This window comes from Rhodanobacter umsongensis (assembly GCF_042654965.1).
GTDB classification, from domain to species: domain Bacteria; phylum Pseudomonadota; class Gammaproteobacteria; order Xanthomonadales; family Rhodanobacteraceae; genus Rhodanobacter; species Rhodanobacter umsongensis.
The window spans coordinates 1-56,521 of the sequence record NZ_JBHSMK010000008.1 but is presented as its reverse complement, the minus strand read 5'-3'; the positions used below and the strand labels follow the sequence as shown (position 1 = coordinate 56,521).

At 65.8% G+C, this 56,521-nt stretch carries 50 protein-coding genes and 1 other RNA gene (1 of these 51 cut by a window edge); 27 read left to right on the top strand and 24 right to left on the bottom strand.

Going from position 1 to position 56,521, the window contains the following annotated elements:
* The 5 genes from ACFPME_RS12160 to ACFPME_RS12140 all read right to left on the bottom strand — a co-directional run.
* A protein-coding gene (locus tag ACFPME_RS12160; RefSeq protein ID WP_377305645.1) for a nucleoside permease crosses the window boundary here: on the bottom strand, positions 1 to 895 show its 5' portion. It extends 377 nt beyond the left edge of the window; only the first 895 of its 1,272 coding nucleotides appear in the window; the start codon lies at positions 893 to 895; the stop codon falls past the left edge of the window.
* Between the two features lie 121 nt (positions 896 to 1,016).
* On the bottom strand, positions 1,017 to 1,619 hold the full coding sequence (locus tag ACFPME_RS12155) for a uracil-DNA glycosylase family protein (RefSeq protein ID WP_377305643.1): 603 nt from the start codon (positions 1,617 to 1,619) through the stop codon (positions 1,017 to 1,019).
* Between the two features lie 90 nt (positions 1,620 to 1,709).
* Complete coding sequence (locus tag ACFPME_RS12150) at positions 1,710 to 2,465, bottom strand: hypothetical protein (RefSeq protein WP_377305641.1); 756 nt, start codon at positions 2,463 to 2,465, stop codon at positions 1,710 to 1,712.
* A 49-nt stretch (positions 2,466 to 2,514) separates the two neighbouring features.
* The gene (locus ACFPME_RS12145) at positions 2,515 to 3,885 is read right to left on the bottom strand and encodes an FAD-binding oxidoreductase (RefSeq protein ID WP_377305638.1); all 1,371 of its coding nucleotides are present in this window, start codon (positions 3,883 to 3,885) and stop codon (positions 2,515 to 2,517) included.
* 448 nt (positions 3,886 to 4,333) lie between these two features.
* Complete coding sequence (locus ACFPME_RS12140) at positions 4,334 to 4,819, bottom strand: hypothetical protein (protein WP_377305636.1); 486 nt, start codon at positions 4,817 to 4,819, stop codon at positions 4,334 to 4,336.
* Between the two features lie 312 nt (positions 4,820 to 5,131).
* Between ACFPME_RS12140 and ACFPME_RS12135 the strand changes: the two genes are divergently transcribed.
* Positions 5,132 to 5,389, top strand: coding sequence for a hypothetical protein (locus ACFPME_RS12135; protein ID WP_377305634.1), 258 nt, complete (start codon positions 5,132 to 5,134; stop codon positions 5,387 to 5,389).
* Positions 5,390 to 5,546: 157 nt separating this feature from the next.
* Here ACFPME_RS12135 and ACFPME_RS12130 read toward each other — a convergent pair whose 3' ends face one another.
* Positions 5,547 to 6,251 carry an FMN-dependent NADH-azoreductase gene (locus ACFPME_RS12130; protein ID WP_377305632.1) on the bottom strand — a complete coding sequence of 235 codons (705 nt, stop codon included), beginning with the start codon at positions 6,249 to 6,251 and terminating at the stop codon, positions 5,547 to 5,549.
* A 56-nt stretch (positions 6,252 to 6,307) separates the two neighbouring features.
* Here ACFPME_RS12130 and ACFPME_RS12125 point away from each other — a divergent pair, with 56 nt between their 5' ends.
* The gene (locus ACFPME_RS12125; RefSeq protein ID WP_377305630.1) at positions 6,308 to 7,252 is read left to right on the top strand and encodes a LysR substrate-binding domain-containing protein; all 945 of its coding nucleotides are present in this window, start codon (positions 6,308 to 6,310) and stop codon (positions 7,250 to 7,252) included.
* Positions 7,253 to 7,553: 301 nt separating this feature from the next.
* Here the strand turns inward: ACFPME_RS12125 and ACFPME_RS12120 are convergent, their stop codons facing one another.
* From ACFPME_RS12120 to ACFPME_RS12100, 5 genes are all read right to left on the bottom strand, one after another.
* The gene (locus ACFPME_RS12120) at positions 7,554 to 9,425 is read right to left on the bottom strand and encodes a hypothetical protein (protein WP_377305628.1); all 1,872 of its coding nucleotides are present in this window, start codon (positions 9,423 to 9,425) and stop codon (positions 7,554 to 7,556) included.
* On the bottom strand, positions 9,422 to 9,880 hold the full coding sequence (locus ACFPME_RS12115) for a toxin-activating lysine-acyltransferase (protein WP_377305626.1): 459 nt from the start codon (positions 9,878 to 9,880) through the stop codon (positions 9,422 to 9,424). Before ACFPME_RS12115 ends, ACFPME_RS12120 begins: the two co-directional genes overlap by 4 nt.
* A gap of 13 nt (positions 9,881 to 9,893) precedes the next feature.
* Complete coding sequence (locus ACFPME_RS12110; protein ID WP_377305624.1) at positions 9,894 to 10,826, bottom strand: hypothetical protein; 933 nt, start codon at positions 10,824 to 10,826, stop codon at positions 9,894 to 9,896.
* Between the two features lie 54 nt (positions 10,827 to 10,880).
* Complete coding sequence (locus ACFPME_RS12105; protein ID WP_377305622.1) at positions 10,881 to 11,507, bottom strand: hypothetical protein; 627 nt, start codon at positions 11,505 to 11,507, stop codon at positions 10,881 to 10,883.
* A gap of 216 nt (positions 11,508 to 11,723) precedes the next feature.
* Positions 11,724 to 12,011 (bottom strand): hypothetical protein, encoded by a 288-nt coding sequence (locus ACFPME_RS12100; protein ID WP_377305620.1) that lies wholly within the window; start codon positions 12,009 to 12,011, stop codon positions 11,724 to 11,726.
* A gap of 464 nt (positions 12,012 to 12,475) precedes the next feature.
* On the opposite strand from ACFPME_RS12100, the gene ACFPME_RS12095 reads away from it, so the two are divergent.
* Complete coding sequence (locus ACFPME_RS12095) at positions 12,476 to 12,823, top strand: hypothetical protein (protein WP_377305618.1); 348 nt, start codon at positions 12,476 to 12,478, stop codon at positions 12,821 to 12,823.
* 178 nt (positions 12,824 to 13,001) lie between these two features.
* A complete protein-coding gene (locus tag ACFPME_RS12090) occupies positions 13,002 to 13,313 on the top strand; it encodes a hypothetical protein (protein WP_377305616.1) in 312 nt (103 codons plus the stop codon).
* A gap of 156 nt (positions 13,314 to 13,469) precedes the next feature.
* Here ACFPME_RS12090 and ACFPME_RS12085 read toward each other — a convergent pair whose 3' ends face one another.
* Positions 13,470 to 13,826 carry a YraN family protein gene (locus ACFPME_RS12085; RefSeq protein WP_377305614.1) on the bottom strand — a complete coding sequence of 119 codons (357 nt, stop codon included), beginning with the start codon at positions 13,824 to 13,826 and terminating at the stop codon, positions 13,470 to 13,472.
* Positions 13,826 to 15,745, bottom strand: coding sequence for a penicillin-binding protein activator (locus ACFPME_RS12080; RefSeq protein WP_377305612.1), 1,920 nt, complete (start codon positions 15,743 to 15,745; stop codon positions 13,826 to 13,828). The genes ACFPME_RS12085 and ACFPME_RS12080 overlap by 1 nt, the downstream gene beginning before the upstream one ends.
* An 80-nt stretch (positions 15,746 to 15,825) precedes the next feature.
* Between ACFPME_RS12080 and rsmI the strand changes: the two genes are divergently transcribed.
* The 17 genes from rsmI (at position 15,826) to lpxC (ending at position 34,218) form a co-directional block, all read left to right on the top strand.
* Positions 15,826 to 16,653 carry a 16S rRNA (cytidine(1402)-2'-O)-methyltransferase gene (gene rsmI, locus ACFPME_RS12075; protein WP_377305610.1) on the top strand — a complete coding sequence of 276 codons (828 nt, stop codon included), beginning with the start codon at positions 15,826 to 15,828 and terminating at the stop codon, positions 16,651 to 16,653.
* Between the two features lie 27 nt (positions 16,654 to 16,680).
* Positions 16,681 to 17,047: RNase P RNA component class A (gene rnpB, locus ACFPME_RS12070), an RNA gene on the top strand.
* A gap of 322 nt (positions 17,048 to 17,369) precedes the next feature.
* Positions 17,370 to 17,816, top strand: a complete 447-nt coding sequence (gene mraZ / locus ACFPME_RS12065) for a division/cell wall cluster transcriptional repressor MraZ (protein ID WP_377305608.1) — start codon at positions 17,370 to 17,372, stop codon at positions 17,814 to 17,816.
* Between the two features lie 43 nt (positions 17,817 to 17,859).
* Entirely contained in the window at positions 17,860 to 18,807 is a 948-nt protein-coding gene (gene rsmH, locus ACFPME_RS12060) for a 16S rRNA (cytosine(1402)-N(4))-methyltransferase RsmH (RefSeq protein ID WP_377305606.1), read from the top strand.
* Between the two features lie 5 nt (positions 18,808 to 18,812).
* Entirely contained in the window at positions 18,813 to 19,073 is a 261-nt protein-coding gene (ftsL, locus tag ACFPME_RS12055) for a cell division protein FtsL (RefSeq protein ID WP_377305847.1), read from the top strand.
* Positions 19,073 to 20,887, top strand: coding sequence for a peptidoglycan D,D-transpeptidase FtsI family protein (locus tag ACFPME_RS12050; RefSeq protein WP_377305604.1), 1,815 nt, complete (start codon positions 19,073 to 19,075; stop codon positions 20,885 to 20,887). The genes ftsL and ACFPME_RS12050 overlap by 1 nt, the downstream gene beginning before the upstream one ends.
* Complete coding sequence (locus ACFPME_RS12045; protein WP_377305602.1) at positions 20,884 to 22,392, top strand: UDP-N-acetylmuramoyl-L-alanyl-D-glutamate--2,6-diaminopimelate ligase; 1,509 nt, start codon at positions 20,884 to 20,886, stop codon at positions 22,390 to 22,392. Before ACFPME_RS12050 ends, ACFPME_RS12045 begins: the two co-directional genes overlap by 4 nt.
* Entirely contained in the window at positions 22,389 to 23,777 is a 1,389-nt protein-coding gene (locus tag ACFPME_RS12040; RefSeq protein ID WP_377305600.1) for a UDP-N-acetylmuramoyl-tripeptide--D-alanyl-D-alanine ligase, read from the top strand. Before ACFPME_RS12045 ends, ACFPME_RS12040 begins: the two co-directional genes overlap by 4 nt.
* Positions 23,767 to 24,870 carry a phospho-N-acetylmuramoyl-pentapeptide-transferase gene (mraY, locus tag ACFPME_RS12035; RefSeq protein WP_377305598.1) on the top strand — a complete coding sequence of 368 codons (1,104 nt, stop codon included), beginning with the start codon at positions 23,767 to 23,769 and terminating at the stop codon, positions 24,868 to 24,870. Before ACFPME_RS12040 ends, mraY begins: the two co-directional genes overlap by 11 nt.
* A complete protein-coding gene (ftsW, locus tag ACFPME_RS12030; RefSeq protein WP_377305596.1) occupies positions 24,870 to 26,102 on the top strand; it encodes a putative lipid II flippase FtsW in 1,233 nt (410 codons plus the stop codon). Before mraY ends, ftsW begins: the two co-directional genes overlap by 1 nt.
* Positions 26,099 to 27,172, top strand: coding sequence for an undecaprenyldiphospho-muramoylpentapeptide beta-N-acetylglucosaminyltransferase (murG, locus tag ACFPME_RS12025; RefSeq protein WP_377305594.1), 1,074 nt, complete (start codon positions 26,099 to 26,101; stop codon positions 27,170 to 27,172). Before ftsW ends, murG begins: the two co-directional genes overlap by 4 nt.
* On the top strand, positions 27,169 to 28,608 hold the full coding sequence (gene murC, locus ACFPME_RS12020) for a UDP-N-acetylmuramate--L-alanine ligase (protein ID WP_377305592.1): 1,440 nt from the start codon (positions 27,169 to 27,171) through the stop codon (positions 28,606 to 28,608). The genes murG and murC overlap by 4 nt, the downstream gene beginning before the upstream one ends.
* 2 nt (positions 28,609 to 28,610) lie before the next feature.
* Positions 28,611 to 29,546 (top strand): D-alanine--D-alanine ligase, encoded by a 936-nt coding sequence (locus ACFPME_RS12015; protein WP_377305590.1) that lies wholly within the window; start codon positions 28,611 to 28,613, stop codon positions 29,544 to 29,546.
* Positions 29,543 to 30,277, top strand: a complete 735-nt coding sequence (locus tag ACFPME_RS12010) for a cell division protein FtsQ/DivIB (RefSeq protein WP_377305588.1) — start codon at positions 29,543 to 29,545, stop codon at positions 30,275 to 30,277. The genes ACFPME_RS12015 and ACFPME_RS12010 overlap by 4 nt, the downstream gene beginning before the upstream one ends.
* A gap of 28 nt (positions 30,278 to 30,305) precedes the next feature.
* Positions 30,306 to 31,538, top strand: a complete 1,233-nt coding sequence (gene ftsA, locus ACFPME_RS12005; protein ID WP_377305586.1) for a cell division protein FtsA — start codon at positions 30,306 to 30,308, stop codon at positions 31,536 to 31,538.
* Positions 31,539 to 31,662: 124 nt separating this feature from the next.
* Entirely contained in the window at positions 31,663 to 32,847 is a 1,185-nt protein-coding gene (gene ftsZ / locus ACFPME_RS12000) for a cell division protein FtsZ (protein ID WP_140649498.1), read from the top strand.
* A 456-nt stretch (positions 32,848 to 33,303) separates the two neighbouring features.
* Complete coding sequence (gene lpxC / locus ACFPME_RS11995) at positions 33,304 to 34,218, top strand: UDP-3-O-acyl-N-acetylglucosamine deacetylase (RefSeq protein ID WP_377305583.1); 915 nt, start codon at positions 33,304 to 33,306, stop codon at positions 34,216 to 34,218.
* A gap of 219 nt (positions 34,219 to 34,437) precedes the next feature.
* Here the strand turns inward: lpxC and ACFPME_RS11990 are convergent, their stop codons facing one another.
* On the bottom strand, positions 34,438 to 34,920 hold the full coding sequence (locus tag ACFPME_RS11990; RefSeq protein WP_377305581.1) for a DciA family protein: 483 nt from the start codon (positions 34,918 to 34,920) through the stop codon (positions 34,438 to 34,440).
* A gap of 27 nt (positions 34,921 to 34,947) precedes the next feature.
* Between ACFPME_RS11990 and ACFPME_RS11985 the strand changes: the two genes are divergently transcribed.
* A complete protein-coding gene (locus ACFPME_RS11985) occupies positions 34,948 to 35,877 on the top strand; it encodes a M23 family metallopeptidase (protein ID WP_377305579.1) in 930 nt (309 codons plus the stop codon).
* A gap of 187 nt (positions 35,878 to 36,064) precedes the next feature.
* A complete protein-coding gene (gene secA / locus ACFPME_RS11980) occupies positions 36,065 to 38,800 on the top strand; it encodes a preprotein translocase subunit SecA (protein WP_377305577.1) in 2,736 nt (911 codons plus the stop codon).
* Positions 38,801 to 38,854: 54 nt separating this feature from the next.
* On the opposite strand, the gene ACFPME_RS11975 is transcribed toward secA, so the two are convergent.
* The 9 genes from ACFPME_RS11975 to ACFPME_RS11935 form a co-directional block, all read right to left on the bottom strand.
* On the bottom strand, positions 38,855 to 39,706 hold the full coding sequence (locus ACFPME_RS11975; RefSeq protein ID WP_377305575.1) for a symmetrical bis(5'-nucleosyl)-tetraphosphatase: 852 nt from the start codon (positions 39,704 to 39,706) through the stop codon (positions 38,855 to 38,857).
* A 15-nt stretch (positions 39,707 to 39,721) separates the two neighbouring features.
* Positions 39,722 to 40,105: a Co2+/Mg2+ efflux protein ApaG gene (apaG, locus tag ACFPME_RS11970; protein ID WP_377305573.1), complete on the bottom strand. Its 384-nt coding sequence runs from the start codon at positions 40,103 to 40,105 to the stop codon at positions 39,722 to 39,724.
* 67 nt (positions 40,106 to 40,172) lie between these two features.
* Complete coding sequence (gene rsmA, locus ACFPME_RS11965) at positions 40,173 to 40,961, bottom strand: 16S rRNA (adenine(1518)-N(6)/adenine(1519)-N(6))-dimethyltransferase RsmA (protein ID WP_377305571.1); 789 nt, start codon at positions 40,959 to 40,961, stop codon at positions 40,173 to 40,175.
* Positions 40,958 to 42,007 (bottom strand): 4-hydroxythreonine-4-phosphate dehydrogenase PdxA, encoded by a 1,050-nt coding sequence (gene pdxA / locus ACFPME_RS11960; RefSeq protein WP_377305569.1) that lies wholly within the window; start codon positions 42,005 to 42,007, stop codon positions 40,958 to 40,960. Before pdxA ends, rsmA begins: the two co-directional genes overlap by 4 nt.
* Before the next feature lie 15 nt (positions 42,008 to 42,022).
* Positions 42,023 to 43,369 carry a peptidylprolyl isomerase gene (locus tag ACFPME_RS11955; RefSeq protein ID WP_377305567.1) on the bottom strand — a complete coding sequence of 449 codons (1,347 nt, stop codon included), beginning with the start codon at positions 43,367 to 43,369 and terminating at the stop codon, positions 42,023 to 42,025.
* Between the two features lie 34 nt (positions 43,370 to 43,403).
* The gene (locus ACFPME_RS11950) at positions 43,404 to 45,782 is read right to left on the bottom strand and encodes an LPS-assembly protein LptD (protein WP_377305565.1); all 2,379 of its coding nucleotides are present in this window, start codon (positions 45,780 to 45,782) and stop codon (positions 43,404 to 43,406) included.
* A 242-nt stretch (positions 45,783 to 46,024) separates the two neighbouring features.
* Positions 46,025 to 46,942, bottom strand: coding sequence for a histone deacetylase family protein (locus ACFPME_RS11945; RefSeq protein WP_377305845.1), 918 nt, complete (start codon positions 46,940 to 46,942; stop codon positions 46,025 to 46,027).
* 11 nt (positions 46,943 to 46,953) lie between these two features.
* Complete coding sequence (locus ACFPME_RS11940; protein WP_377305563.1) at positions 46,954 to 47,526, bottom strand: cob(I)yrinic acid a,c-diamide adenosyltransferase; 573 nt, start codon at positions 47,524 to 47,526, stop codon at positions 46,954 to 46,956.
* Between the two features lie 5 nt (positions 47,527 to 47,531).
* Positions 47,532 to 48,134 carry a hypothetical protein gene (locus ACFPME_RS11935; protein WP_377305561.1) on the bottom strand — a complete coding sequence of 201 codons (603 nt, stop codon included), beginning with the start codon at positions 48,132 to 48,134 and terminating at the stop codon, positions 47,532 to 47,534.
* Positions 48,135 to 48,219: 85 nt separating this feature from the next.
* Between ACFPME_RS11935 and ubiH the strand changes: the two genes are divergently transcribed.
* From ubiH to ACFPME_RS11920, 3 genes are all read left to right on the top strand, one after another.
* Positions 48,220 to 49,449: a 2-octaprenyl-6-methoxyphenyl hydroxylase gene (ubiH, locus tag ACFPME_RS11930; RefSeq protein WP_377305559.1), complete on the top strand. Its 1,230-nt coding sequence runs from the start codon at positions 48,220 to 48,222 to the stop codon at positions 49,447 to 49,449.
* Positions 49,446 to 50,657, top strand: coding sequence for a UbiH/UbiF/VisC/COQ6 family ubiquinone biosynthesis hydroxylase (locus ACFPME_RS11925; RefSeq protein WP_377305557.1), 1,212 nt, complete (start codon positions 49,446 to 49,448; stop codon positions 50,655 to 50,657). Before ubiH ends, ACFPME_RS11925 begins: the two co-directional genes overlap by 4 nt.
* A gap of 74 nt (positions 50,658 to 50,731) precedes the next feature.
* Positions 50,732 to 51,526 (top strand): dienelactone hydrolase family protein, encoded by a 795-nt coding sequence (locus ACFPME_RS11920; RefSeq protein WP_377305555.1) that lies wholly within the window; start codon positions 50,732 to 50,734, stop codon positions 51,524 to 51,526.
* A 716-nt stretch (positions 51,527 to 52,242) separates the two neighbouring features.
* Here the strand turns inward: ACFPME_RS11920 and ACFPME_RS11915 are convergent.
* Complete coding sequence (locus ACFPME_RS11915) at positions 52,243 to 53,703, bottom strand: GTPase (protein ID WP_377305553.1); 1,461 nt, start codon at positions 53,701 to 53,703, stop codon at positions 52,243 to 52,245.
* A gap of 210 nt (positions 53,704 to 53,913) precedes the next feature.
* Between ACFPME_RS11915 and ACFPME_RS11910 the strand changes: the two genes are divergently transcribed.
* Positions 53,914 to 56,521, top strand: a 2,608-nt coding sequence (locus ACFPME_RS11910; RefSeq protein ID WP_377305551.1) for a sensor histidine kinase, incomplete at its 3' end; no start/stop codon positions are given.

Here is a 56,521-nt window from a genome sequence, read left to right as displayed (position 1 = left end):
ACAGGCCGAAGCGCAGCACCCATGCCAGCATGCTGATCAGCATCACCGTCTTGATGCCGAAGCGCTTGAAGAAGAATGGAATGGCCAGGATGAACAGCGTTTCCGAAACCTGCGAGATCGACATGATGATCGCCGGATAGCGCACGGCGATCATGCCCTTGTACGCATCGACGTTGGCGAAATCATGCAGGAACGTATCGCCGTAGGCGTTGGTCAGCTGCAGCGCCGCACCCAGCAGCATGGCGAACACGAAGAAGATCGCCATCTTGCTGTTCCGGAACAGCGCGAACGAGGTCAGCCCCAGCGTATCCAGCCACGAGGTATGCGCCTGCCCGCGCAGGCGCGGCGGGCATTTCGGCAGGGTGAACGCATACAGGCCCAGCAGCAGCGACGCGCCGGAGGCGACATAGAACTGGCCGCCGGAGGTTTCCAGGTGCAGCAGGCTCACCATCCACATCGCGGCGATGAAACCGATCGTGCCCCACACGCGGATCGGCGGAAACACCAGCACCACGTCGGCGCCGTTGGTCTTCAGCGCGTTGTACGCCACCGCGATCGCCAGCGAGATCGTCGGCATGTAGCACATCATGTTCAGCAGCATCACCCAGAACAGCGTGCCCGGGCTGTCGATCGAGGGCACCATGAACAACACCATCGCGCCGCCGATGTGCAGCAGGCCGTAAAGCCGTTCCGCATTGAGCCACTTGTCCGCGACCACGCCCATCAGCGAGGGCATGAACAGCGAGGCGATGCCCATGGTCGAGAAGATCGCGCCGAACTGCGCGCCCGACCAGTGCCGGTACTGGAACCAGTACGCGCCGATGGTGATCAGCCAGGCCCCCCACACAAAAAACTGCAGAAAATTCATCGCCACAAGACGGAGCTTGATGCTCATCGACCGACAACCCGCATATTGGCTTTCCCCAGGCAAGGCCGAGGGAACACCCCGTGGCCGCAAAGCCTTGGCAGGTTAGATGAATCGGCGCCCGACCGGCAAGGCTGGCTGCAGCGCCGCTTCAATGGCCGTCGACGCCGCGCAGCAACGCCTGCACGCGATCGCGCAACACCGGCAGCAGCTCCTGCTCGAACCACGGGTTGTGCATCACCCACGGCCGGTTGCGCGGGCTGGGATGCGGCAGCGGCAGCCGCCCGTGGGCCAGGTGCGTGCGCCACGCGCGCACGGTGTCGGTCAGCGAGGCGGCCCGCGCCGCACCGAGCATGCCTGCCTGCGCGTATTGGCCGATCACCAGGGTCAGCCGCACCTGCGTCAACAACGGCAGCAGGGGCGGGTGCCAGGTCGGCGCGCACTCCGGTCGCGGCGGCAGGTCGCCACCGCGGCCGCTGCCGGGGAAACAGAAACCCATCGGCACGATCGCCACGCGCGCGGCGTCGTAGAACGTGTCGCGATCGATGCCCAGCCACTCGCGCAGCCGATCGCCGCTCACATCGTCAAACGGCACCCCGCTCAGATGCACCTTGCGCCCCGGCGCCTGGCTGACGATCAGCAGCCGCGACGTGGCCGACGCCTGCAGCACCGGCCGCGGGCCCAGCGGCAGATGCGCCTCGCACAGGCGGCAGGCGCGGATATCCCGCAGCAGCGGATCAAGCGGAGCGGGCATGCTTGCGGGTCTTCGGTCGGGGTGCACACCGGGCTGCGCGTGGCGTCGACGGCTTGCCGCGCATGGGATGGGTGACATGACGCACACGCATCACGGGAGTGGCGGCGGGATCGCGGCGACGTAGCTGCGCCGCTTGAGCAAAAACCACACGGCGCCCAGCGGAAACGCCACCGAAATCGTCCACGGGCCAAAGGGCTGGGCAACGCAGGCGGCGCCAAACAGCAGCACGCTGATCGGCTGCATGCTGAACGCTCCCGTGGTCCAGTTGAGCCCGACCGCGACGAAGCCGAACAGGATAAACAGGATCCACGGCCACTTCCGGCCCCGCATCGGGGTGCGCGCGCACAGCACCAGGGCATACAGGCAAAGCAGCGGTATGACGCAGGCCAGCCCCAGAAAAAGGTACTGCAGGGGATGCTTGCCTCGAAGGGTGAACGCGTTGGTCTGCTCCAGCGACTGCTTCATCCGGTAAACGTGCAAGCCCTCGATGGTGTCCTGACCGCCTGTGGTGGACACAACCATGTCAGCCAGGGCCCAGTCCGAATCGAATTCGTACTCGAAGGCGAGCGACACATGTGACTCGCCGTTTACCCACGCCTTGTGAGCGCCCACGGTCTTGACCGAACGCGGCGCGCCCTCGGGAAAGTAGCCCGCCATCTTGGCCAGCTCCGCATCGCTGTCGGGAGTTCTGAGCTTGGCCGCCAGGTGGTCTCTGGTCGACTCCAGATGCCCCAGCCGCAGATCCTCCAGCGTGGCGCGGGCAAACTTGACCTCGGATGCTGGCGCGAAGCGATCGACGATGTCTTGCTGGCTGCAGGCGCCCGCGAACAGGCACAGCAGCGCCATCACAACAAGCTTCATGGCTCTCATGTATTCCCCCTGGAGAATATAAGGATCAGGGCAACAGCTTGCCCGGGTTGAGTATCCCGTCTGGGTCGAACGCCGTCTTGACGCTGCGCATCAAGCCCAGCGTGGAGGCTTCCAGCGCCAGCGGCATGAACTCGCGCTTGATCATGCCGATGCCGTGCTCGCCCGACAGCGTGCCTTCCAGCGAGATCACCAGCGCAAACACGTCGGCGAGGCAGGCATGCGCGCGCTCGCGTTCGACCTCGTCGCGCGGCAGCAGGTTCACATGCAGGTTGCCGTTGCCGGCGTGGCCGAACGTGACGATCAATACATCGTGCCTGGCCGACAGCTGCTTGATGCCGTCGACCAGCGCGGGCAGGTGGCTGACCGGCACCACCACATCCTCGTTGATCTTGTTCGGCGAGATCGTGCGCTGCGCCGGCGACAGCGCCCGGCGTGCGGCCCACAGCGCACCGGTTTCCTCGGCGCTCTGCGCCACCCGCAGTTCGTCCAGCCCGTCGCCGCGTGCGGCAGCCGCCACCGCAGCGACCGCGCTGTCCAGCGTGGCCGGTTCGCCATCCACCTCGATCATCAGCATCGCGCCGGCAAGCGGCACGCTGTCGCCCCCATGCGCATGCGCCAGCTTCAGCGCCACGTCGTCGATGAACTCCAGCGCGCACGGCGTTACCGGCTGCGCCATGATCCGCGCCACCGCACGCGCCGCCGCGCCCACATCTCTATAGGTCGCGCGCAAGGTGCGCACCGACGAAGGTTTCGGCGTCAGCTTCAGCGTGGCTTCGGTGATCAGCGCCAGCGTGCCTTCCGAGCCGATCAGCAGCCGGGTCAGGTCGTAGCCGGTCGCCCCCTTGCTGGTGTAGGTGCCGCAGCGAAAACCCTCGCCGCTGCCGGCCACCGCGCGCAGGCCCAGCGTGTTCTCGCGCGGGCTGCCGTACTTCACCGCGCGCGGCCCGGCCGCATTGCACGCCAGGTTGCCGCCGACGCTGCACCACGGCGCCGAAGTGGGATCGGGCGGCCAGAAAAAACCGTGCGGCGCCAGCGCCTGCTGCAGGTCGCCGTTCAACACCCCCGGCTCGACCACCGCCAGCCGGTTGTCCGGATCGATCCGCAGAATCCGGTTCATCCGCTCGAAACTCACCACCACGCCACCCTCGACCGGCACGCTGGCGCCCGTCGTATTGCTGCCGCGCCCGCGCGCGATCACCGGCACCTTGTGCGCGCGACAGGCCCGCACCAGCGCCTCGACCTGGGCGTGTTCGGCAGGGAACACCACCGCATCCGGCAGCGCGTGCAGGCGGGAGTTGTCGTAGGAGTAGGCGATGCGTTCGGCTTCGCCGGTCGAGAGCGCATCGGGAGCGAACGTGGCGCGAAGGCTCTCGAGCAGGGTGGGTGAAAGCGTCATTCGACGAGTTTAGCGCCGAACCCGACCCGACTAGAGCTTCGGGGGAGTCCCAGCGCGGGCTGGCGAGTCAGTGGCCCGGTGGCGCAATAGAACGCCCATGCAAAATTATTAGACGACCATGTAGCGTGATAGAACGTCGATGAAAAAAGAGTGGCTGTCCATGTAGATAGATAGAAGACTTGAGAAAGGTAACTGGCCGTCCATGGAGGGAGATGGAACGTCCTTGGAAAATCAGTGGGCGTCTAGGGACAGCAATAGAGCGTCGATGGAGAATTGGTAGACATCCGCGTACCGCGATAGGTCGTTCATGAAAAATCACCGGGCGCCGATGTATCGAGATAGACCAGCCATGAAAAATCACTCGATGTCCATGTAGCACGCATGCAGGCGAAATCCAGGGCGGTGGTGCCGGCGGGTATGCGAAACCATGTACCCGCCGGCACGGCCGTCAGGCCACTGCTGTAGCTGGCGCGGCGCGATTAGCCCTTGGCCCGGGAAAGCGTACGCGCAGATCGTCATACGCATCCTGTGCACCAGCTTGGCCGGTCTTGGCCGCCTCGCGGATACCCTTGTAGTAGTCAAGATCAGCCAGCCAAATCTCGCTGGATACAAGCTGCACGGTATCGTCGACGCAACTGGCGAGCGTCTGGAGTTCCATTGTGAAGCGAAGCAACTGAGAACGAAGCGCCCGAACCTTTTGTACCTCGGCGACATCGACGAAGCCAGGCGCAAACTCGGGGCGATTGTTCATGTACGTCGCGCACTTCTCGTCAAAGCCCACCGACTTTGGCCCCATCTTCGCCAGTTCACGCCTCTCCTGTCCCGACAACGTCACCAAAAAGGGAAGCGCGCCGCGAACAGTTGTCAACGCAGACTGGATGGACGTCACGTCTTCGTCTGAAAGAACTGCCACAACGCGATTGTCATATGCCATGAAACTCTCCTTGTCATCGCAAAAAAGAGCCGCCCCATTGGCGGCACGCAGAGCGTATCAATGACGCGGTGCAGGCTTGGCGCGTGACGTTGTGTAGGAAAAAGATGAGCGGCGTGCTACCGCATCAAGGATCAGACAACCCCTACAGGTCCGTGGGGGGAGACCTGCTTTGACGACCGCCTGCCTTACGCGATCCTGCGCTTGCTCTGTGAGTCAGGAACAAACCGACTAGACGTCAGGCGTATGCCGACATCGGAAAGTCAGGCGGCACCGACGAAGCAGGGCGACCACATCAACTATATGGCGACGAACATGATCGTCTACACCATCAAGCAGGACGAAGGCGGGCAATGGGGGGTTTGTCGTGATGGCACCTTTCTCTTGCGCGAACTGACGCTCGGCCCTGCGATCAGGCTGGCACGTAATATCGCGCGCGATGAGCATCATCGTTCGAGTCGACCGACCTGCGTCGAGATGCGTGAGGGCGTATCTCAAACCAACCTCACCGCGTATCCGAAACAAGCGGACACGGCCGGCCGGTGGGAAGCATCCCCGCTTTCGGTGTATTGAGCTTTCGCGCGGAGCAGTCCTACGTGCCGAGCTGGGACGAAGCTAACATCCGCGCCTACGTGGTAGACCAACTTGAGACTTTCTTCTAATTGACGATTTCAAGAGGAACATCTGTTCCCGACCCAAAGCGGACGTAAGGGACGTCTCGCGCTCGACCCTAGATTTGAGGCAATCCCGCGCCGCACGCCGCCATCTCGTCAGTGATCTGCCCCACCAGGGCATCCACCTCCGCCTCGGCAGCGGCGATGGACGCATGCAAGCGCTCGTCGTTGAACTCGTCGTACTCGATCGCGACATAGTCGACTCTGTCGATGCCGATGTAGAGCAGTGGCGCCGTCACGCCAGTCTCCACGTGGTTGCGCGTGCCGAGGCGCTCTCCGGGTTCGTACCCATGATCGCCACGCGAACTCAGCAGGACCATGCGTTTTCCCTGCCCAGCAAGAAGCGGCCAGTAGGGTTCACCGGGGCGGCTGCGGTCGAAGCCGAACGTGCGGCCCACGCGGACGACATTGTCGATCCAGGCCTTGAGCGTGGACGGCATGCCAAAGTTGTACATGGGCACTCCGATCACGACGAGGTCGGCGCCAATCAGCTCGTCGACCAGGCGATCACTTTGCGAGAGGACTTGGTGCATCCACGGCTCCCGCTGCGCTGGCGGGGTGAAGGCGGCATGCACCCATTCGCCGGTGACAGGCGCCGGAGGTTGTTCGGCCAAGTCGCGGTACACGACGGCATCCTGCGGCCTCAGCGCTTGCCAGCGACGCACGAAACGGGCCGACAGGCGACGCGTGTGTGAGCCATGCGCCAGCTCATCAGAACGACCGGGGCGGGCGCTGGAGTCGATATGAAACAACCTAATCACGATTCACCTGTAAATTGGGGGTGTTCAAGCATCAACCGCGAGGTCGCCGCCGTAAAATGATGATTTCCCATTCATCAGGTGAACAGAATTCATCCCGCGCCCGCCAGCTCCCGCCATTGACCGCCTTGCGCGCATTCGAGGCCGCGGCGCGGCACCTCAGCTTCAAGCACGCCGCTGCGGAGCTGTCACTGACCGCAACCGCCATCAGCCATCAGATCCGTCAGCTGGAGGACCGTCTCGGCGTACAGTTGTTCGTGCGCGGGACCCGGCGGGTGGATCTCACACCGGCTGGCCAGAGTTTGTTCCCTGCGCTTCGCGAGGGCTTCGATGCCATGACGCGCGCCGTGCAGGCGGTTCGGCCTGATGCGAGGCCACGCACCGTGGTGCTGAGCACGACCATGGCGTTCGCCTCGCGCTGGTTGATGCCGCGCCTTGCGCGCCTCGCGACCTCGCGACCGGACATCGTCCTGCACCTCCACACCAGCGACGAGCCGGTCGATCTGCACAGCGGCTCAGCGCATTTGGCCATCCGCTACGGCCCGGGGCACTACCATGGATTGAACGATGCGCCCCTGCTGCCCTCTCGCTTCGCACCGGTGTGTGCTCCCGGTCTTGGCGTCCGCAGCCTGGAGGATTTGGAGCGCGTGCCGCTGATCGGCTTCGAATGGTTCCGCCGTGATTCAATGACGCCGGACTGGGCTCTATGGTTTGAGCGCGCACGGCGCGCGTCGGTGCCACGGCAGCTCCAGTTTTCCGACGAAGTCCACGCCATCCAGGCTGCAATCGCCGGCCAAGGCATCGCCTTGGTCAACCTGGCGCTCACGGCGGAGGAGTTGGGTGCCGGACTGCTATGCCAACCCTTCGGCCCCGAGCTGTCGGGCCACCCTTTCCATCTCGTTTGGCCGGAGGCGGGCGACATGGATCCCGCGCTCGTCGAGGTGAGGAACTGGTTGCTGGATGAAGCGGCGAGCGTGCCCACCGCGGCGGCAAGCCAGTCTTGAAGACCTTTCAGGTTGAGAACGGCCTTTGTACGCCTTCGCCATTGCGATCGGACCGCTTTCGACCCAAATCGGACGTTCGAGGAACACCCGGTTCGGTTGTCGTCGCTACAGTAAATCGAGAGGGCTGATCGTGTGACTCCCGCGCAGCCCTTGCGGGTAATGTTGGCGTCGGCCCATTTCTAGTTTCAACGTGTCCGAAAATCGGGACGACGTCAAACATCACCTGGAACATGGTGAGTACGGTGGCTGGTTCATGGTGGGCACCCGCACACCAAATCACCCGCTCCATCGCCGCCTCTCGTCATGCTGAGGCGTACCGCTCCACTTGTCCCGGTGCGGTGCGAGCAATCTTCGCGAGCAACGTCTCGGAGGCGCACCACGACGAGAGGGAGGTCACACGAATCCATGCGCTCCACTCCCCTTCAGGGTGACGCATTAAGGTGTGGAGTTGTTCATCTGCCGGGATCCACGTATTGAACCAATGGAGCCGCTCCGCCAGCGCCACACCTGACAGCCATAGGGCCTGCGCACCACTAGCGGGGTCTTGGCAGAAGAGGAGGCATGAGCGCCCCAGAGCCTTCTTGCGTAGGACGACTTGACCTTCGGGTAGATGACGCCAGTGTGTGCGCGAGCGGCCAATGAGATCGTCGAGTACCGCTTCGATGGGTGACGCGATCGGCTGCGACGAGTTAATCGCTTCATCCACCAGTCGTGTGAGCCGGCCAATCAGCTCGCCTCGGTCCAGTGAGGAACGGCGGCTCAAGCGACGTACGGCCGTCACGTAAGCCCCTTTCAGTCGATCAGCCCCCGCTGGGCGCGTGCTCAGTGACGCCTGCAAGCACCGATGAATCGGCTCGCTCACCCGCCCATCCGATCGAGCCTGAGCGGTGGGGTCCAGGTAAGCCATCGCCTCGTCCCCGAGCCAGCTAGTGGGCGCGCCCGACTGGCGCTCAGCGCGCCCGTACTGATAGCGCACCCGCCGGCGCTGCTGATCCTCGAAGTAGCGTCGCAGGGCAGGTACCAAGGATGGACTGGCACCCACGTCGTCCGCTTGACCGAAGAGGCCGAGGCATTCGCGATCGAACGCCTGTTGGTAGGCTGCTTCTGCCTTCGCATGTAGGGATCGCTCAATCTTCTCCCGTTCGTCGCCGTGGCTGCCGTATTTCCATAGGTAAAATGCGATTGAACGCACTACGGCTCGGAGCGCCCACATTTCCCCGCCAAAGCCGGCCGCGTGATCAAGTAGGTTGGCGTGGGACCAGTCCGGTAAGGCGTGGGCATTGCCGAAATCCATGAGCTCGCCAGCCAAGCTCATGTTGGAGGAGAACACTCCACCGTTGGTGAGGCGATGGACCTGCGCATAGGCAATCTGCTGGGCCATACGCACCACCCACACCTCCGGTGCAGCGACAATGTCTTTAGGCAGGTTTCCATTCAGCCACGTGCGCACCACCGTTCGCGTGCGCAGGACGTCGTCCTGTTGCAACGCTTGTCCCTGATCGCCCGCGGAAACCCTTGCGCGGAACAAGGGTGCGCGTTCGGCGTGCGAGGGGCGAAGAACGGTGGGTCGGATAAGTAGTCCCCGTCGCGTCAGACGTCGGCGTGAATCCTGTGCGTCGGGATCGCTGAACATCAGGCCGGTATCCAGGACCGCGATCACGGGTACGGCACCGAAGGGAAATTCGGCGCCGACCACTTCGCTATAGACCGCCTCGCGGAGGCACTCCTCTAGAGTGGCGCACCCGTGGGCGTGACCAGGTGTGGCCCCGGCGCCGACCAGCGGCGTAGGTCCAATTCCCTTGGCACTGAAACGTCCCGCAATCCCGCTGCGCCCGCTACCGCCATGCGGTGTCGTGCCCTCGGAACTCCCATAGCGATCCGCATGGAAGACCTTGGCGAGGCGCTCGCCGCATGTCGACGGCCCGTTGTCGATGGCGAAGCCAAATTCAGCAAGGAGCCAACCCTCCGCGCGTCGGCGCTCGACGGCGGAGGTGACATCTAATCCGCGTTGAAGGAACCAACGAACATTGAGCCAGGCGACCCGGCACGCCGCGAGTTGGTACGCCGTGAATGGTACGAGCAACGAGTTGCTGACCTCGGCAAGGTCGACGATGCCCTCATGAAGCATCGCGACCTCATCAGGACGAAAAACGTCATTGATGATGGCGCTCATGCGGAGGCGCGACAATGCAGCACTTTGCGGATCGAGCCGTCTTCGCGACGCCGAAGCCATCGGACCTCACCGAGCCCGGCGAACCGGGCGCGCGCAACGTCGAGGCACGGTCTCAGGTCGTGGTTAAGAACCACGAAATCCATAATCCAGAGGCGATCTCCCTCGTTCCACTCGCTCAAGTGAAAGAGCACCGCCGGGTCGTGTAGCAATCGCTGTTCGACGTCTTCGGCCAAGAATGCCCATGTCATATAGCCGACCAGATTGCCGCCTTCATCATGAAAGAGGTGATACTGATCCAATAGAAGCGCCGGCCGAATCCATTCGGCAAGGCAGGCTATCGGGTACTGACAATACTCCGGCGATCGCATCATTACCGCGCTCACCGCCCCTAGTGCGCGCATGTAGTCATTTACTGAAAGGGTTAATGGCTGAGGCGAATAGCCCTTCGCTGCCATGGAACAGGCTTCCTCAGCGTTGTGCGCAAACCGAGGGCGGACCATTCAGCAACGGCTGCCGATCGAACGATTTATGGAAGAGGGCTGTAGCCTCCTGATTTCCACGCGCGATCTGTTCCTGAGTGAGGGGTGGCGCCTGCGTCGTGCTTGGCGACAAGTAATGGAACCGGATTGACGCCTCCAACTGGTGTGCATACTCGCCATCGGCGCCCAATTGGAGAAGTCGATTCATCACGTACTCTCTGTAAACATCATTTCCGGCGATGAGCGGCAGCAACCCATCGCCATCATGCCCCCCACGCGCCAGGAGACTAACCATGCGCCAATCCCCTCGCGCCAGGCCGTCTGAAATGTATCGAGGAGCATCACGCCGGTAGTCATCAATCTCTCGCTGGGGGTACGTCAGCTGCACGCCATTGCTCTGGAAGAGCGATTGGACATAGCACGCCTGGGCATCGGCATTACCCTGCGCCGCTGCCAACTTAGTTGCTTCATAGAAGTGCATTGCCGATGCAGTATCCGCAGGACATGCGGCAACGGTGTCTGTCAGCTCGCGTATGGTGACCTCGCTCCGTGCAATGGAATTTGAGCACTCCGCGCGCTGACTCTCGGTCTGTGGGATTTGCGGCAAACTCTGGCAAGCCTTGATCACCGAACGCGCTCCATCCAACCGATTCTTCGCGAAATAGCAGTCGCGACTCGTGTCAAATGTCATTGTTGCCGCCGGCGTACCTGGGTGGCTTGCGTTGCTGGTGGCGAAGACGGTCGGCGGCGACGGCGACGGTGCGCTTGCAGCCGCCGATGGGGCGGGGACGGGGGCGGGGGCAATGGCCTGAGCGCTCCGGCTGTTGTCGTGCGCCGAGCTAAATGGCGACACGTAGAGCCAGGCCGTAGCTGAGACCGCCGCGACGCCGACAAGAAGAACGCTGAATCGTTTCGTATTCATGGGCAAAGGCTACCAGTGCAATGGGGCAACCAAAAGAAGATTCACGCGCGTGGGTCAAAGCCCACCGCATTTGGACCCCTTATCCTGCATGTAATTATTCATCGCCCGGTCTCCCGCTTCATAGGCGTCGTTCCAGCTGTGGTCATGTAGATCCTGAGCCCCCCATTGGTGGGCCCATTCGTGCGCAATGGCTCGAATCAGGTATCCAAAATTGCCATTGCCGGCACCGGGCAGGAAGATCATGGTTTGACTGGTGTATGTCACACCACCGATCTCGATGGAGTTCGGCGTTGGCGGATTAGGGTTGTTCGGGGCCGTTTGATAGTACGTGCCGGTGGATACGTCATGCCAGCCGTGATTCCCAAGGATGTACATGGTGAATCCCGGCTTAGCACCAGAATTCGCGCCAGGTCCCCATGTTGCATATGCCTTAGCGCAATTGAGCGCTCTGTAATTGGTCGCGCTGATATACCCCGGATAAAGCCCCAAACTAGGCGGCGGGGCACCGACGTTCAGGTATCCGCCGCTATACCATCCAAAGCTGTAACTGGTGGTCGTTGAGGTCCACGTTCCATTGACGGTCACGCTTGCCAAGTTTGTTGGTTCGTCAGCGAGGGACCCGTGGGTGGCGACGAGGGTGGCGACAAAAACCAGTATCTCCGCGGCGGCCAGCTTTCTCATCGCATTTCCCTCCCGGAAGTGTGCGCGGATTCGCGTCTATGTACCTCGGAATCACCCCCGTGATCCGAGAAAGCCCTGCGACGTCGGGCGCGCCGTATCTAGATCTCATCGACCAACAAGAGCGGCACGGCCGTACGGAATGTCGGAGAGACGTCGCCTCAGCAAGTAGATGGCGCGATACGGACGACCGCACATCCACCAGATGAGCGCTAATCTCTAGGCGTTATCACGGACGGTACGCGCGATGTTCCCCTGGATCTGTGCGCTGCTTCGCAAGTAGGCGGGCTCTCTATTGCAGCGTTGCCACCATTCTGCAACCGGCACCGACCGTCCGGCAAACGGTAATGACCGTTGAGGAGCAATCCAAGGGGATGGTTCTGTTGGTTGTCTCAGTCGCGCGACACCAGAATCCGGTCTGGTCAACTCATCGTCTGGCGTGATGTTGCCGAAAACCTTCACCTCCATCGTTTCCGGCACCATCACCGACATTTCTAGTTGGATCATACAAATACTCCGTCCAAGCGTAGATGGGTTCATCATCGCCGCATGTGGGCAGCTGGTTTTTGGGAGGCGCTCATGGGTGGCTTCTTTGGCGCAATTCAATATGGTCTCGTTGTGGGCGTGCTCGGGTTTTTAGCATCCCCCATATTCGGCATGTTCCGTGGCGCGCATGGCGAGAACGCTGGCTGACGCCAAAAACGGTCAAAAGCAACGCAACGAAGGCCGCCGCCAGGGGCGGCCTTCTGGTTATTAGGTGGTGCCGATGGCTGGCCAGAGCGGCACAGTGCAAAGGTCAGTCGTCCGTCATGATCGACTGGTGAGATTTCTTCATCACCAGTAGTGGAACATGAAGGGGTGTGCCACGCTGCGCTCGGATTTCCGGTTTATATGGCGCTGTGTCGCGGTTGAAGGTGTAGCACGCGAGCGCGATCTTGTGGCACAGTTTGGGCCACGCAGGGGAGATCGTGATGCCGGCAAAAAAGTCGAGCGCCACCACGGCGCGGACGCTCAAGGCACGCGTCAGCGATGCGTCGATGCTGAGAAAACTGGACGCGCTCAAAGTCCAGCACGGGTTGAACGAATCGAGCCTGCTGCGCGAAGCGCTACGCGACTACGTCGATCGCGAACGGATGCGCGATGAGATCGCCGCGATGGATCGGCGCTTTGGCGCCACGGTGGATCGGCTGATCAAGTTCGATACTGCGGATGCAAAAGCAAACATCTTTAGGCCGGAAGATTTAATCATGTCAACGCAATGGCATGATTTGGATAATAATGCGTCGAACGTATTGCGAACCGCAAGCCGGAGTCTGTAATTTGAATCCGCCCCATCTCTTTCTTGCATGATGCAGAGGCATGATTCACACTACCGGCAGCGTAAGGAAACTCGCCTGCGCCGGTGCGTGACCCTCACGTAACCTGCAGGCTTGGCACATCAGCGTAACCATTTGATCGTGCAAGACCAGCGCGCTGATCAGCAATTACCGGAAAGGTGTGCAAGACTTACCGGAATACGCAGTACGCATTGAGGATGTCGAGAGATTTCAAGCACTGGAGCAAAAAATACACGATGCCTTGGCCTCTGGTGACGCTGAAGAAGAAGTAATTACTCCATCCGCTGAACTGGATCGACTGAAGCTGCCGCCTTACGACTATCTCCATGAGATCGTTGATAACCGGGCCAATAAGCCCATTGTGCACGCACAAATCGTTTTCGATATCAGCCTGCTCTCAACGATTGTTCAGCGTTATCTTCGACAGCTGCCGCGAAAACCTGTACCCCAGGACTGGCCAGGCTCAATATGATCGCGCCTTGGCCAACACAGAAAGCCAACCAGACTCGGGTCAGAGTGCACTTTCGAGTGGCCGCTTCTGGCCGAAAGCGGGCATTAGCCCTCCCCGGGCGCCGGTGTTTCTTTTGGATGTGGTTTGGACTTCGATGGCGAGTTGTTTCGATGAGCATCAACCGGCTTCAAACGCCCCTCGCAACCACTCGCGTCTAACGGCATCCACCGGCCCGTCGTAACTCACCACGTCGAAGCGGCAGGCGCGCTGCGCATGCTGGGGATGGCAGGCGAGCCATTGCTGCGCGGCCTTGACCAGCCTGGACTGCTTGTTGGGCGTGACTGATGCGGAGGCATCGCCGTGCGAGGCGCTTTTTCGATAGCGCACTTCGACGAAGACGATGTCCTGGCGATCGAGCATCACCAGGTCGAGCTCGCCGTAACGGGTCGTGTAGTTGCGGGTGAGCAGTTTGAGGCCGGCGCGTTCGAGTTCTGCGCAGGCGCGCAGCTCGAAGACGTCGCCGGCCGCACGCATCAGTGATTGTCGGGCTGGCTGGATTCGAGCGGGGCGTCGTTGCCTGGCGAAGGCGTGCCGGTGGCTGGCGGGGTGCTGCTGGGCACGTCGTCCATCTGCAGGCTGCCGCCCAGCGGGTGGGCCAGGCCGTCCTGGAATTTAGCCCAGATCAGCACGCGGCGCACGCGGCCGAACTGGTCGGCGGTGAGCTGGCCGCTGGCGCCGGGCATGTAGCTGCCGGGGTGCGCGCGCAGCCAGTCGAGGTAGGGCACCAGGCTCCAGGCGTCCATGCCGAACGCGAACAGCCGCGCGCCGCTGCCGCTGGCGGCGGGCAGGCGCGCGGCCATGTCGCCGTGGTTGGGCAGGCCGGGCTGGGCATCGAACAGCCACGGCGCATCGCAGAACTCCACGCCGTCCAGGTCGCGGTTGGCGGCGGCGTCGTCGCTGCCTTCGTAGACGTGCGAGGTGGCGACCACCGGCAGCGCGACTTGCGCGATGCGCAACTGCGGGATCAGCAGGCGCGCCTGCTGCGGGCGCATGCTGATGAAGATGCCGGTATCGCCGCTGTCGCTGACGACGGGGGCGGCGGGCGCGTCGGTGCTGGTCGCCGGGGCGGGCGCCAGCGGGCTGGTCGGAAAGTGCTGCCCGGCGATGGCGCCGGCGTAGCTGGTGGCGCCGGCAGGCAGCACCACCATGCCCGCGAGCTCGCCGCCGCGCGCGTCCAGCTCGGCCTTGAACGCGCCGGCGGCGCGCTGCGCGAAATCGTCCCCGGAGACCATCACGTAGGCGCGGCGCAGGCCGCGCTCGATCATGTGGTCGGCCGCCTGGGCGCCCTCGGTTTCCGGCAGCAGGCCGAATTCGCTGGCGTCGCCGCTGGGCAGTTGCCGGTCGTCGGGGTGATTCAGGGCCAGCACCGGCACCGGCAATTGCCCCTGGCCGAACACGGCGGCCACTTCGCCGCGGGTGAGCGGGCCGACCACCAGCCGTGCCCCATTGCTCACTGCCTGCTGGTAGGCCTTGATCGCGCCGTCGGCGGTGCCCTTGCTGTCGTAGACGCGCACGCTGGGGCGCGGTGCGTGGTTGCGCCCCGCGTCCAGATAGGCGGCGAAGAAACCTTCGCGGATCGACGCGCTGGCCGCCGCGTAGTTGCCGTCGCCGGGGAGCAGCAGGGCGACCTGGCTGGGCACCTTGTAGCCCTCGCGCACATTGGCGTCGGCGCCGGGCAGCAAGGTGCCCACCGGCTGCTGCAGTTCCGGTTGCGCTTGCGCCACCACGACGCCGAGCCGGCTCAGCGCCTCGTTCACCCAAGGCAACATGCGATTGCCCGGTTTCATCGCGGCGGCGCGCTGCTTGAGCGGGGCGACACCCAGCTTGCCGAGCAGATCGAGCACCTGCTGGCGGTTCTGCGTGTGGTCATAACCGCTCAACTGGTCGTCCATCTCCACGCGGGTGCGCGCGGCGCCCCAGGCATCGCCGCTGGCCGCCATGGCGCGGGCGCGCAGCTCCAGCAGGCGCATCTGCATGCCGGCCGGCACGGTCACGTTGGGCTGGGTGGTGAGCCGCAGCGCGGTGGCCGCATCGTGCTGGCTGAGCGCCAGTTCGGCCTGCAGCAGGTCGAGCCGCAACGGTTCGTCGCCGCTCAGGCGCTGGCGCTTGATGCTGGCCAGCGTCGGGGCGGCGCGTTCGATCTGGCCTTCCTGGCGCCAGGCTTCGGCAGCCAGCAGGCGATAGCTGTCGGCGTGGGCGGATGACTGGCTGGCGAGTGTCAGATACGCCTGCGCGGCCTGGTCGAACTGGCCTTGCCGGGCCAGTGCCTCGGCACTCTGCGCGGCGGCGATTTCTGCCGCCGAGCGCGGCGCGTTCATCGGTACGCAGGCAGCCAGCGCCAGCGAGAAAAGCAGTCCGATCGCGGCGACGCGCGAGAGGCGCATGAAGCGCATGGGAGATCCCTTGTTCGTCATGGTCGTCAATGCGCGATCATAGCCGATCGTCTTGCCGGCTTACGGCGCTGGAGTTCCCGATGTCATCTGTTCAGCCAGGTTGTCTGTGGGTGGTGGCCACGCCGATCGGTCATCGCGATGATCTGTCCGCCCGCGCGATCGAGACTTTGCGCGCGGTGGCGGTGATCGCCGCCGAAGACACCCGGCACAGCCGGCCGCTGCTGGTTCATCACAACATCGACACGCCGTTGATCGCGTTGCACGACTACAACGAGCGCGATGCGGTGGACGCGATCGTGCGCCGGATGGTGGCGGGCGATTCGGTGGCGCTGATTTCCGATGCGGGGACGCCGCTGATCAGCGATCCCGGTTTTCGGCTGGTGCGCGCGGCGCGCGCGGCCGGCATACGCTGCAGCCCGGTGCCGGGTGCATGCGCGGCGATCGCCGCGTTGTCGGTGGCCGGCCTGCCCAGCGACCGTTTCGTGTTCGAGGGGTTTCTGCCGGCCAAGGCGGCGGCACGGCGCAGCCGGCTGCAGGAGCTGGCCGGCGATGCGCGCACGGTCATCTTCTATGAGTCGTCGCATCGGGTCGCCGAAAGCCTGGCCGACATGCGCGACATCTTTGGCGCCACCCGCGAGGCGGTGCTGGCGCGCGAGCTGACCAAGATGTTCGAGACCGTGCTGGGCGAGCCGCTGGCCGAGCTGGCTGCGCGGGTCGTCAGCGATCCGGATCAGCAACGCGGCGAGCACGTGATCCTAGTGGCCGGGCGCGGCGAGGAGGTCGACGCGAAGCTGACCGAGGGCCAGCGCGTCTTCGCGATCCTGCGCGAGGAACTGCCGCCGGCCAAGGCGGCGAAGATGGCCGCCGCCATCACCGGTGCGCCGCGCAAGCTGCTCTACGAGGGCTGAGGCCTCGCGTGGAGTACAATCGGCGGTGGAGTCGGCCGGACAGTCGCGTCGCGCGCAAGCGCATCGAGGAAAGTCCGGGCTCCATAGGGCAGAGTGCCAGGTAACTCCTGGGCAGCGTGAGCTGACGGCCAGTGCAACAGAGAGCAGACCGCCGAACGGCATCTTCGGATGTGCGTGGTAAGGGTGAAAGGGTGCGGTAAGAGCGCACCGCGTACGGGGCTAACGTCGTACGGCACGGTAAACCCCACTCGGAGCAAGACCAAATAGGGGAACGATAACGCGGCCCGCGTTGTTCCCGGGTAGGTTGCTGGAGCCAGACGGCGACGTCTGGCCGAGAGGAATGACTGTCGCGTCGCAAGACGTACAGAACCCGGCTTACAGGCCGACTCCACCTCTTCGCACATCGTCACCACCGACGCGGTTTTTGCCGCGCCGGTGGTGACCTGTGGGATGGGCGCAGGTGTGAACGCCGGTTCATCGCCGCGCGGCCAAACTGCTCGATTTGATCGCCTCGGACGCCCTCTTGTTAAGTGGCGTGAAATAAAAAAACCCTTGCTTTCAAATACCTTGAACAGATTCGTGAGAAAACGCTGGAATTACGGTCACAACTTCGCCTTTCTCCTTGATTCACAAGCGATTTCCCTTGACAGTCTCATAGGGCGAGACTATCGTGGGTTCCAGTGTGAAATTGTGGGTTTTAGTGGAGTCTGCCGATCGTGTTCCAGGGCGAAACCGCCATCACTGTTGACGACAAGGGCCGCCTGGCCATCCCGACTGCCTATCGGGACCAGATTGCGGGCGAGTGCGCCAATCGTCTGGTGATCACCTACAACCCGTTCGAGCCGGGCTGCCTCTGGCTGTTTCCGCATGCCGAGTGGGAGCAGGTGCGCGATCAGGTGAACGCGCTGCCCAAGGTCAAGGCGGCACACCGCGACATGCAGATGAAGCTGGTCGGTGCCGCTGCCGAGGTCGAGCCCGATGGTTCGGCGCGGGTCCTGCTGCCGGCCAGTCAGCGCGCGGCGGCTGGCATCGAGAAAAAAGCGGTACTGCTGGGCATGGGCAACAAGTTCGAGCTGTGGAGCGAACAGGCCCATCTGGCCAAGATCCGCCAGAGCATCGGCGAAGACGACATCACAGACGAAATGGCCGTACTGCGCCTGTAAACGGGGCGCAGCAATACACGCGGGACGGGAGCGGGAGTGCGGCATGGCCGAGCAGTTGTTGCGGCACATCCCGGTGATGCTGGGTGAAGCGGTGGAGGGTCTGTCCGTGCAGTCTGACGGGCGCTATCTCGATGGAACCTTTGGTCGCGGCGGCCACGCTCGCGCCGTGTTGTCGCGCCTGGGCCCCCAGGGGCGATTGTTGTTGATGGATCGCGACCCGACGGCGATCGCCGCCGCGCGGGCTGAGTTCGCCGCTGATCCGCGCGTGTCGATCCGCCACGCCAATTTCTCCAGCCTGGCCGAATGGGACGAAACCGCCGCCGGGCTGGACGGCGTGCTGCTCGACCTTGGCGTCTCGTCGCCGCAACTCGACGACGCCTCGCGTGGCTTCAGCTTCATGGCCGATGCGCCGCTGGACATGCGCATGGATACCACCCAGGGCGAGAGCGCGGCGGATTTCCTGGCGCATGCCAGCGAACGCGAGATCACCGAAGTGCTGTGGAACTACGGCGAGGAGCGTCACGGCCGCCGCATTGCCCGCGCGATCGTGGCGGACCGCGCGGCCACGCCTTTCACCCGTACCGGCCAGCTGGCCGCGCTGATCGAGCGCGTGGTCGGCCGGCGCGAACCGGGCAAGCACCCGGCCACGCGCAGCTTCCAGGCGCTGCGGATCCGCGTCAACGGCGAGCTGGATGCGCTGCAGCAAGGGCTGAACGCCGCGCTGGAGCGGCTCAAGCCCGGCGGCCGGCTGTCGGTGATCAGCTTTCATTCGCTGGAAGACCGCGCGGTGAAGATGTTCATCCGCGATCATTCCGGCCGCGTCAAGAACACCCGCCGCGGGCCGCCGGTCGCCGCAGCGCCCGCGCGCCTGGTGGCAGTCGGCAAGGCGCAGTTTCCGTCCGCCGCCGAAATGGCGGCCAATCCGCGCTCGCGTTCGGCCGTGCTGCGCGTGGCGGAGAAACTGGTCGAGCAGAAGGAGGGCCTCGCATGAAGGCCATCGGCGCCCTGTTCATGCTGGCCCTGCTGGCGGCCGTGCTGGCCAGCGCGCTGGGCGTGGTGTGGACGCGCCACGAGAGCCGCGTGCTGTTCGTCAACCTGACCGCGCTGCAGAACCAGCGCGATGAACTGAATATCGAATACGGCAAGCTCGAACTGGAGCAGGCCACCTATGCCGAGCCGCGCCGCATCGACGACGAGGCACGCCAGAAGCTGGGCATGCTCGATCCGCGCCCGCAAGACATCCGGTTGCTGCGCTGATGAGCTGGCGCAAGCACGGCACTACGCCCCCGCACGGCCGCCGTCGCCAGACCGGGCCCAGTTCGCGCAAGCGCATGGTGGTCGTGGTCGGCCTGCTCGGCCTGACCTCGCTCGGGCTGGTGGCGCGCGCGTTCGATCTGCAGGTGGTGCGCAAGCAGTTCTACCAGAGTCAGGGCGAGGCGCGGTTCCTGCGCGAAATGCAGATTCCCGTATCGCGCGGCACCATCTTCGATCGCAACGGCGAGCCGCTGGCGGTGTCGACCCCGGTGATGTCGATCTGGGCCAACCCGTCCGAAGTACTCGACAACGACGAGCGTATTCCGCAGCTGGCGCAGGCATTGGGGGTGGATGCGGGCGAGCTGAAGGAACAGCTGGCCAAGCGTTCCGATCGCGAATTTGTCTATCTGCGTCGCCAGATGGCGCCGGCCGCGGCACAGACCGTGCTGGACCTGGGCATCCCGGGCATCAATGGCCAGCGCGAGTTCAAGCGCTACTACCCGTCCGGCGAAGTGACTTCGCACGTGCTCGGGTTCACCAATATCGACGACCACGGCCAGGAAGGCCTGGAACTGGCGTACGACGACTGGCTGGCCGGCAAGCCGGGCGCCAAGCGGGTCATCCGCGACCGCATGGGCCACGTGGTTGAGGATGTCGAGCAGGTCCGCGCGCCGAAGCCGGGCCAGAACCTCACGCTCAGCATCGACCGGCGCATCCAGTTCCTGGCCTACAACGAGCTGAAGAACACGCTGGAAAAGTCCCAGGCCGACTCCGGCTCGATGGTGGTGCTCGACGCGCGGACCGGCGAAGTGCTGGCGATGGTCAACCTGCCGACCTACAACCCGAACGCGCTCAGCGACAGCAAACCGGGCCAGCGCCGCAATCGCGCCATGACCGACGTGCTGGAACCGGGCTCCACCGTGAAGCCCATCCTGATGGCGGCGGCGCTGTCCAGCGGCAAGTTCACCCCGACCAGCCCGATCATCGATACCACCGGCGGCCACTGGTTTTTCCAGGGCCACGATATCCATGACACCCACAACTACGGCCTGCTCACGCCGACCGGCGTGATCACCAAGTCGAGCAACGTGGGCGCGGCGCACATCGCGATGGCGCTCGACACCACGCTGATGTACGACACCTATCGCGCATTCGGCCTGGGCGACAGCACCGAGAGTGGTTTTCCCGGCGAGGCCTCCGGTCATCTGCGCATCGGTCGCGACTGGCGGCCGCTGGAGAAAGCCATCCTCGGCTACGGCTACGGTCTCAACGTCACCGTGCTGCAGCTGGCCAATGCCTACGCCACCATCGCCGATGGTGGCGTGATGCACAGCCCCACCTTCATCAAGGGCAACGACAACACGTCCAAGCAGATCATCTCGCCGGAGGTGTCGCAGCAACTGCTGCGCATGATGGAGACGGTGACCGGTCCGGGCAGCACGGGCACCACGGCGCGCATCGCCAACTACAGCGTGGCCGGCAAGACCGGCACGGCGCACAAGGCGAATGCCGGCGGCTACGCCAAGAGCAACTACACGGCGGCATTCGCCGGCATCGTGCCGGCGTCGAACCCGCGTCTGGTCGGCGTGGTGGTGGTCGACAACCCGCAGAAGGGCAGCTACTACGGCGGTACCGTGTCCGGGCCGGTGTTCGCCAAGGTGATGGAGGGCGCGTTGCGCCTGCTCGACGTGCCGCCGGACAACATCGGCCGCTGGTACGTCGGTGGCCCCCTGCAGAGCGCCGATGGACTGGTTGGCAACAAGGCGCCGGTTGATGCGCCGATCGACGATGCGCCGCTCGACGAGGACACGCCATGAGCACCGGCCACCTCGACCAGCTGTTGCTGGGCATCGCCGACGCGCAGCTCGCCGCTGCGCCGGAGGCCGGTCGCATCGTGGTGTCCGGCTTGACGCTCGACTCGCGCCAGGTGCGGCGCGGCGACGCCTTCTTTGCCTTGCGTGGCACCCAGGATCACGGCATCCGGTTTGCCGCTGGCGCGGTGCAGCGCGGCGCGCGGGTCGTGCTCGCTGAAGCGCCTGCCGTCGATACGGCGGAGCCGCTGGATGTGCCGCTGCTGTGGATAGACAACCTGCACGAACAGGTCAGCGAGATCGCCGCGCGCTTCTACGATCGCCCCAGCGAGACGATGCGCATGGTGGGCGTCACCGGCACCAACGGCAAGACGTCCTGCGTGCAACTGCTTGCGCAGGCGCTGAGCCTGCTCGGTCATCGCGCGGCCTCGATCGGCACCCTGGGTGCCGGCGTGCACGGTGACCTGCGCGAAGGCGAGCGCACCACCCCGGATGCCGTGACGGTGCAGGCCCTGCTGGCGGATTTCCGCGATGCCGAAGTCAGCCACGTGGCGATGGAAGTGTCCTCGCACGCGCTGGAGCAGGGCCGCGTCGATGCGGTGGATTTCGAGGTGGCCGTGTTCACCAACCTCACCCGCGACCACCTCGACTACCACGGCAGCATGGAAGCCTACGGCGAGGCCAAGGCCAAGCTGTTCGGCTGGCCGGGGCTGCGCAGTGCGGCGATCAACGTCGACGACGCGTTTGGCTACGAGCTGGTGGCGCGATTGCCCGTCGGCGTGCAGCCGTTGCGCTTCAGCATGGCCGACGACAGCGCAGCAGAAGTGGCCGCCAGTGCCATCGTGACCTCGGCCGAAGGGCTGGCGTTCCAGCTGCGCACGCCGTGGGGGACACGGGCGATCCGCAGTCATCTGCTCGGTCGCTTCAACGTCGCCAATCTGCTGGCGGTGGTCGCGTGTCTCGGCGCGCTGGGCGAGCCGTTCGCGCGCATCGTCAGCGCGATCGAGCAGCTGCAACCAGTCAATGGCCGCATGAGCCGCCTCGGCGGCCTGCACGGTCAGCCGCTGGTGGTGGTCGACTACGCGCACACGCCGGATGCGCTGGAGCAGGCGCTGGGTGCCGTGCGCGCGCATTGCGCCGGCAAGCTGATCTGCGTGTTCGGCTGCGGCGGCGAGCGAGATGCCGGCAAGCGCCCGTTGATGGGCGCGATCGCAGCGCGCCTCGCGGACGTGGCGATCGTTACCGACGACAACCCGCGCGGCGAAGACGGCGACGCCATCGTGGCGCAGATCGTCGCCGGCATGACCGCGGCACGGGCGATGACAGTGGAGCGCGATCGCGCGGTGGCAATCGCCGACGCGCTGCAGCTGGCGCATGCCGGCGACGTGGTGCTGATTGCCGGCAAGGGCCACGAAACCTATCAGGACGGCGCCCTCGGCAAGCGACCGTTCGACGATCTGGCGGTGGCGCATGCCGCGCTGGACCGGGTCAGCCGGCAGCCACGCGCATGATGCGGCTGGGCGCCATCGCCATGTGGACCCACGGTCGCCTCACGGACGGCGGCGCCGGCTTGGTCGATACCGAGATCACCGGCGTCGCGATCGACACGCGCAAGCTCAAGCCCGGCGACCTGTTCGTGGCGATCAAAGGCGATCGGGTGGACGGTCACGACTATCTGGCCGAGGCCGCCGCCCGCGGCGCCATCGCCGCACTGGTGACGCGCAAGGTCGACAGCCCGCTGCCGCAGGTGCTGGTGGACAACACCGCGCTGGCGTTGGGCGACCTGGCCAGCGCGGTACGCGCGCAGCGTGACGTGCGCGTAGTCGGCATCACCGGCTCCAATGGCAAGACCACGGTGAAGACGCTGGTTGCCTCGATCCTGTCGCGGCAGGGCCGCACCCACGTCAGCGCGGGCAACTACAACAATGAGCTGGGCCTGCCGCTGACCTTGCTGGCGATGCCGCGGGACACCGAATACGCGGTGCTGGAAATGGGCGCGGGCAAGCCGGGCGACATCGCGTATCTGGCCGCCATCGCACGGCCCGATATCGGCCTCGTCACGCTCATCGCACCGGCGCATCTTGCGCGGATGGGCAGCATCGAGGGCGTGGCCGAGACCAAGGGTGCGCTGTATGAGGCGTTGCCGGCCGATGGCATCGCGATCATCAACGCCGATGACAGTTTCGCCAGTTTCTTTGGCGGCCTGGCCGGCGCGCGCAAGGTGCTGCGCTTCGGTCTCAAGCAGCCGGCGGATATCGGTGCCGATGTCATCGAGCAGCGTGTGGACGGATCGCGCTTTGTGCTGAGCACGCCGCACGGCGACGCCGAAGTGGCCCTGCCGTTGCCCGGCCGCCACAACATCGCGAACGCGCTGGCGGCGGCAGCCGTGGCGCTGGCGCTGGAGGTGCCGCTGGATATCGTCGTGGCCGGGCTGGAGCAGGTGTCCGGCGTGGCAGGCCGGCTGCGTCGCCAGGTGATGCCGAACGGCTGGACCCTGATCGACGACAGCTACAACGCCAATCCCGGTTCGATGGCGGCGGCGATCGACACGCTGCTGCTGGCGGGCGGCGAGCGCTGGCTGGTGCTGGGCGACATGGCCGAGCTGGGCGCGGATGCGCAAGCGCTCCATGCGGGTATCGGCAAGCGCGCCCGCGAACGCGGCGTGGACCGGCTCTTCGCGGTAGGTCCACTGGGCGCGGCCACAGTCGAAGCCTTCGGAGCCGGCGGCGACCACTTCGACGACAAGCCGGCGCTGATCGCCGCGCTGCAGGCGCAGCTTCACGCAGGCGTGACCTGCCTGGTGAAGGGATCGCGCTCGGCTGGCATGGAGCAGGTGGTGACTGCCCTCGGCGGCGATGCCGACAAGAACAAGGGGGACACATCCGATGCTGCTTGAACTGGCCGACTGGATGGCACGGCACTTCACCGCGCTGCATCTGTTCCAGTACATCACCTTCCGCACGATCATGGCTGCGCTCACCGCGCTGGCGATGTCGCTGCTGTGCGGACCGTGGCTGATCAACCGGCTGGCCGCGCTGAAGGCCGGCCAGGTGGTGCGCAGTGACGGCCCGCAGACGCACCTGGTCAAGGCCGGCACGCCGACCATGGGCGGCGTGATGATCCTGCTCTCGGTCACCGTGGCCACGCTGCTGTGGGCCGACCTGCACAACCGCTACGTGTGGGTGACGCTGGTGGTGATGCTCGCCTACGGGGCGATCGGTTTCTACGACGACTACCGCAAGCTGGTGCTGAAGGACAGCCGCGGGCTGGCCAGCCGCTGGAAGTACTTCTGGCAGTCGCTGTTCGGTGTCGGCGCGGCCTTGTTCCTGTACTACAGCGCGCCGCATGCGATCGCCACCGGCCTGCCGGTGGCGGAGACCGCCTTGTACGTGCCGCTGTTCAAGCACGTGGTGCTGCCGCTGGGGCTGTCCTTCGTGGTGATCGCCTATTTCATGATCGTCGGCTTCTCCAATGCGGTGAACCTCACGGATGGCCTGGATGGCCTGGCGATCATGCCGACCGTGCTGGTCTCCGGCGCGCTCGGCGTGTTCGCCTACCTGGCCGGCAACAAGGTGTTCTCCGAGTACCTGGGCATCCCCTCGATTCCCGGTGCGGGCGAGCTGGCGATCTTCACCGGCGCGCTGGCCGGCGCGGGGCTGGGCTTCCTCTGGTTCAACACGTATCCGGCGCAGGTGTTCATGGGCGACGTCGGCGCGCTGGCGATGGGCGCGGCGCTCGGCTGCGTGGCGGTGATCGTGCGCCAGGAGATCGTGCTGCTGGTGATGGGTGGCGTGTTCGTGATGGAGACCGCGTCGGTGATGATCCAGGTGGCCAGCTTCAAGCTCACCGGCAAGCGCGTGTTCCGGATGGCGCCGATCCATCACCACTTCGAACTGAAGGGCTGGCCCGAGCCGCGCGTGATCGTGCGTTTCTGGATCATCAGCGTGGTGCTGGTGCTGGTCGGTCTTGCCACGTTGAAGGTGCGCTGATGTTCAGCTTCGACACCACTCAGGCAAAACGCCGGCAGGGCCCGCGCGGCAGCTTCGACCTGTGGCTGCTGGTCGCGTTGATCGGACTGGTCAGCGTGGGCGTGGTGATGGTGGCGTCCAGCTCGATCGCGGTGGCCGACAGCCAGCACCTGGGGCCGTTCTACTTTCTGCGCAAGCACCTGGTCTTTCTCAGCCTTGGTTTGATCGCTGCCAGCATGGCGATGCGCACCGAGCTGAAGTTGTTCGAGAAGTATGCGTTCCACCTGATGTTGCTGGCGTTCGTGTTGCTGCTGGCGGTGTTCGTGCCGCATCTGGGCATGCGCCTGAACGGCGCGCGGCGCTGGTTGAACCTGCTGGTGACGACATTCCAGCCGGTCGAGGCGGTGAAGCTCATCCTGGTGGTGTACATCGCCAGCTATCTGGTGCGTCATCGCGAGAGCGTGGAGACGCGCTTCCTCGGCCTGTTCAAGCCGGTGATGGTGGCCGGCGTCATCGTGCTGCTGCTGCTGGCGCAGCCGGATTTCGGCTCGGCCACGCTGGTGATCGCGGTGACCATCGCGATGGTCTGGCTGGGCGGCGCGCGGCCCATCTTCCTGTTCGTGATGGGCCTGCCGCTGATGCCGCTGCTGTATATCGCGGCCACCGGCGAAAGCTATCGCATGAAGCGGCTGACCACGTTCATGGATCCGTGGAAGGACCCATTCAACGACGGCTTTCAGCTGACCCAGTCCCTGATGGCGATCGGCCGTGGCGAATGGACCGGCGTGGGGCTCGGTTCCAGCGTGCTGAAACTGTCCTACCTGCCCGAGGCGCACACCGACTTCATCTTTGCGGTGATCGGCGAGGAGCTGGGGCTGGCCGGCGTGGTCCTGGTGATCGGCCTGTTCGGTCTGGCGGTCGGGCGCGGCCTGTATCTGGGCTTGAAAGGCGTCGAGATCGGCCAGCGTTTCGCCGGTTACGTCGCGTTCGGCATTTCGCTGATGCTGGCGATGCAGGCCATCGTGTCGGTGGGCGTGAACCTCGGCGCACTGCCGACCAAGGGGTTGACGCTGCCGCTCATCAGCTACGGCGGTTCGTCGATGGTGCTGACCTGCGCGATGGCGGGGGTGCTGTTGCGTGCCACTTTCGAGATCAACCGGGCGCTGGACGCACGGCAGATCACCACGCGCATGCCGGCCGCGGTGGCGGCGGCCGATGCCGCTGCCAAGCCCCGCGAAGCGGTGGTCGCATGACGACGCAGGGACCCGTGCTGATCATGGCCGGCGGTACCGGCGGCCACATCTTTCCCGGCCTGGCCGTGGCCGACTGCCTGCGCGCGCAAGGCGTGCCGGTGGTGTGGCTGGGCGCGGTGGGCGGGATGGAAACGAACGTGGTGCCCGCCCAGCGGATCGAATTGCACACGGTGTCGGTTGGGGGCTTGCGCGGCAAGGGCCTCAAGACCCGCCTGCTGGCGCCGCTGATGCTGCTGCGCGCGCTGTTCGCGTCGCTGGCGGTGTTGCACAAGGTGAAGCCGCGCAGCGTGCTGTCGATGGGCGGTTACGTGGCTGGGCCCGGTGGTCTTGCCGCGTGGCTGCTGCGGCGGCCGTTGCTGGTGCATGAACAGAATCGCGTGGCCGGCTTCACCAACCGCAGGCTGGCCGGCATCGCCAGGCGCGTGCTCGCCGGTTTCGCCGGCGCATTGCCGCAGGCCGAATGGGTCGGCAACCCGGTGCGGGATGCGATCGCGGCCCTGCCACCGCCGGCGCAACGCTTGGCTGGCCGCAGCGGCCGGCCTCGCCTGCTGGTGCTTGGCGGCAGTCTGGGCGCGCGCGCCCTGAATCTGGCAGTACCACAGGCGCTCGCCCAGCTGACTCCCGCGCAGCGTCCCGAGGTGGTGCATCAATGCGGCACGCGCGGCTTTGACGAGGCGCGCGCGGCGTATGCCAAAGCCGGCGTCGAGGCGGAGGTCGTGGCCTTCATCGACGACATGGCCGGCCGTTACGGCTGGGCCGACCTGGCTGTATGCCGTGCCGGCGCGCTGACCCTGGCCGAACTCACGGCAGCCGGGCTGGGTGCGGTGCTGGTTCCGTTTCCCCACGCGGTGGATGACCACCAGACCCGCAATGCCGAAGCCCTGGTGGCGATCGGCGCTGCCGCAATCATGCAGGAGAGAGAGCTGGACGTTCAGATTCTGGCGCAGCGACTGGAGTCGCTGCTGGGCGATCGCCGCCAGCTGCTGGCGATGGCCGAAGCCGCGCGCACGCTGGCCAAGCCCGACGCAGCGCAAGTCATCGCGCGCGCCTGCATGGAGGTGGCCGCATGACGCCCCGTCGCCTGCATGCGCACGAAGACCTGATGAGCACGTTCAAGCGCGTGCATTTCATCGGCATCGGCGGCGTCGGCATGAGCGGTATCGCCGAGGTGCTGCACAACCTCGGTTACGCGGTGTCCGGTTCCGACCGGGCGAATTCGCCGACCGCGCAACGCCTGCAGCAGCTCGGCATCACGGTATATGTCGGCCATGCCGCCGGACACATCGGCGATGCCGACGTGGTGGTGACGTCGAGTGCGATCAGCGCGGACAACGCCGAGCTGGTCGCCGCCCGTGCGGCGCGCATCCCGGTGATTCCGCGCGCCGAGATGCTGGGCGAGCTGATGCGTTTCCGCCGCGGCGTGGCGATCGCCGGCACCCACGGCAAGACCACCACCACCAGCCTCACCGCCAGCGTACTGGCCGAGGCCGGCTACGATCCGACCTTCGTCATCGGCGGCCAGCTCAACGCCGCCGGAGCGAACGCGCGGCTCGGCACCGGCCAGTACCTGGTGGCCGAAGCCGACGAATCCGATGGTTCGTTCCTGCTGCTGTCGCCGGTGATCGCCGCGATCACCAACATCGATGCCGATCATCTGGAAAATTACGGCGGCGACTTTGCCCAGGTGAAGCAGGCCTTCGACGACTTCCTGCACCGGCTGCCGTTCTACGGGCTGGCGGTGTTGTGCGTGGACGACGCGGAAGTCGCCGAGCTGGCCAAATCCACCACGCGCCGCGTGATGACCTACGGCATCGATACGGCGGATGCCGACGTGCGTGCGTTGAACGTGAGCCAGCATGGCTTCGAAATGCATTTCGACCTGATGCTGCCCGGTCGCGCCGAGACGTTGCCGGTGAAGCTCAACCTGCCGGGGCGGCACAACGTGCTCAACGCGCTGGCCGCGGCGACGATCGGCTGGCAGCTGGGCGTGGAAGCCGAGGCCATGGCCCATGCGCTGGAGCATTTCCAGGGTGTCGGCCGCCGCTTCCATCGGCGTGGAGAGATTGCGCTGGACCAGGGCAGCGTGCTGTTGGTCGACGATTACGGCCACCACCCGCGTGAGCTGGCCGCGGTGTTCGCCGCGGCCCGCGGCGGCTGGCCCGATCGTCGTCTGGTGGTTGGCTTCCAGCCCCATCGCTACAGCCGCACCCGCGATCTGCTGGACGACTTTGCCAACGTGCTGGCCGACGCCGACGTGCTGGTGCTGACCGACGTCTACGCCGCCGGCGAGACACCGATCGCCGGTGCCGATGGTCGCGCACTGGCGCGTGCCGTGCGTGCGCGCGGCAAGGTCGACCCGGTGCTGATCGAGCATCCGCGTGAATTCAAGGACACCTTGCCGGCGTTGCTGCGTGACGGTGACCTGTTGCTGCTGCTGGGCGCCGGCGACATCGGCGCAGTAGCGGTAGAGCTGGCCCAGGCCGGTCATCTGAGGACAAGCAAGTGAGCATGAAAATCACGGATCCCGCGCAGTTCGGTCGTGTCGCCGTGGTCATGGGCGGCAGCTCGGCCGAGCGTGAGGTGTCACTCGATTCGGGTCGCAACGTGCTGGCGGCGCTACAGGCTCGCGGCATCGACGCGCACGCGATCGACGGCATTCCCGCGCTGCTCGACGCGCTGCGCGCTGGTCACTTCGCCCGCGTGTTCAACATCCTGCACGGCCAGCACGGCGGTGGCGAGGACGGCGTGCTGCAGGGCGCGCTGGAGTCGCTCAACGTGCCCTACACCGGTTCGGGTGTACTCGGCTCGGCGCTGTCGATGGACAAGACGCGTTCCAAACAGGTGTGGCAGTCGATGGGCCTGCCGACACCCGGGTTTGTCGCCCTGCCGCGTGGCGCCGATGTGCACGCAGCGGCGCACCAGCTCGGGTTTCCGCTGATCGTGAAGCCGGCTTGCGAAGGTTCCAGCGTCGGCGTGACGCGGGTGTTCGCGGAGAAGGACCTGGATGGGGCGGTCAAGCTGGCCGCGAAATATCCGGGCGACCTGCTGATGGAAACGCTGATCGAAGGGGACGAGCTGACCGTGGCGATCCTCGGCCGGCAGGTGCTGCCCAGCATCCGGATCGTGCCGAAGGCGGCGTTCTACGACTACAACGCGAAATACGTGGCCGAGGACACCCAGTACATCTGTCCAGGCCTCGAAGGCGCGGCGGAAGAGGAACTGCGCGCGCTGGCGCTGGCTGCGTTCGACGCGCTGGGTTGTTCCGGCTGGGGGCGCGTCGACGTGATGCGCGACCAGGCCGGCCGCAACTGGCTGCTGGAGGTGAACACCGCCCCGGGCATGACGTCGCATTCGCTGGTGCCGAAGGCGGCGGCGGCGGCCGGAATCGATTACCAGGAACTGTGCTGGCGCGTGCTGGAAACCAGTTTCAGGGAGGGTGCATGAAGGGAGCCGTCCGCCTCGTTGCCTGGTGCCTGGCCATCGCACTGGTGGTGCTGCCGATCGTCGGGGTGCTGCGCGGATGGTTCGCGGCCGGGCGCTGGCCGGTGACCCAACTGACCGTGCAGGCCGAGTTCAAGCATGTGAGTGCGGACGAGATTCGCGCTGCCGTGCGGCCGCGGCTTGGCAAGGGTTTCTTCGCACTGGATCTCGACGCCGTGCAGAAGTCGGTCGCCGCCTTGCCGTGGGTGGAGTCGGCCGAGGCCCGAAAGCGCTGGCCGGACACCTTGCAGCTGCGCATCTACGAGCGCCAGCCGTTCGCGCGCTGGAACGACAAGCAACTGATCAGCCGGCAGGGGCTGGTGTTCGACGCGCCGGGCGCCACCGATACCGGCACGCTGCCGGATCTGCGTGGACCGGACGCGCGGCTGGCTGAAGTGGTCAGCTTCTACGCGGAAACCCGCAAGGCGTTCGCCGGCACCCATCTGCAGATCACCGGGGTGACGCTGACCGAGCGCGGCAGCTGGAGCGTGAGCACGGCCAACGGCGCGCAGATCGTGATCGGCGATCGCGACCAGGCCGGGCGCCGGCTGCGCCGTTTCCTCGACGTCTATCCGCAACTGATCGCCGGTCATGCCGACGGCTTCGCCTACGCCGATCTTCGCTACACCAACGGATTTGCCGTGCGCTGGCCGCCGGCGGCCGCCGCCAACGCTGGAGGTACGCCCCGCTCATGAAGACGATCTGCCTAATGAAGGCTGCCCTATGAAACCGCGCAACGATAAGCAGCTGGTGGTCGGGCTCGATATCGGCACCTCGAAGGTGGTGGCGATCGTCGGCGAGTACGAGCCGGGCGAGCCGATCACCGTCATCGGCATCGGCACCCACGTCTCGCGCGGCATGAAGCGCGGCTCGGTGGTCGACATCGAATCGACCGTGCACTCGATCCAGCGCGCGGTGGAGGAGGCCGAGCTGATGGCCGGGTGCGATATCCGCTCGGTCTACGCCTCGATCTCCGGCAGCCACCTGGAAACCCGCAACTCGCACGGCAATGCGGCCATCCGCGACCGCGAGGTGACCGCCGGCGACCTGGAGCAGGTGCTGGAAGCCGCCAGCGCGGTGGCGATCCCGGCCGACCGCAAGGTGCTCTACAAAGAGTCGCAGGAATACCGCATCGACGGCCAGGACGGCATCCGTTCGCCGGTCGGCATGAGCGGCGTGCGGCTGGAGGCGAACGTGCACCTGGTCACCGGTGCGGCGGCGGCGGTGCAGAACATCACCAAGTGCATCCAGCGCTGCGGGCTTACCGTGGACGAGCTGGTGCCATCGGCCCTGGCCAGCGCCAAGGCGGTGCTGACCGACGACGAGCGCGAGCTGGGCGTGTGCCTGGTCGACATCGGCGCCGGCACCACCGACATCGCGATCTACACCCAGGGCTCGATCCGCTACACCGCCTCGCTGCCGGTCGGCGGCGACCAGGTCACCAGCGACATCGCCTACGGGGTGCACACGCCGACCGCGCATGCCGAGGAGATCAAGATCAAGTACGCCTGCGCGCAGACCGGCCTGGCGCATGCGGAGGAAACCATCCAGGTACCCAGCGTGGGCGATCGCCCACCACGCCGGCTCGCCCGGCAGTCGCTGGCGCAGTCGGTGCAGGCGCGCTACGAGGAGATCTTCGAAATGGTGCAGGACCAGCTGCGCCGCTCCGGCTACGAGAGCCTGGTCGCGGCCGGCGTGGTGCTGACGGGAGGCGCCTCGAAGATGGAAGGCGCGCTCGAGCTGGCCGAGGAGATCTTCCACAAGATGGTGCGCATCGGTGTGCCACAGCAGATCGACGGCCTCGGCGAAGTCGTTTCCAGCCCCCTGCACGCCACCGGCGTGGGCTTGCTGCTGCATGGTTCGCGGGCCGGCGGCACGCGCATCGGCGGTGCGGGCGGCGGCAGCGTGGGTGGCTTGGTCGGCAAGGTGCGCGGCTGGCTCACCCGGAATTTCTGATGACGATTTTTCTAGGCGGCGCAGGAGGCGCAGCCATGGGCAGAAGGAGATCAGCCCACCACCTTGGACCGACAGGAGTCGCGTTCCCTGGTTACAACGACAACAACTCTACGGAGGACGGGAAATGTTTGAATTGATTGATAAACTTGCACCCAATGCAGTCATCAAGGTCATCGGCGTGGGCGGTGGCGGCGGCAACGCCGTGGCGCACATGCTGAATGCCAACATCGAAGGCGTGGAATTCATCGTCGCCAATACCGACGCGCAGGCCATGACCAGCTGCGGCTCGCGCACCCACCTGCAACTGGGCGGCAACGTGACCAAGGGCCTCGGCGCCGGCGCCAATCCCGAGGTCGGCCGCCAGGCCGCGCTGGAGGACCGCGAACGCATCGAGGCGATGCTGGAAGGCGCCGACATGGTGTTCATCACCTGCGGCATGGGCGGCGGCACCGGTACCGGCGCCGCGCCCGTGGTGGCGCAGCTGGCCAAGGAGAAGGGCATCCTCACCGTGGCGGTGGTGACCAAGCCGTTCCCGTTCGAGGGTCGCCGACGCATGCAGGTGGCGCTGAAAGGCATCGAGGATCTCTCGCAGCACGTCGACTCGCTGATTACCGTGCCTAACGAGAAGCTGCTCAGCGTGCTCGGCCGCGACGTCACCTTGCTGAACGCGTTCAAGGCCGCCAACGACGTGCTGCAGGGCGCCGTGCAGGGTATCGCCGACCTGATCACCGCTCCCGGCCTGATCAACGTGGACTTTGCCGACGTGCGCACCGTGATGTCGGAGATGGGTCTGGCGATGATGGGCTCGGGCACCGCCCGGGGTGACGATCGCGCGCAGGCGGCAGCCGAAGCGGCGATCAAGAACCCGCTGCTGGAGGACGTGAACCTCAACGGCGCCTGCGGCATCCTGGTCAACGTCACCGCGGGCCCGAACCTGACTATGCGCGAATTTGACGAGATCGGCCGCATCATCCATGACTTCGCCAGCGAAGACGCTACCGTGGTGATTGGTACCTCGCTCGATCCCGAGATGAAGGATGATGTACGGGTCACCGTGGTGGCCACTGGCCTCAACCGTGCCAACGCCTCGCGCCAGCAGCCACCGATCCGCATGGTGGAGACGCAGCAGATGCGCCCGCGTCCGGTTGTGCTGCGTACCGGCACCGGCAATGAAGTGGTGGACTATGCGCAGCCGGAAATGAGCATCAGCAGCCACAGTCGCGCAGAACCCGCGGCCTCGGCAAAAAATGCGGAGCCGGGCTTCGATTACCTCGACATTCCGGCGTTTCTGCGACGCCAGGCAGATTGATCGAGCCGGCTGGCAGATTGAGGAGATGCGAACATACTGAACGAAAACCCGTTGGCAGAGTCCTTCTCCAAACGTGGCGGTATCGGTTGGTTCCGGCCGGGAATCGCGGCTGAGGCCGTGTTTCAGCCACGGGAAGGGTATGGGTGGATCCGGCGGGCAAGCCGTTCGTTGGGTAGCAGCAAGACTGTGCGTCAGGATGGCGTACGGCCGGTCGTCGCGGGTCCGCCCGTTTCGGCCAGTCCGATGTTCCGTGCCGGATTCCCGTCCCAGGCGCGGGACATCGTGTCGACCCGCCGGATTGTCAGGAGCAATGGCAGCGGATGCCCGTCGCTTTCAAGGATGAAAGAAACATGAAGGCTTAATCAGACTGTACGGTACGGTTTGCTTTTATCGCAGGTTAAAACTGTGTTAGCATCCGCCCCTGATTGGCTGCTGCCTACACAGGTACCAACTACAATGATCAAGCAGCGTACGCTTAAAAACATCATCCGCGCGACCGGCGTCGGCCTGCATACGGGCGACAAGGTGTACATGACCTTGCGCCCCGCCGCGCCGAATACCGGTATCGTTTTCCGCCGAACGGACCTCGATCCGCCGGTGGATATCCGCGCTCGCCAGGACAATGTCGGCGATACCCGGCTGTCCACCACGCTGGTCAATGGCGACGCCCGGGTCTCGACCGTCGAGCATCTGCTTTCGGCGATGGCGGGGCTGGGCATCGACAATGCCTATGTCGACCTGTCCGCGCCGGAAGTGCCGATCATGGACGGCAGCGCCGGACCGTTCGTGTTCCTGCTGCAGTCCGCCGGCATCGAAGAACAGAACGCGGCCAAGCGTTTCATTCGCATCAAGAAGCCGGTGAAGGTGCAGGATGGCGACAAGTGGGCCAGCTTCGATCCGTTCGAGGGTTTCAAGGTCGGTTTTTCGATCGACTTCAACCACCCGATCATCTCCAAACGCACTTCGCGCGCCGAGATCGACTTTTCCACCACATCCTTCGTCAAGGAAGTGAGCCGGGCGCGTACCTTCGGCTTCATGCGCGACATCGAGATGCTGCGCGAGCACAATCTGGCGCTGGGTGGCTCGATGGACAACGCGGTGGTGCTGGACGACTACCGCGTGCTGAACGAGGACGGCCTGCGCTACGAGGACGAATTCGTCAAGCACAAGATCCTCGATGCGATCGGCGACCTCTACCTGCTCGGTCACAGCCTGATCGGCGCTTACCATGCGCACAAGTCGGGCCATGAGCTCAACAACAAGCTGCTGCGCACCCTGATGGCCGACGCCACGGCATGGGAGGAAGTCAGCTATCAGGACGACCCGGCCACGTCGCCCATCTCTTATGCACACCCGGCGCAGGCGATCTGAGCGGCGCCATTGCAGCAACACCACAGAAAAAGGCCGCGTCGAGAGACGCGGCCTTTTTCTGTGGTGAGCCGCACACTCCGTCCGGACCCGGTTCACGCTACGACGACATGACCGGTCTCGCCTTAACCCGGTGCATGCTATAAACCCACTTCGCGGCATCCGCGGTCGACAGCGGCATGAAGTCCCAGGTCAGTACAGGGCTGGGCAACCCGGCGGATTTCAATCCGATTGGGGCAGCGCGGAATCAGTGGTTTCGGCGAGGGACGCCAGCTCAAGGAACAGCACCCGCATTTCGGGGTCTGTGAATGACGCGGCAGCGGCCCGGAGATGGGCGGCGGCGGCGAGCGAAAGCGGTTTTGACCGATCCGGCGCGGGTGCAGCCGGTGGTTGGGGGGCCACTTTCACGGTGACTGAACTGGCGCTCGTGCCAATGGCATGCGCGGTGGCAAGAATATGTGTCTGCATCAAGCGCAGGCGCGATGCCCAGGCCGGTGAAGAAGCCAGAAAGACGAGGCGGTCGTTGCGCAGGTTGGCGAATCTCACCTGCTCGCGCAACGGCGACGGCAACGTCTGGCGTAGCGCGCGATCCAGTGCTTCCAGCGCGTCGGCCTTTCGGGCCAGCGTCGCGAAGGAGCCGCAGTCGGCAAGGGGCTTTGGTCCATTGCTGCTGCGGCGGGAAGTAGCGGGTGCAGCACGTTGCATGGTGCCGGAATTCGATTTTGGAAACACATGCAAATCATACTCGTATCACGCGCGCGGAAACTGCCCAGAACACTCGACCTGGCGGATCGGCGCCTGCGCCTGAAATTCCTGGCGGTGCTGTCGGTAGCGGTCGCGGTCTGCATGGGCATGGGTGGGGCGCTGGCTTGGGTAGTGGCCAGTCCGCGGGATCGCGCGCTGGCGCAGATACGCGAGCTGCAACAGCAGATCAGCCAGCAGGACGCGCAGTTGGGTGGCGTACGCCAGGACGCCCGGCACAGTCTCGATGCGCTGGCAGTGAAGCTGGGACAACTGCAGGCCCAGTCCACCCGACTCAACGCGCTGGGGCAGCGTTTGGCCGAGGTCGGCAAGCTCGATGATGGCGAGTTCGATTTCGATCAGCAGCCCGCCGTCGGCGGTGTCGAGGATGTCAGCGGAAGCGCCTATGCGCTGCCCCCGGCGCTGGATGGAAGCATCAACCAGCTGGCCAATCAGTTCGATCTGCAACAGGCCCAGTTGTCGGCGTTGCAGAGCCTGTTGATGGACGCCAGGATCGAGTCCAACCTGAAGCCGACCGGGATGCCCGTGCCCGGCTACATCTCATCGTATTTCGGCGTTCGGCCGGACCCGTTCGATGGCCACTCGGCGCGCCATACCGGAATCGACATTGCCACCCCGTTCGGCACCGCGGTGCATGCCGTGGCCGAGGGCATGGTGACGTTTGCGGGCGCGCGCAGCGGCTATGGCAACGTGATCGAGGTCGATCACGGCAATGGCTACATGACCCGTTACGCGCACAACAGCGCACTGGACGTGCGGCCGGGCCAGCATGTGCAGGTGGGCGATGTTCTGGCCCAGGCCGGCTCCACCGGCCGTTCGACCGGTTCGCACGTGCATTTCGAAGTCTGGTACGACGGCCGCGTGGTCAACCCGCTGGCGTTCGTGCGCAATCATCGGTAGCAGCGCAACTTCGTTGGCCTTGAATCCGCGTCTGCCTGACGCCATTCAGGATGATCGCATTGGCGCGTCCCCAGGGGGTGCGCCTCAATGTCTGGCGCCTGCAATTCGTGCGTCAGCGGGCATGTAGTAACATGCCCGATTGGCCCGTGTGTATTGCGGGCGTTCTGCACCCCAACCCGGAAGATCGATGTTCAATCGTGCCCTGACGAGCCTGTTTGGCAGCCGCAATGAACGCGTATTGCGCCAGCTTTCCCGCGCCGTTTCCCGCATCAACGCGCTGGAGAGCGAGTACGAGAAGCTTGGCGACGAGGCGTTGCGCGGCAAGACCGATGAGTTCAAGCAGCGGGTCGCCGGTGGCGAAGCGCTGGAAAAGCTGCTGCCCGAAGCCTTCGCGGTGGTGCGCGAGGCAGCCAAGCGCACGCTGGGCATGCGCCACTATGACGTGCAGATGATCGGCGGCATGGTGCTGCATCAGGGCAAGATCGCCGAGATGCGCACCGGCGAAGGCAAAACGCTCGTCGGTACGCTGCCGGTCTACCTCAATGCGCTCGCAGGCAAGGGCGTGCATGTGGTCACCGTTAACGACTACCTGGCCCGCCGCGACTCCGCCCAGATGGGCAAGCTGTACAACTTCCTGGGCCTGAACGTGGGGGTGGTGTATCCAGGCATGGATCACGCCGACAAGCATGAAGCCTATGCGGCCGACATCACCTACGGCACCAACAACGAGTTCGGCTTCGACTACCTGCGCGACAACATGGCGTTGAGCAAGGAGCAGCGCTACCAGCGCGGCCTGCATTACGCGATCGTCGACGAGGTCGACTCGATCCTGATCGACGAAGCGCGTACCCCGCTGATCATCTCCGGTCCGGCCGAGGACTCTCCGCAGTTGTACCTGGCGGTGAACAAGATCGTGCCGCGAATGATCCGCCAGACCGAGGAAGAGGGCGAAGGCGACTACTGGGTCGACGAGAAGCAGAAGCAGGTGCACCTGTCCGAAGCAGGCATGCAGCACGCCGACGAATTGTTGCGCGATGCCGGCGTGATCGAGCAGGACAGCGGCTTGTACGACTCGAAGAACCTGGCGGTGGTGCATCACCTCAACGCGGCGTTGCGCGCCAACGGCATCTACCAGCGCGACGTCGATTACATCGTGCGCGACGGCGAGGTGATCATCGTCGACGAGTTCACCGGCCGCACCCTGGTCGGGCGGCGCTGGTCCGACGGCCTGCACCAGGCGGTCGAGGCGAAGGAAGGCGTGCCGATCCAGCGCGAGAACCAGACGCTGGCCACGGTGACGTTCCAGAACCTGTTCCGCATGTACAAGAAGCTGGCCGGCATGACCGGCACGGCCGATACCGAGGCGTTCGAGTTCCAGAGCATCTACGGCCTGGAAGTGGTGGTGATCCCCACCCACAAGCCGATGATCCGGGTGGACAACCCGGACATGATCTTCCTCGCGCAGGATCCGAAGTACCGTTCGGTGATCGAGGACATCAAGGACTGCCACAAGCGCGGCCAGCCGGTGCTGGTCGGCACCACCTCGATCGAGGTGTCGGAGTTGCTTTCGGGCATGCTGACGAAGGCCAATGTCGCGCACGAAGTGCTCAACGCCAAGCAGCACGAGCGCGAGGCACACATCGTCGCGCAGGCCGGCGCACCTGGCCAGGTCACCATCGCCACCAACATGGCCGGCCGCGGTACCGACATCGTGCTGGGCGGCAGCCTGGAAGTGGCGCTGGCTGCGCTGCCCGAGGATGCCGGCGAGATGGACCGCCAGCGCGTCAAGACCGAGTGGAAGAAATTGCACGAGCAGGTACTCGCCGCTGGCGGCCTGCACATCATCGGCACCGAGCGGCACGAGTCGCGGCGCATCGACAACCAGTTGCGCGGCCGTTCGGGTCGCCAGGGCGATCCGGGTTCCTCGCGTTTCTACCTGTCGCTGGAAGACAATCTGCTGCGCATCTTCGGCGGCGAAGGCCTGGTGCGCTGGATGAAGCGCTTCGGCATGAAGGACGACGACGCGCTGGAAGATCGCATGATCAGCCGGCAGATCGAGAAGGCCCAGCGCAAGGTCGAACAGCACAACTTCGACATCCGCAAGCACCTGCTGGAATTCGATGACGTTGCCAACGACCAGCGCAAGGTGATCTATACCCAACGCGATGAGCTACTCGAGGGCGAGGACGTCTCGGCCACCGTCGCCGACATCCGGGAAGACGTGGTGCAGACCATGGTGCGCGCGTACGTGCCAGCCGAGAGCATCGATGAGCAGTGGGATCTGGCCGGCCTCGACCGCGAGCTGGAAAGCGAGTTCGGCCTGGCGCTCGATTTGAAGCAGTGGATCGAGCAGCAGCATGAAGTCGACGCGGAAATGATCCTCGCGCACGTGCGCGACGCGGTGAATGCACTGTTCCAGGCAAAGGAAACCCAGATCGGCGCGGAGACCATGCGCCAGTTGGAAAAGCACATCATGCTGACCGTGGTCGACAACGCCTGGAAGGATCACCTGTCCAACATGGATTACCTGCGCCAGGGCATCTATCTGGTCGGCTACGCGCAGCAGGATCCGAAGCAGGCATTCAAGCGCGAGTCGTTCAAGCTGTTCTCCGACATGCTCAGCCGGATCAAGACCGAGGTGGTGCAGATGCTGGCGCGGATCCGCATTCGCAGCGAAGAGGAAGTTGCCGCGATGGAAGCCGAGCAGCGGCGCCTTGCCGATCGTCTGCAGAAGCAGATGCTGGCGACCGGCGGTGGCGCGCCGCCTGCTGGCGCGTTCGGCGGCGAGGCTGAATCCACGGGTGATGGCATGCGTCTGGCGCAGCCGCCGGCACAGCATGACGGCCCCAAGGTCGGCCGCAATGAGCCATGCCCATGCGGCTCGGGCAAGAAGTACAAGCATTGTCACGGCCAGCTGGCCTGAGCCTTCCGAGCGATATGAAAAACCCCGCCGCGGCGGGGTTTTTTTTTGGAGGGATCAGTCCTCGCTGCCGGGCGGCCGCTTGCGATGCGCCTCGGCGTTGACCGTGATATATCGCGGTTCCTCATCGTCCAGCCGCAGCGCGGTGAGCTGCCCGCCCCACACGCAGCCGGTGTCGATCGCGTGCACGCCGAGCCCGGCGAAGCGGCCCAGCGCCGACCAGTGGCCGCAGACGATGCGGGTATCGCGCCGACGCATGCCAGGCACCGAGAACCATGGATACAGCCCCGGCTTCTGCGTGCCGGGAATGCCCTTGGCCTCGAAATCGATGCGACCGTTCACGTCGCAGTAGCGCATGCGGGTCATCGTGTTGATGGTGGCGCGCTGCCGGTCCAGCCCTTGCAGCCGGCTCGACCACACCGCCGGACGATTGCCGAACAGATTGCGCAGCAGGCGCGGGTGGCGAGGGCTGGAAAGCTCGCGCTCCACATCCTCGGCCGCGCGCTGGGCCTGGCGCAGCGTCCACATCGGCGCCAGGCCCGCATGCACCATGGTCCAGTTGAGCTGCTCGTCATGATGCAGCAACTTCTGCGACCGCAGCCATTCGAACAGCACCGGCGCGTCGTCGGCGAACAGCACTTCGCGCAGTTCGGGGTTCACCCGAGCCTGCGCATCGGGCCGGCGCTGCGCGATCGCGAGCAGGCTAAGGTCGTGATTGCCGAGCGTGACGATGCTTTGCTCGCGCAAACCGTGAATCAGCCGCAGCGTTTCCAGCGACTGGCCGCCGCGGTTGACCAGGTCGCCACAGAACCACAGCTGGTCCTGCGCCGGATCGAAGCGCAGCTTGTCGAGCAGGCGTTGCAGTTCGGGATAGCAGCCCTGCACGTCGCCGATCGCGTACGTAGCCATGTCAGCGCAGGGCCATCAGTGCAGCGTGCGCGGGATGGACAGGGTGAAGGTCGGGATGGGCGCCTCGAACTCCGTACCGTCGTCGGCCAGCATCTGGTAGCTGCCGGCCATGGTGCCCACCGGGGTTTCCAGCACCGCGCCCGAGGTGTATTCGAAATCGTCGCCGGGTCGCATCCATGGTTGCTCGCCGACCACGCCTTCGCCGGTCACCTCCTCTACCTTGCCATTGGCGTCGGTGATCATCCAGCGGCGGGTGAGCAGGCGTGCGGGCATTTGCCCGGCATTGCGCAGGGTGACGGTGTAGGCGAAAACGTAGCGATTGTCACCGGGCTTCGATTGATCGGGGACGAAGCGGGTTTCGACCTGCACGTCGATCGTGTAGGAAGATTTTTCAGTCATGCCCGGATTGTAAGGCCTGCCGCCGTGAATGGGGCGGAGCCGCCGGCATTGGACCGCATCTTCCTCGTCAAAGGTCGGCGTAGGCCTTGGCCAGCCGCACGAAGTCGGCCGGGGCGAGTGTCTCGGCGCGTGCCTTGGGGTCGACGTCGGCGCGGCGGATCGCATCGCTGTCGAGCAATTGCTTCAGCGCGTTGGCCAGCGTCTTGCGCCGCTGCCCGAACGCCGCCTTGACCACGGCGTAGACATGCTCAGGCCGGGCATCGTGCAATTCGTGGGGTTCCAATGGAACCAGTCGCACCACCGCGGATTCCACCTTCGGCGGTGGCCGGAACGCTTCCGGCGGCACGTTGAACAGCGGCTCCACCCGGCAGGCCAGCTGCAACATCACGGATAGCCGTCCATACACCTTGCTGCCCGGCTCGGCGGCCATCCGGTCGACCACTTCCTTCTGCAACATGAAATGCATGTCCTGGATCGCCGCCGCGTGCTCGACGCAGTGGAACAGGATGGGACTGGAGATGTAGTAAGGCAGGTTGCCGGCGATGCGCAGCCGCGGCACGCCGTGGCTGTGCGCCAGGGCGCTGAAATCCACTTTCAGCACGTCGGCATGGATGATGTGCAGTTCGCCCGCGCGGGTCGCCCGCGCCTGCAAATCCGGGATCAGGTCGGCATCCAGTTCGATCGCGGTGAGTTTGCCGGCGGCGGCGAGCAGCGGCAGGGTCAGGGCGCCTTCGCCGGGGCCGATCTCCAGTATGAAATCGTCCGCTCGCGGTGCGATGGCGCTGACGATCCAGTCGACGTAGCGGTGATCATGCAGAAAATGCTGGCCGAAGCTCTTCTTGGGGCGCGCGTTCATTGGTTCGCTCCCGGCGAGGTGGGGGCCTCGCCACGCGCCTCTCCGCCTGGGGGAGAAGAGGAGCAAGTGACGCGATGCGCCACGAGTTCCAGAGCCATCTGCGCCGCGGCGATCAGGCTGGCCGGGTTCGCCTGGCCGGTGCCGGCCAGATCCAGCGCCGTGCCGTGATCGACCGAGGTGCGGATGAAGGGCAGGCCGAGCGTGAGGTTCACCGTGCGGTCGAACGCCTCGCTCTTGAGCACCGGCAGTGCCTGGTCGTGGTACATCGCCAGCACCGCGTCGTAATGGCGGCGCTGGGCAGGTACGAACGCCGTATCGGCCGGCATCGGGCCGAGCAGCTTCATCCCTTCGTCGCGCAGCGCATCCAGCGCCGGAATCAGGGTGTCGATTTCTTCGCGGCCCAGATGGCCACCTTCGCCGGCGTGCGGGTTGAGTCCCAGCACCGCGATACGCGGTTCGGCGATGCCGAATTTGCTTCGCAGTTCCGCATGCACGATGCGCAGCGTGCGAGTCAGTGTGGCGCCGGTGATGGCGGCCGGCACCGCGGCCAACGGCAAGTGTGTTGTAGCCAGCGCCACGCGCAGCTCCGGGCTGGCCAGCATCATCACCACATCGGAGTGCGCGCGCTCGGCGAAGAATTCGGTGTGTCCGCTGAAGCGGATGCCGGCGTCGTTGATCGAGGATTTCTGCAAGGGCGCGGTAACCACTGCATCGTAGCGACCGGCGAGGCAGCCATCGGCCGCTTCGCTCAGGGTGTCCAGTACGTGGCGCGCGTTGCGGGGGTCGGGCAGGCCGGGCGCTTCGTCAACCGCCAGTGGCGTATGCCGCAAACGCAACGTGCCACGTCGGCGCTCGGTCTGCACGCTGCCATCGTCCTCGGCCAACTCTATGTGCAGGCCGCAACGCGCGGCCGCGCGCTCCAGCACGTGGCGATCGGCGATCGCGATCAGGCTGGCTGCCAGCGGGGTGGCGGCCAGCCGAATCAGCAGCTCCGGACCGATGCCCGCCGGCTCACCGGCAGTGACCGCGAGCCGGGGCAGTGGCATGGTATTCAACGCGGCTTACGGCGAGGTGCCGGGCGCTGCCTGGCTGTCCGTGTCGCGCAGTTCGGGTACCAGGACGTTGACGTAAGCGTTGGAGCGCAGATCGCGCAGATAGTCGTCGTAGACCTGCTCGGATTTGCGCGTGCCGATGGCCTGGCGGGCCTGGTCGCGTTCGATCTGCACGGTCTGATCGCTCTCGCGCGAGCCCAGCCGCTGCACGATGTGCCAGCCCGCTTCGCTCTGGAACGGCTGCGATATCTCGTTGTCCTTCAGCTGGCCCAGCTCCTTGGCGATGGTGGTACCCCATGCCTGCGGCGCGAACCAGCCCATGTCGCCGCCGAGATTGGCAGTGGTGTCGTCCTTGGAATTTTCCTTCGCCAGCGTGGCGAAATCCTCGTGCTTGTTGACGATGCGGTTGTACAGGTCGCGGGCCTTCTGTTCGGCCTGCGCCGGCGTCACCAGCTCGCTGGGCTTGATCAGGATCTGCCGTGCATGCAGCTCGGTGACCATCTTGCGGCTGCTCTGGCGCTGGTCGATCAGCTTGAGGATGTGGAAGCCGGTCGGGCCGCGCAGGGCCGGGCTGACTTCGCCTGGCTTCAGTGAGGCGAGGGTGTCGGCGAAGGCCGGCGGAATCTCGTCCATCCGGCGCCAACCGAGGTCGCCGCCTTCCAGTGCGTCGGACGCATCGGAAAACCGGATCGCCGCGGCGTTGAAGTCCATGCCGCCCTTGATCGCCGCAATCGCCTGGTCGGCCTTGGCCTGGCTGGCCTGGATCGTGGCGGCATCGGCACCACTGGGAATGGTTATCTGGATGTGCGCCAGATGTACTTCACCGGCCTTGTAGGTCGGGCTGCTGAGCAGGTTGTCGATCTCGCTGTCGGTGACCGAGACCGAATCCTGCACCACGCTCTGGTGCAGCCGCTGCACGGTGATCTGGTCGCCCAGCTGCCGGCGGAAGGAGGCGAAGCTGGCACCGCTACGCTCCACTTCGGCGCGCAACTGATCGGGCGTGAGCTTGTTCTGCTGGGCCACGCCTGCGATCGCCTGGTCGATGTCGGCATCGGAAACGCGGATGTTCTGGTCCTGCGCCTTCTGCACCTGCAGCCGCATCAGCACGAGACGGTTGAGCACCTGCTGCTGCAGCACGTTCATCGGCGGCAGCTGCTCGGTGTGGCCGGCGTATTGCTGCTGTACCGACGCCACGGCGTCGTTCAACTCGCTTTGCAGGATCACGTCCTCGTTGACCACCGCCACGATGCGGTCCAGCGGCTGGTTTGCCGAGGCGGCCGGCGTCAGCATCTGGGCCTGGGCGGGAAGCACGATCGCGAGCGCGGCGAGCAGGAGAGGTGCAAGGAATAGCTTCATCGATGGAAAGCCTGGATCGCCGGAGCGAATGCGTTTATTGATAGCCGAGAATATCACGGTGCAACAAGGGATCGATTTGGCCGCCCGACGAGCCGAGCCCCTTGAACACCACCTCGAACATGATCGCGTTGTCGCGCTGGTTGATATTGCCGCCCGCGGGGACAGGCCCGAAACCGTAATAGGACTGGTTGATGTAGTTGCGGTCGACCAGTCGCAGCGACACGCAACAGCTGTCGTACTCCACGCCGGCCAATGCCTCGACGGTCTCGCGATCCTTGACCGAATATGTCCACGATCCCACCAGCCGCCAGCGCTCGGACAACGGGTAGACCGCCGACGCGCTGTATTGTTCCAGCAGGCCGCGCCGGTAGCGATACGAGAAGTTGAAGATGCCGTCGGTGCCCAGGCGGCGCTGCAGCTCCACCGCCGCCATGTCGGTGAGGCGGGTGTTCGGGCTCCACTGATAGGAGCTGGCCAGCCGCCAGCGATCGCTGAGCTGCACATCCAACTGGGCCACATAGGCCGAGCGCACCCAGTCGGTGCCGATCACCCGCTGCGGGCTGAGGTAGCGGATCTGGCCGAAGCTGGCCGACACGCGCTCCACGCCGCTGTCGTCGAGCAGCCGGGTGGTCAGCGCCGCAGTGACGTTGTTGGCATCCATCTGGCGATCGGCGCCGGAAAACTGGTTCGGCGAAAACAATTGCCAGTAGTCGAACGACATCAGGCTGGTATCGAACACCGGCAGGTTGTTCTGGTTGCGATACGGCACGTACAGGTAGTACAGCCGCGGCTCCAGCGTCTGCGTGTAACTGTTGCCGAACAACGAGGTATTGCGGTCGAAGACCATGCCACTGTCCACGCTGACAATGGGCAGCGCGCGGCTGGGCGATTGTTGCGTGAACGGCGAGACGCGTCCGTTGCCAAGTAGCCCGGAGTAGCCGTATCGGTCGTAGCCGCTGTCCAGCTGATAGGCCGTATAGCGGTACGCCAGTTTCGGGCGGACGAACCACGCGGAGTTGCCGAAATCGGCGGCCAGATAGGGGTAGATATCCTCGCGCTTGCCCTGGACGAAACCGGTCTTGCGGAACGCCACGGCCGAGCTGTCCATGCCGAATTCCAGCCAGCGCGACAACGGCACGTCCATGCTGAATCTGGCGTAGGGCAACTGGTCGTACGGCAGTACGGCATCGGTCACGAACGGGTTCACGTTCTGGTAGATGGTGCCGCCGAACGATGCGTTCCACCATTTGCCGCCACCCACGATCGCGGCGTTGGAAGCGAGCGTGTAGATCGCCGCGTGGGACAACGCGTTGCCATAGTCGTACAGGTAGCTGCTGTCCGAGGCGTGGTTGTAGGACCCCACGAACTGCCAGCCTTTCCACAGCCCCGTGCGGTCGGAAAGGTTGACCAGGTAACGCGAGTCACCTTTGGTGTCGGCCAGGCCGTCGTTCTGGCCATGGTCATTCGGCACGTATTCCACGTTGACTTGGCCGCTGCTGCCGGGCAGCAGGTAGCGGAACTCGCTTGCGAGCATGGCGCCACGGTCGCTGTAGATGCGCGGATCCAGCGTGGCATCGTAGTTCGGCGCCAGATTGAGGTAGTAGGGCGCGCTCACCTCGAAACCGGACCGGCTGGTGTTGCCGATGGTCGGGTACAGGAAGCCGCTCTTGCGGCGGTCGTCGGTCGGGAAGCTGAAATACGGCAGATACAGGAACGGCACATTGCCCAGCCGCATGGTGGCGTTGCGCGCCACACCCACGCCGGTGTCCTTGTTGATGGTGATCGAGCTGGCGCGGAACTCCCACAGGTGATGGCCGACGTCACAAGTGGAATACGTCGCCATCGAGTAGCGCGAATGCTGCGCATCCAGCATGTGGCCCTGTTTTGCGACGCCGTTGCCGCGGGCGTCCAGCAGCTGGTAGCGCACGTCGTCGGCGATGCCGCGGCTGGCTTCGGTGTTGCCCTGCATGTGCGACGCTGCCAGCAACTGGCCGGCCTCCTGGTAGCGCACGTTGCCGCGGGCGTCGTAATCGGTGCTGGTGTTGTTGTAATCGACGCTGTCAGCCTGCAACTGCTGGTCGGCGCGGTGGAGTTTCACGTCGCCGGAAAGGTGGTAGACCGACTGGTTGGAGCTGTCCACATGCCGCGCGTCGACCTTGGTGAGGCTGGTTTCGCGCAGGCTGACGTCCTTGCCGAGGCTGGGGTCGTAGAAATCCAGCAGCGCGTTGGGCCGGCACATGGCGTAGTTGTACGGGCGCGGTGCGCAATGGAACGAACCCAGCGGACAGGCCTGCGCGGCCTCCCCCGGCGAGCTGGCGGGAATGCTCTGACCACTGCTGGCGTCGGCCTGGCCGCCGATCAGGGCAAGTGCTGCGGCAACCGCCAGCAGGCGGCGTGGGGGTAGCTTGGGCATCGCGGGGAATCTGCCGACTTTGAAGGCTCGTTAAGCTAGCAGAAACGCCCCGGATACGGCAGGCAAACCTTTCCGCGGCGGTGGGCGGGTTCAGCGGGAGCGGACGAAAACGAGCGGCGATGCGATCGCGGCGGTGCGGCTCGTCGAGTGGCAGCCCGGCTGCGGTCGAGGTACTCGTTCGACGCATCGAAATGCTCTGGCGAGGTCAATGATCCGCAAGTCCAGCCATGCAGGCGGCCAACTCACTCCATCAGCGCGCTGACGTGCGCGCAGGCGCAGGCCGCCAGTGCGGCGAGGTCGTAGCCGCCCTCCAGGGTGGAAACCAGCCGCCCGCTGGCGTGCGTGCGGGCCAGTGTCGCCAGCCGTCCGGTGATCCAGGCGTAATCCTCGTGGCCCAGCCGGATGTCCGCCAAGGGGTCATTGCGGTGCGCGTCGAAGCCGGCCGAGACCAGCACCAGTTGCGGCCTGAACGCGGCCAGGCGCGGCAGCAATACGCCGTCCCACAGTTCGCGAAACTCGTGCGACCCCGCGCCGGGCGAAAGCGGGCCGTTGACGATGTTGCCCAGGCCGCGCTCGTCCTCATGGCCGCTGCCGGGATACAGCGGCGACTGATGACTGGAGACGAACAGCACGCGCGGTTCGTGCTCGAAGATGGCTTGCGTACCGTTGCCGTGATGCACGTCGAAGTCGGCGATCGCGACCCGCTTCAGGCCATGCGCCGCGAGCGCGTGCGCGGCGGCCACCGCGATGTTGTTGAACAGGCAGAAGCCCATCGCCTGATCGCGGGTGGCGTGGTGGCCGGGCGGCCGCACGGCGCAGAACGCACGCAGGCCGTCGCCTTTCATCACCGCATCCACCGCCGCCACGTTGGCGCCCGCTGCGCGCAGCGCCGCCTCGGCGGAACCGGGCGACATCAGGGTGTCTTCGTCCAGGCGGCGCTGGCCGGTGGCCGGCGCGCCAGCGAGGATGCGCTCCACGTGGGCGGCGCTGTGCACCCGCAGCAGTTGCTCGCGCGTGGCCAGCGGCGCCTCGACCCGGTCGAGCGCCGCATAGCGGTCCTGATCCAGCGCCTGCAGCACCGCGCGCAGCCGCGCGGGGCGTTCGGCATGTCCCGGGCCCGGATCGTGCTGCAGACAGGCAGGATGGGTGTAGAGCCGCAACATGCGGCGGCCTATTCGGCCGGCTGGGGTTTACGCCTGCGCTCGTGTTGCCACAGCACTTCGCCGTGACCGCTGGCGCGTGCAAGCACGCGCGAGATCACGAACAGCAGGTCGGACAGCCGGTTCAGGTAACGCTGCGGCTGGGTGCGGACGCTCTCCACGCGTGCCAGCGCAATCACCTCGCGTTCGGCGCGGCGGCAGACCGTGCGCGCCAGATGGCCGCAGGCCGCGGCCATGCCGCCACCGGGCAGGATGAACTCCTTCAGCGGCGGCAGCGGTTCGTTGAAGCCATCGAGGATGGTTTCCAGCCGGGTGATGTCGCTGTCCTCGACCATCGCCATACCGGGGATGCACAGCTCGCCACCCAGATCGAACAGGTCGTGCTGCACCTGGGTCAACGCCTCGCGCACTTCGGCGGTCACGCCTTCGGCCGCCAGCAGCATGCCGATGGTGCTGTTGAGTTCGTCCACCGTGCCGTAGGCGTTGACCCGCAGCGAGTCCTTGCCTACCCGCGAGCCGTCGCCCAACCCGGTGCTGCCGTCGTCGCCGGTACGCGTGTAGATCTTCGAAAGCCGGTTGCCCATGGGGTTCAGCGCGGCCGCCCGGCTTGGCTGGCAGGCAGCATGCGGGCGATCTGCACCGCCAGCACGTGCAGCACCGCGCCGAGACCCACATACAGGGCCGTGGTCTGCAGGAACGGCAGATACCAGTCGCCCAGGTTGGCGAACCATGCGGCCGAGTTGCGCGGCAGCGGCACGCTGTCGCTGAGCCAGTAGAAGCTGCCATTGGACAGCAGATAGCAGGCGGCCCAGCTGACCACCAATGCCACCACCGCCATGCCGAGCGTCTGCACGTGCAGGCCGCGCTGGTGTTTCGCCAGCCAGCTGCCACCCAGCCACAGGCTGAAATACGACGGAATCAGGAACCAGTAAGCCACCGAGACGCAGTAGTGGCTCCAGAAGTCGAGCCCCTGGCCGCTGATCACCAGATAGTCGATCACTACCGCTTCGGCCATCAACAACGGGAACGCCCAGCGACCGGCGCCACGCAGCCAGAAACCGGCCAGGAAGAAGATCGCCCACGACGCATCGTCCACGTTGTGATGGAGCAGGGACAGGTGGATGCGGGTAACCGCCATCACTGCGGCGAGTGCCAGCAGGATGCCGAGGCGTTGGGCCGGTGTCTTGACCATGAGGAGCTCCATGTGGGCGTCTGAACAGACCGCTAGTCTAGCCCAACGCCGCAACGCGGGCGGTCCTGGCGCGTATCATCGGCGCATGAATGTCCACGAATCTCCCGCCCTGAACGAACCCGGCGTGCTGATCATCGGCGGTGGCCTGGTCGGTGCCAGTCTGGCCATCGCGCTGGATACCGCGGGCGTCGCCGCCACCCTGGTCGAAACCGCCGCCCCACGCGCCGATGCGCAGCCCAGTTACGACGAACGCAACCTGGCGCTGGCGCGAGCCACCGTCAACGGCCTCGACGCCATCGGCGTGTGGCGGCATGCCGCGGCGCGAGCCACCCCGATCCGGCATATCCATGTCAGCCGCGCCGGCGAGTTCGGCAGTGCGCGCATCGATGCGGACAGACAGGGCGTCGATGCGCTGGGCTGGACCTTGCCGGCACGTGAACTGGGCGTGGCGTTGCTGCGTCGACTGGACGAATGCACCCGGCTGACCCGGCTTGCGCCGGCCACCCTGGACGCGCTGGAGCCGCTGCGCAACGGCTGGCGTGCGCAGGTCGACACGCCGCACGGCAGGCGCAGCATCGACACGTCACTGCTGGTTGGCGCCGATGGGACGAACTCCCTGGTTCGCGCGCAGCTGGGCATCGACGCCGAGCGCCACGACTACCGGCAGACGCTGTTCGTCTGCACGGTCACGCCGGAGCGCGATCACGCCAACCGCGCCTGGGAGCGCTTTGCCGATGACGGCCCGATCGCAATGCTGCCGCTGGCCGAGCGCCGCTGCGGGCTGGTGCTCACGGTGGCCGCCGACCAGGCAGGCGCTGTTGCGGCGCTGGACGATGCGGAGTTCATCGAACTGGCGCAACGGCGTTTCGGCTGGCGTCTTGGCCGCCTGAGCCGGCCCGGCAAGCGTCATCCGTATGCGATCCATCGCGTCGCGGCGACCCGGCTGACCGGGCCGCGGGCGGTGCTGGTGGGCAATGCCGCGCAGACCGTGCATCCGATCGGTGCGCAGGGTTTCAACCTCGGCCTGCGCGATGCGCTGACCCTGGCCGAGCTGATCGCGACGGCTGCCGACCCTGGTGCTTCCGGGCTGCTGGAACGCTATGCCGCACGCCGTGCGCCCGATCGCGACGGCACCATGGCGATGAGTCACGGCCTGGTGCGGCTGGCCTGCCTGCCGCAACCGCTGCTGGGACCGCTACGCTCGCTGGCCTTGCTCGCCTGCGATCGGGTGCCGCCATTGCGACGGGCACTGGCGCGGCGTGGCATGGGCTTCCGCGGCGAGCCGCCGCTGGCCGTGCTGGAGCGCCTGCCATGAATACGGCTTCGCCCGAAGTTTCACCGCGCCGCCGCGCGCCGGCTCTGGACGTGGCCGTGGTCGGTGGCGGCATGGTCGGCGCCGCCGCCGCGCTGGCCCTGGCGCGTGCCGGCTTCGGCACGGCATTGCTGGAGGCGCATGCGCCCGCGCCATGGACCGCCGACGCCGAGGTGGACCTGCGTGTAGTGGGCCTGGCCCCTTCGTCGATCGCCCTGCTGGACGATCTGGACGTCTGGGCGTCCATACGGCAAGCGCGCGCCGGATCGTATGCGCACATGCATGTGTGGGATGCCGAAAGCGGGGCCGCCATCGATTTCCACGCGGCCAGCGAAGGCCGCGACAAGCTCGGCTATATCGTCGAGAACTCGCTGGTGCAATGGACGCTGTGGCAGGCGCTGGAAGCGGCCGGCGTGCGTCGCCTGTGCCCTGCCCGGGTGCAGGGTTTCGAGGCGCGCGAGGATCGTATCCAGCTTGACCTGGCGGATGGCGGGACGCTGGCGGCGGGCTTGCTGGTGGCTGCCGATGGCGCGGCCTCGCCCTTGCGCCAGCTGGCCGGCATTGGTACCCGGGGCCGGGACTACGCTCAGCGCGCCGTGGTGGCGCATGTGACCACGGAGCGGCCGCATGAAAATACCGCATGGCAACGCTTCATGCGCGGCGGACCGCTGGCTTTGCTGCCGCTGGGCGACGGACGCAGCTCGCTGGTGTGGTCGCTGCCCGAGGCCGAGGCCCAACGCGTGCTGGCGCTGGACGACCAGGCTTTCCTCGATGAACTCGGCCTCGCCAGCGATTTCCGGCTCGGCCGCATGCTCGCCACCACCCCGCGCGCGGCGTTTCCGTTGAAGCTGCAACTGGCCCAGTGCTATCAGGCTGACCGTTTCGTGTTGCTGGGCGACGCTGCGCATGCGGTGCATCCGCTGGCCGGCCAGGGTGTCAACCTCGGGTTGCGCGACGTGGCCGAGCTGCGCGACACGTTGCTGGCGGCACGCCGTGCCGGGCGTGACATCGGTGCCGACCACGTGCTGCGTCGCTACGCGCGCCGTCGGCGCAGCGCCGATACGCTGGATGCACTGGGCTTCGACGCACTGGCGCGCATCTATGCCTGGCAATCGCCGCCGCTGGTCGCCGCCCGCGGCGTCGGCGTGCGCCTGCTCGATCGTCTTGCCCCGTTGAAACGGCGCCTCTCGGAGCACGCCGGCGGACTCTGACCCTGCTGCAAGCAAAGCCCCATCCAACCCGCCCCGCTTGGGGCGGACCCGTCAGCTTCACCGGAGGATTGATCATGCGCATCGCCCGACTTTGCTGTCTGCTGCTGCTTGCCGGTTCCAGTTTCGCCGTACAGGCGAAGATGGTGCACCGAAGCGTCGAATGGAGCCAGGACGGCACGCGCTTCCACAGCATCCTGGTCTACGACGACGCGACCACGGCAAAGCGGCCTGGCCTGGTGATGGTGCCGAACTGGTACGGCGTCAACAACGCGGCCGTCCGGAAGGCCGAGATGATCGCCGGCAAGGATTACGTGATCCTGCTCACCGACATGTACGGCGCCAGCGTGCGTCCGCAGCAAGGCCATGCCGATCAGGCGCAGGCGGCGGTGAAACCGCTGTACGGCGATCGCGCGCTGATGCGCAAGCGCGTGAGCGAGGCGCTGGCCCAGCTGAAGGCGCAGGCCGCGGGTGCGCCGATCGACAGCAGCAAGCTGGCCGCGATCGGCTTCTGCTTCGGCGGCTCGGCGGTGCTGGATCTGGCGCGCAGTGGCGCCGACGTCGCCGCGGTGGTGTCATTCCACGGTGGTCTGGATACCGACAAGCCGGCGTTGGCGAAGAACATCAAGGCGCGCGTGCTGGCGATGAACGGCGCCGACGACAAGGGCACCATGCCGGACGCCGACAAGTTCATGGACGAGATGCGCACCAGCCCCGCCGACTGGCAATTCGTGGTGATCGGGCACGCGGTGCATTGCTTTACCGAAGCCGGCGAGAACTCGCCTGGTTGTCGCTACGACGAGCGCGCGGCCACACGCAGTTACCGGTTGATGCACGACTGGCTGCGCGCGGCGTTCGCCGGCACACCGTAGTTTTGCAGGACTCTCACAGAGACTTTCTGTGACCGTGCAGAGTGCTGTTTGGTGTGGTGCTGATAGGTCGGGAGCTAAGAGCTTTCGACCTCCTTCGGAGGCCGAGTTACTTTCTCTTTGCGTGGCCAAAGAGAAAGATAACCAAAGAGAAAGGCCACCCCGCTTGGCACTTGCCGGGCTCCTGCCCGGCAAGTCCGTGAGTCGGGGCCGGGCTTTTCGACCGGACTCCTGTCCGGGCGAAAAGGAACCGACATCCCTGTCGGTTCCCGCTGCGCGGCCTGTCGACCCCGCCTCACCGCCGCACAGGGGCCCCGGGGAGCAGCGGGCCATCGTGGCCCGCACTCGGTGATAAAGCTGAAAAGCCACGGCAACGGCAACGCATCGCTCTGCCGTTGCCTTGCTTTCGATCTGGCTCTTCTGAGAAGTGCGCGCAGGATGCGCGCTGCTCTACCGGGTCCCCTCTGAAGCGGCGGACGGATGGAGGAAAAGCCCGCAGGGCGGCCGGCAGGGATGCCGGCCAGTTTGGCGTCAGCACAGGATGTGCTGTCGACAAACCCCGCAAGGTCCGCAAGCGGGGGAGCCCTCTCTTTGGTTATTTTCTCTCGGGCAGGCGAGAGAAAGTGACTCGGGCGCCGTGGGCGCACGAAAGCTCTGGAGCTTTTTTTCTCCCAGCCATTTAAGTGCAACCACCACATGCGCCATCGGAGCGATGCGCCTCATTCCGCGCGTTCGCGCACCGCTTCCTTCGTCAGCGCAGCCAGCTGGCGCAAGCGCGTGCCGCCAGCATCGGCCAGCAGTTCCTTCAGCCGGGCGCCAGCGTCCTCCTGGTCCAGGCTTTGGCGTTCGGCCAGCGAAGCGGCCAGTGCGCGGCCCATCGAGTCGAAGATCAGGGCGTAGGCGAAGGCGTGCAATACGCCGCCGCCCAGCGTGCCCAAGCCGGGAAATGCTTTCAGCGCGTTGCCGGCGACGGCAAGCACGATCGAGCTGCCGGTGCGCAGGGTCAGCCTTGCCTGTTGCACGAAATCCTCGACCTGCACCTCGCTGACCTTGACCCCGTACAGCTCGGCGAGCGCGCGGGTGAGGCCGGTGGCGAGCACCCCCTGGATCACCAGGTCACTGCCCGGCGCCACCGCGGCGAGTGCGCCGACGATGGCCCGCCGCGCATATTTGTGCACGATGCGTTCGGCCTCCTCGGCGCGGGTCTGCGCTTCCAGCGTGCCGGTGCGTTGATGCAGGCCGGCCAGCACGGCGTTCTCGCGAAGGCTCTCCATGCCTTCGGCACCGGACGCGGTGAGCCGCGCAAGCGCCTGCAGCAGCGGCCCGATGGCCGGCTTGCGCTGGCGCTCGACCGACTCGGTACTGCCGTCGGCGAGCTGGCGTTGATAGCGTTCGCTGCCGCCGGCGCTGATCGCCAGCACGGCGCTGGCGATGCCGCGCGATTGCTGAACGAGGCGCGCGAGCAACTGGTCGCGTTCGACGGCCGTCCACTGGTCCGCCTTGTTCAGCACCAGCAGCAAGGGCTTGCCGAACTCGGCCAGCCAGCGCAGTTCGTCGGCCTGGCTGCGGTCGAGGTCGCCGGCACACAGATAGATCACGGCGTGCGCGCGCAGCGCTTCTTCGCGCGCCAGGGTTTCGCGGGTCTCGCCACCGGCCTCGCGGCTGCCGGGCACGTCGGCCAGCACCAGCGCGCGGCCGTCCGGCAAGCTGCCGTCGTAGTGGCCGACGGTGCGGGTGGTGCCGCCACGCGCGTCGCTGGCGGCCTGGGCGTGCGGTGCCAGTGCGCGGATCAGGCTGGACTTGCCGGTGGAGATTTCGCCGAACAAGGCGATGTAGAGGCGCGCACCGAGGCGGCGGCGATCGAGTTCGCCCAGTTCGGCCGTCAGCATGCCGGTATCCGCGCCGCGTTCGTGCAGCTGGCCGATGCGCTGTTCCAGGCTGCCGCGGTCGGGTGCTGGCAGCGGTCGGCGTTTGCGCCGAGGCCGCAGCATCCACCACAGCACGCTCAAGCCGGCCGCCGCGAAGAGCAGCAGGATGCCGCCGAGCGTCCATTGCAGCCATGCCGGCAGGGCGAGGAAGCGCTGCGCCAGCGCCAGCGCACGTTCGGCAGCGGCAAACAGCAGCCACAGCAACGCAGCCATGGCTAGCGCGGAGAACAGCAATCGCATGCGTCGGGACATCTGCGCATTCTAGCGAGCTTCGTCGCGCCGGCTTTCGACGCTGCGGCCGGTGCGCCGGCGGGCACGCCGTGCTCGCGCCACCGCCGCGGTTTTGGCACTATCGCGGCTTGGGACAATGCGGCGTCCAGCGGGGTTGAGCGGATTCTGCGGCAGCTGTTCACGGGGAAACGGATGGGGAGCGATCTGAGGTGGTCGGCACGATGGCTGGGCATGACGCTGGCCATGCTCGTGTCGGCACCCATGGCGTCGATGGCATCCGATGGGCAAACCGCGGGCCCGTTGCCGACGCCGCAGTTCCGCCGCTATGAAACGACGGACGGTTTGCCCAGCGGCGCGATCTACGCGGTCGCGCAGGACCGCAACGGCTTCATGTGGTTCGGCTCGGCCGGTGGCCTGATACGGTTCGACGGCGTCGGCTTCAAGGTGTTCCGGCATGCGGGGGACGACCCGGATTCGTTGCCGGCCAACCCGACCTACGCCCTGCTGGTCGACCGCGACAACGACGTCTGGACCGGCGGCATTTCGACCGGCCTGATCATGTACGACCAGCGCCGCGGGCGTTTCCGCCATTGGACGCATGACGACACGAAGCCCGCCAGCCTGGCGGGCAACGAAGTCTGGGACATTGCCCAGACCGCCGATGGCAGCCTGTGGGTGGCCACCGAAAGCGGGCTCGACCGCATGCGACCGGATCGAAGCGGGTTCGACCACGTGCCGCGGAATGTCGCCGGCGAGCCGGCCGGCTCGTTCGGCCAGACGCGCGCCTTGCTGGCCGACGCCGATGGCCGTCTTTGGATCGGCGCGGAGAGCGGCATCTACCTGCGCGAAACCGACGGCACGATGCGGCAGGTACGGGTGGATCCCTCGTTCCATGGCGACGTGGGCAAGAGCTGGCGCATCGACGGCGGCCATGGCGACGTCAGGGTGTCGCTGACGGGGGGGCTGCTGATCATCGGCGCCGATGGCGTGGCGCGACCGCTGGCGAACCGGCAATTGGCATCGCAACGCGTCATGAGCAGCACCCGCGACACGCAGGGGCGCCTGTGGATCGGCACCGCCGACGGCGTGCTGCTGGATCGCGGCGACGGGTCATTGCAGCGCATTGCCGGCCAGCCGTTGTTGCCGGGCGGGCTGCCCGGCAACAAGACGTGGCAGACCACGCTCGATGGCGAAGGCGGCTTGTGGATCACCTTCGAGCAGTCCAGCATCGCCTACCTGCCGCCGGGCTGGAACGGTTTTGCCCGCTTCACCCACATACCCGACGATCCCGGCAGCCTCTCCGGCATCTCGGCGTCGACGATCCTCATGGGTCGCGACGGCAAGTTGTGGCTGGGCGGCAACAATGGCTGGATCGACAAGCTCGATGCAGCCACCGGCCGCGTGCAGCATGTGGTGAAGGGCATGCGCGGGCAGGTCGTCTCGCTGGCGGAAGACCCGCGTGGCCGGCTGTGGATCGACAACCCGCCCGGGCTCACCCTGTTCGATCACGGCAAGCTGACTCCGCTCGATCTCGACTCCTCCGGAGTGACCCGGCCGGTGCTGCTTAGTGCCGCCGACGATGGACGGCTATACGTCGCCTCGTGGAACGAAGGCGTTTATGTGATCGACCCCGACAGCCTCGCCGTCGCGCGGGTCGAGATGGAGCGCGGCAGCGAAAGCAGCCTGCGGCCCGATCAGCTTACCTGGCACGCCGGCAGCCTCTGGTATGCCAGCGAGGGCGGCCTGCTTCGCCAGGCCGACAAAAGCGCGCGGCTGCTCTTCGTGCCGGGCGTGCCGCGCCAGGAGATCATCGCCTTCGCCTTCGATGCGACCGGGTTCTGGCTGGCCACCAAGTCAGCGCTGGAACACTATCGCTACGCCGGCGGGCGCGCGCTGCGCGACGACCGCATCGACCTCGGCCATGAGCAGCTCAATGCCGACCTGCGCGACCTGCGCGTCGATCGCCAGGGTCAGTTATGGGTGTTTGCCAACCCCGGCCTGTGGCAGTTCGATCGACACGCCCGGCGCTTCCGGTCGTTTGGTTCCTCCCATGGTCTGCTCAACGCGAATTTCGACGGCAGCGCAACCACCATGGCAGCGGACGGAACGATGTTCGCGGCCACCAGCGCGGGCGTCGTCGCGTTCCGGCCCGAGCGCCTGCTGCAGACGCCGAACGCAAGCCCATCGCCGCCGCTGACGCTGGCGTATCTCAACGTGCAGCGCGGCGGCGAAGTGCATGGCATCCCCCTCGACAGCGCGGTGGTGCAACTGGACTGGCGCGACCGCGACCTGCGCGTGGGCGTGCGCCTGGCGTCGTTCATCAACCCCGCGGTCAACCGGTACCGGTTCCGCCTGAATGGATTCGACAATGGCTGGATTGACGCCGACAGCCGCGGCGAGCGCGACTTCGCGGGCCTGCCGGCGGGCGATTACCGGCTGGATGTGCAGGCCGCTGGCGCGGACGGCCAATGGGCCCTGTTGCGGTCGCCGCTGCGCATCCACGTGCAGGCGCCGCCGTGGGTGCGCTGGTGGGCGTGGCTGATCTATGCGCTGCTGCTTGCCAGTGCGGTGAGCCTGGTGCTGCGCAGCTGGCGGCGGCGGCTGGCGCAGCGCCATCGCATGCAGCTGACCGAACAGCAGCGGCAGATGGCCGAGGCGGCCAGCGCGGCCAAGACGCAGTTCCTGGCCACGCTGAGCCACGAGATCCGCACGCCGATGACCGGCGTGATGGGCATGGCCGAACTCCTGCTGAGCACGCCGCTGAGCCCGCTGCAACACGACTACACCCAGGCCATGCAGCGCTCCGGCAGCATGCTGCTGAAGCTGCTGAACGATGCGC

Excerpts from the sequence above, each read along its gene's own strand:
- ACFPME_RS12155 (WP_377305643.1), bottom strand. The coding sequence starts at position 1,619 with ATGCCCGCTCCGCTTGATCCGCTGCTGCGGGATATCCGCGCCTGCCGC.
- ACFPME_RS12150 (WP_377305641.1), bottom strand. The coding sequence starts at position 2,465 with ATGGCGCTGCTGTGCCTGTTCGCGGGCGCCTGCAGCCAGCAAGACATC.
- ACFPME_RS12145 (WP_377305638.1), bottom strand. The coding sequence starts at position 3,885 with ATGACGCTTTCACCCACCCTGCTCGAGAGCCTTCGCGCCACGTTCGCT.
- ACFPME_RS12140 (WP_377305636.1), bottom strand. The coding sequence starts at position 4,819 with ATGGCATATGACAATCGCGTTGTGGCAGTTCTTTCAGACGAAGACGTG.
- ACFPME_RS12135 (WP_377305634.1), top strand. The coding sequence starts at position 5,132 with ATGATCGTCTACACCATCAAGCAGGACGAAGGCGGGCAATGGGGGGTT.
- ACFPME_RS12125 (WP_377305630.1), top strand. The coding sequence starts at position 6,308 with ATGATGATTTCCCATTCATCAGGTGAACAGAATTCATCCCGCGCCCGC.
- ACFPME_RS12120 (WP_377305628.1), bottom strand. The coding sequence starts at position 9,425 with ATGAGCGCCATCATCAATGACGTTTTTCGTCCTGATGAGGTCGCGATG.
- ACFPME_RS12115 (WP_377305626.1), bottom strand. The coding sequence starts at position 9,880 with ATGGCAGCGAAGGGCTATTCGCCTCAGCCATTAACCCTTTCAGTAAAT.
- ACFPME_RS12110 (WP_377305624.1), bottom strand. The coding sequence starts at position 10,826 with ATGAATACGAAACGATTCAGCGTTCTTCTTGTCGGCGTCGCGGCGGTC.
- ACFPME_RS12105 (WP_377305622.1), bottom strand. The coding sequence starts at position 11,507 with ATGAGAAAGCTGGCCGCCGCGGAGATACTGGTTTTTGTCGCCACCCTC.
- ACFPME_RS12100 (WP_377305620.1), bottom strand. The coding sequence starts at position 12,011 with ATGATCCAACTAGAAATGTCGGTGATGGTGCCGGAAACGATGGAGGTG.
- ACFPME_RS12095 (WP_377305618.1), top strand. The coding sequence starts at position 12,476 with ATGCCGGCAAAAAAGTCGAGCGCCACCACGGCGCGGACGCTCAAGGCA.
- ACFPME_RS12085 (WP_377305614.1), bottom strand. The coding sequence starts at position 13,826 with ATGCGTGCGGCCGGCGACGTCTTCGAGCTGCGCGCCTGCGCAGAACTC.
- ACFPME_RS12080 (WP_377305612.1), bottom strand. The coding sequence starts at position 15,745 with ATGCGCTTCATGCGCCTCTCGCGCGTCGCCGCGATCGGACTGCTTTTC.
- rsmI (WP_377305610.1), top strand. The coding sequence starts at position 15,826 with ATGTCATCTGTTCAGCCAGGTTGTCTGTGGGTGGTGGCCACGCCGATC.
- rsmH (WP_377305606.1), top strand. The coding sequence starts at position 17,860 with ATGGCCGAGCAGTTGTTGCGGCACATCCCGGTGATGCTGGGTGAAGCG.
- ACFPME_RS12050 (WP_377305604.1), top strand. The coding sequence starts at position 19,073 with ATGAGCTGGCGCAAGCACGGCACTACGCCCCCGCACGGCCGCCGTCGC.
- ACFPME_RS12045 (WP_377305602.1), top strand. The coding sequence starts at position 20,884 with ATGAGCACCGGCCACCTCGACCAGCTGTTGCTGGGCATCGCCGACGCG.
- ACFPME_RS12040 (WP_377305600.1), top strand. The coding sequence starts at position 22,389 with ATGATGCGGCTGGGCGCCATCGCCATGTGGACCCACGGTCGCCTCACG.
- mraY (WP_377305598.1), top strand. The coding sequence starts at position 23,767 with ATGCTGCTTGAACTGGCCGACTGGATGGCACGGCACTTCACCGCGCTG.
- ftsW (WP_377305596.1), top strand. The coding sequence starts at position 24,870 with ATGTTCAGCTTCGACACCACTCAGGCAAAACGCCGGCAGGGCCCGCGC.
- murG (WP_377305594.1), top strand. The coding sequence starts at position 26,099 with ATGACGACGCAGGGACCCGTGCTGATCATGGCCGGCGGTACCGGCGGC.
- murC (WP_377305592.1), top strand. The coding sequence starts at position 27,169 with ATGACGCCCCGTCGCCTGCATGCGCACGAAGACCTGATGAGCACGTTC.
- ACFPME_RS12015 (WP_377305590.1), top strand. The coding sequence starts at position 28,611 with ATGAAAATCACGGATCCCGCGCAGTTCGGTCGTGTCGCCGTGGTCATG.
- ACFPME_RS12010 (WP_377305588.1), top strand. The coding sequence starts at position 29,543 with ATGAAGGGAGCCGTCCGCCTCGTTGCCTGGTGCCTGGCCATCGCACTG.
- ftsA (WP_377305586.1), top strand. The coding sequence starts at position 30,306 with ATGAAACCGCGCAACGATAAGCAGCTGGTGGTCGGGCTCGATATCGGC.
- ftsZ (WP_140649498.1), top strand. The coding sequence starts at position 31,663 with ATGTTTGAATTGATTGATAAACTTGCACCCAATGCAGTCATCAAGGTC.
- lpxC (WP_377305583.1), top strand. The coding sequence starts at position 33,304 with ATGATCAAGCAGCGTACGCTTAAAAACATCATCCGCGCGACCGGCGTC.
- ACFPME_RS11990 (WP_377305581.1), bottom strand. The coding sequence starts at position 34,920 with ATGCAACGTGCTGCACCCGCTACTTCCCGCCGCAGCAGCAATGGACCA.
- ACFPME_RS11985 (WP_377305579.1), top strand. The coding sequence starts at position 34,948 with ATGCAAATCATACTCGTATCACGCGCGCGGAAACTGCCCAGAACACTC.
- secA (WP_377305577.1), top strand. The coding sequence starts at position 36,065 with ATGTTCAATCGTGCCCTGACGAGCCTGTTTGGCAGCCGCAATGAACGC.
- ACFPME_RS11975 (WP_377305575.1), bottom strand. The coding sequence starts at position 39,706 with ATGGCTACGTACGCGATCGGCGACGTGCAGGGCTGCTATCCCGAACTG.
- apaG (WP_377305573.1), bottom strand. The coding sequence starts at position 40,105 with ATGACTGAAAAATCTTCCTACACGATCGACGTGCAGGTCGAAACCCGC.
- rsmA (WP_377305571.1), bottom strand. The coding sequence starts at position 40,961 with ATGAACGCGCGCCCCAAGAAGAGCTTCGGCCAGCATTTTCTGCATGAT.
- pdxA (WP_377305569.1), bottom strand. The coding sequence starts at position 42,007 with ATGCCACTGCCCCGGCTCGCGGTCACTGCCGGTGAGCCGGCGGGCATC.
- ACFPME_RS11955 (WP_377305567.1), bottom strand. The coding sequence starts at position 43,369 with ATGAAGCTATTCCTTGCACCTCTCCTGCTCGCCGCGCTCGCGATCGTG.
- ACFPME_RS11950 (WP_377305565.1), bottom strand. The coding sequence starts at position 45,782 with ATGCCCAAGCTACCCCCACGCCGCCTGCTGGCGGTTGCCGCAGCACTT.
- ACFPME_RS11940 (WP_377305563.1), bottom strand. The coding sequence starts at position 47,526 with ATGGGCAACCGGCTTTCGAAGATCTACACGCGTACCGGCGACGACGGC.
- ACFPME_RS11935 (WP_377305561.1), bottom strand. The coding sequence starts at position 48,134 with ATGGTCAAGACACCGGCCCAACGCCTCGGCATCCTGCTGGCACTCGCC.
- ubiH (WP_377305559.1), top strand. The coding sequence starts at position 48,220 with ATGAATGTCCACGAATCTCCCGCCCTGAACGAACCCGGCGTGCTGATC.
- ACFPME_RS11925 (WP_377305557.1), top strand. The coding sequence starts at position 49,446 with ATGAATACGGCTTCGCCCGAAGTTTCACCGCGCCGCCGCGCGCCGGCT.
- ACFPME_RS11920 (WP_377305555.1), top strand. The coding sequence starts at position 50,732 with ATGCGCATCGCCCGACTTTGCTGTCTGCTGCTGCTTGCCGGTTCCAGT.
- ACFPME_RS11915 (WP_377305553.1), bottom strand. The coding sequence starts at position 53,703 with ATGTCCCGACGCATGCGATTGCTGTTCTCCGCGCTAGCCATGGCTGCG.